General features: G+C 73.5%; 52 protein-coding genes and 1 pseudogene (2 of these 53 cut by a window edge). 29 read left to right on the plus strand and 24 right to left on the minus strand.

Features of this window, described 5'->3' with window-relative positions; all coding sequences use genetic code 11:
• Positions 1-178 carry the 3' end of a hypothetical protein gene (locus AB0K43_RS05770; RefSeq protein WP_363636134.1) on the plus strand. It extends 1,262 nt beyond the left edge of the window, so 178 of the gene's 1,440 nt are visible here — the last part of the coding sequence; its start codon lies off the left edge, out of view; it ends in the stop codon at positions 176-178.
• 104 nt (positions 179-282) lie between these two features.
• Here AB0K43_RS05770 and AB0K43_RS05775 read toward each other — a convergent pair whose 3' ends face one another.
• The 9 genes from AB0K43_RS05775 to AB0K43_RS05815 form a co-directional block, all read right to left on the minus strand.
• On the minus strand, positions 283-1,107 hold the full coding sequence (locus AB0K43_RS05775; RefSeq protein WP_350641682.1) for a CDP-alcohol phosphatidyltransferase family protein: 825 nt from the start codon (positions 1,105-1,107) through the stop codon (positions 283-285).
• 40 nt (positions 1,108-1,147) lie between these two features.
• Positions 1,148-1,840, minus strand: a complete 693-nt coding sequence (locus AB0K43_RS05780; RefSeq protein ID WP_363636136.1) for a phosphatidylserine decarboxylase — start codon at positions 1,838-1,840, stop codon at positions 1,148-1,150.
• A gap of 513 nt (positions 1,841-2,353) precedes the next feature.
• The gene (locus AB0K43_RS05785) at positions 2,354-3,556 is read right to left on the minus strand and encodes an acyl-CoA dehydrogenase family protein (protein ID WP_363636138.1); all 1,203 of its coding nucleotides are present in this window, start codon (positions 3,554-3,556) and stop codon (positions 2,354-2,356) included.
• Between the two features lie 176 nt (positions 3,557-3,732).
• Entirely contained in the window at positions 3,733-4,236 is a 504-nt protein-coding gene (locus AB0K43_RS05790; RefSeq protein WP_363636140.1) for a MaoC family dehydratase, read from the minus strand.
• 30 nt (positions 4,237-4,266) lie between these two features.
• Positions 4,267-5,229 (minus strand): CoA ester lyase, encoded by a 963-nt coding sequence (locus AB0K43_RS05795; RefSeq protein WP_350641647.1) that lies wholly within the window; start codon positions 5,227-5,229, stop codon positions 4,267-4,269.
• Between the two features lie 21 nt (positions 5,230-5,250).
• Positions 5,251-7,290 carry a protein meaA gene (locus AB0K43_RS05800; protein ID WP_363636142.1) on the minus strand — a complete coding sequence of 680 codons (2,040 nt, stop codon included), beginning with the start codon at positions 7,288-7,290 and terminating at the stop codon, positions 5,251-5,253.
• On the minus strand, positions 7,290-8,627 hold the full coding sequence (ccrA, locus tag AB0K43_RS05805) for a crotonyl-CoA carboxylase/reductase (protein ID WP_363636144.1): 1,338 nt from the start codon (positions 8,625-8,627) through the stop codon (positions 7,290-7,292). The genes AB0K43_RS05800 and ccrA overlap by 1 nt, the downstream gene beginning before the upstream one ends.
• Before the next feature lie 382 nt (positions 8,628-9,009).
• On the minus strand, positions 9,010-9,915 hold the full coding sequence (locus AB0K43_RS05810) for a TetR family transcriptional regulator (protein ID WP_363636146.1): 906 nt from the start codon (positions 9,913-9,915) through the stop codon (positions 9,010-9,012).
• Between the two features lie 260 nt (positions 9,916-10,175).
• Positions 10,176-11,951 carry a 3-hydroxybutyryl-CoA dehydrogenase gene (locus AB0K43_RS05815; protein ID WP_363636148.1) on the minus strand — a complete coding sequence of 592 codons (1,776 nt, stop codon included), beginning with the start codon at positions 11,949-11,951 and terminating at the stop codon, positions 10,176-10,178.
• Positions 11,952-12,391: 440 nt separating this feature from the next.
• On the opposite strand from AB0K43_RS05815, the gene AB0K43_RS05820 reads away from it, so the two are divergent.
• Complete coding sequence (locus AB0K43_RS05820) at positions 12,392-12,625, plus strand: hypothetical protein (RefSeq protein WP_363636150.1); 234 nt, start codon at positions 12,392-12,394, stop codon at positions 12,623-12,625.
• A 58-nt stretch (positions 12,626-12,683) separates the two neighbouring features.
• Here the strand turns inward: AB0K43_RS05820 and AB0K43_RS05825 are convergent, their stop codons facing one another.
• Together AB0K43_RS05825 and AB0K43_RS05830 are read right to left on the minus strand one after the other, a co-directional pair.
• The gene (locus AB0K43_RS05825; protein WP_363636152.1) at positions 12,684-14,180 is read right to left on the minus strand and encodes an MFS transporter; all 1,497 of its coding nucleotides are present in this window, start codon (positions 14,178-14,180) and stop codon (positions 12,684-12,686) included.
• A 130-nt stretch (positions 14,181-14,310) separates the two neighbouring features.
• The gene (locus tag AB0K43_RS05830) at positions 14,311-14,949 is read right to left on the minus strand and encodes a TetR/AcrR family transcriptional regulator (protein WP_363636154.1); all 639 of its coding nucleotides are present in this window, start codon (positions 14,947-14,949) and stop codon (positions 14,311-14,313) included.
• A gap of 223 nt (positions 14,950-15,172) precedes the next feature.
• Here AB0K43_RS05830 and AB0K43_RS05835 point away from each other — a divergent pair, with 223 nt between their 5' ends.
• The 3 genes from AB0K43_RS05835 (at position 15,173) to AB0K43_RS05845 (ending at position 19,269) form a co-directional block, all read left to right on the plus strand.
• On the plus strand, positions 15,173-16,480 hold the full coding sequence (locus tag AB0K43_RS05835; protein WP_363636296.1) for a glutamine synthetase family protein: 1,308 nt from the start codon (positions 15,173-15,175) through the stop codon (positions 16,478-16,480).
• Between the two features lie 4 nt (positions 16,481-16,484).
• Entirely contained in the window at positions 16,485-17,630 is a 1,146-nt protein-coding gene (locus tag AB0K43_RS05840) for an amidohydrolase family protein (protein WP_363636156.1), read from the plus strand.
• A 157-nt stretch (positions 17,631-17,787) separates the two neighbouring features.
• Positions 17,788-19,269, plus strand: coding sequence for a S8 family serine peptidase (locus tag AB0K43_RS05845; RefSeq protein ID WP_363636158.1), 1,482 nt, complete (start codon positions 17,788-17,790; stop codon positions 19,267-19,269).
• A gap of 83 nt (positions 19,270-19,352) precedes the next feature.
• On the opposite strand, the gene AB0K43_RS05850 is transcribed toward AB0K43_RS05845, so the two are convergent.
• Positions 19,353-20,246, minus strand: a complete 894-nt coding sequence (locus AB0K43_RS05850) for a HipA family kinase (RefSeq protein ID WP_363636160.1) — start codon at positions 20,244-20,246, stop codon at positions 19,353-19,355.
• Between the two features lie 138 nt (positions 20,247-20,384).
• Here AB0K43_RS05850 and AB0K43_RS05855 point away from each other — a divergent pair, with 138 nt between their 5' ends.
• The 9 genes from AB0K43_RS05855 to AB0K43_RS05895 all read left to right on the plus strand — a co-directional run bounded on the left by AB0K43_RS05855 (position 20,385) and on the right by AB0K43_RS05895 (position 30,919).
• Entirely contained in the window at positions 20,385-20,825 is a 441-nt protein-coding gene (locus tag AB0K43_RS05855; RefSeq protein WP_363636162.1) for an SRPBCC family protein, read from the plus strand.
• Between the two features lie 128 nt (positions 20,826-20,953).
• Entirely contained in the window at positions 20,954-22,117 is a 1,164-nt protein-coding gene (locus tag AB0K43_RS05860; protein WP_363636164.1) for a glycosyltransferase, read from the plus strand.
• Between the two features lie 360 nt (positions 22,118-22,477).
• A complete protein-coding gene (locus AB0K43_RS05865) occupies positions 22,478-23,980 on the plus strand; it encodes a sugar transferase (RefSeq protein ID WP_363636165.1) in 1,503 nt (500 codons plus the stop codon).
• Between the two features lies 1 nt (position 23,981).
• Complete coding sequence (locus AB0K43_RS05870) at positions 23,982-25,325, plus strand: O-antigen ligase family protein (RefSeq protein WP_363636167.1); 1,344 nt, start codon at positions 23,982-23,984, stop codon at positions 25,323-25,325.
• On the plus strand, positions 25,322-27,061 hold the full coding sequence (locus AB0K43_RS05875; protein ID WP_363636169.1) for a lipid II flippase MurJ: 1,740 nt from the start codon (positions 25,322-25,324) through the stop codon (positions 27,059-27,061). Before AB0K43_RS05870 ends, AB0K43_RS05875 begins: the two co-directional genes overlap by 4 nt.
• On the plus strand, positions 27,051-27,851 hold the full coding sequence (locus AB0K43_RS05880) for a polysaccharide deacetylase family protein (protein WP_363636171.1): 801 nt from the start codon (positions 27,051-27,053) through the stop codon (positions 27,849-27,851). The genes AB0K43_RS05875 and AB0K43_RS05880 overlap by 11 nt, the downstream gene beginning before the upstream one ends.
• Positions 27,848-29,020 (plus strand): glycosyltransferase, encoded by a 1,173-nt coding sequence (locus AB0K43_RS05885; protein ID WP_363636173.1) that lies wholly within the window; start codon positions 27,848-27,850, stop codon positions 29,018-29,020. The genes AB0K43_RS05880 and AB0K43_RS05885 overlap by 4 nt, the downstream gene beginning before the upstream one ends.
• A gap of 67 nt (positions 29,021-29,087) precedes the next feature.
• Positions 29,088-29,765 (plus strand): Wzz/FepE/Etk N-terminal domain-containing protein, encoded by a 678-nt coding sequence (locus AB0K43_RS05890; RefSeq protein WP_363636175.1) that lies wholly within the window; start codon positions 29,088-29,090, stop codon positions 29,763-29,765.
• The gene (locus tag AB0K43_RS05895; protein WP_363636177.1) at positions 29,762-30,919 is read left to right on the plus strand and encodes a GNAT family N-acetyltransferase; all 1,158 of its coding nucleotides are present in this window, start codon (positions 29,762-29,764) and stop codon (positions 30,917-30,919) included. Before AB0K43_RS05890 ends, AB0K43_RS05895 begins: the two co-directional genes overlap by 4 nt.
• Here AB0K43_RS05895 and AB0K43_RS05900 read toward each other — a convergent pair.
• Positions 30,896-32,026 carry a glycosyl hydrolase gene (locus tag AB0K43_RS05900; RefSeq protein ID WP_363636179.1) on the minus strand — a complete coding sequence of 377 codons (1,131 nt, stop codon included), beginning with the start codon at positions 32,024-32,026 and terminating at the stop codon, positions 30,896-30,898. The genes AB0K43_RS05895 and AB0K43_RS05900 overlap by 24 nt on opposite strands.
• A 389-nt stretch (positions 32,027-32,415) precedes the next feature.
• On the opposite strand from AB0K43_RS05900, the gene AB0K43_RS05905 reads away from it, so the two are divergent.
• From AB0K43_RS05905 to AB0K43_RS05945, 9 genes are all read left to right on the plus strand, one after another.
• Entirely contained in the window at positions 32,416-33,333 is a 918-nt protein-coding gene (locus AB0K43_RS05905) for a hypothetical protein (protein WP_363636181.1), read from the plus strand.
• Between the two features lie 198 nt (positions 33,334-33,531).
• Positions 33,532-35,130, plus strand: coding sequence for an ABC-F family ATP-binding cassette domain-containing protein (locus AB0K43_RS05910; protein ID WP_363636183.1), 1,599 nt, complete (start codon positions 33,532-33,534; stop codon positions 35,128-35,130).
• Positions 35,131-35,511: 381 nt separating this feature from the next.
• Positions 35,512-35,745, plus strand: coding sequence for a helix-turn-helix domain-containing protein (locus tag AB0K43_RS05915; protein WP_350641624.1), 234 nt, complete (start codon positions 35,512-35,514; stop codon positions 35,743-35,745).
• 266 nt (positions 35,746-36,011) lie between these two features.
• Positions 36,012-36,818, plus strand: coding sequence for an enoyl-CoA hydratase/isomerase family protein (locus AB0K43_RS05920; protein WP_363636184.1), 807 nt, complete (start codon positions 36,012-36,014; stop codon positions 36,816-36,818).
• Between the two features lie 185 nt (positions 36,819-37,003).
• Positions 37,004-37,486 (plus strand): Asp23/Gls24 family envelope stress response protein, encoded by a 483-nt coding sequence (locus AB0K43_RS05925; protein ID WP_363636185.1) that lies wholly within the window; start codon positions 37,004-37,006, stop codon positions 37,484-37,486.
• Positions 37,487-37,509: 23 nt separating this feature from the next.
• A complete protein-coding gene (locus AB0K43_RS05930; protein ID WP_363636186.1) occupies positions 37,510-37,701 on the plus strand; it encodes a hypothetical protein in 192 nt (63 codons plus the stop codon).
• On the plus strand, positions 37,701-38,054 hold the full coding sequence (locus AB0K43_RS05935; RefSeq protein ID WP_363636187.1) for a hypothetical protein: 354 nt from the start codon (positions 37,701-37,703) through the stop codon (positions 38,052-38,054). Before AB0K43_RS05930 ends, AB0K43_RS05935 begins: the two co-directional genes overlap by 1 nt.
• The gene (locus AB0K43_RS05940) at positions 38,051-38,713 is read left to right on the plus strand and encodes a DUF6286 domain-containing protein (RefSeq protein ID WP_363636189.1); all 663 of its coding nucleotides are present in this window, start codon (positions 38,051-38,053) and stop codon (positions 38,711-38,713) included. The genes AB0K43_RS05935 and AB0K43_RS05940 overlap by 4 nt, the downstream gene beginning before the upstream one ends.
• Positions 38,710-39,330, plus strand: coding sequence for an alkaline shock response membrane anchor protein AmaP (locus AB0K43_RS05945; protein WP_363636191.1), 621 nt, complete (start codon positions 38,710-38,712; stop codon positions 39,328-39,330). The genes AB0K43_RS05940 and AB0K43_RS05945 overlap by 4 nt, the downstream gene beginning before the upstream one ends.
• A gap of 7 nt (positions 39,331-39,337) precedes the next feature.
• Here AB0K43_RS05945 and AB0K43_RS05950 read toward each other — a convergent pair whose 3' ends face one another.
• The 5 genes from AB0K43_RS05950 to AB0K43_RS05970 all read right to left on the minus strand — a co-directional run bounded on the left by AB0K43_RS05950 (position 39,338) and on the right by AB0K43_RS05970 (position 43,551).
• Positions 39,338-40,099, minus strand: coding sequence for an SDR family oxidoreductase (locus AB0K43_RS05950; RefSeq protein ID WP_363636193.1), 762 nt, complete (start codon positions 40,097-40,099; stop codon positions 39,338-39,340).
• Positions 40,100-40,136: 37 nt separating this feature from the next.
• Positions 40,137-40,967: an ammonia-dependent NAD(+) synthetase gene (gene nadE, locus AB0K43_RS05955; RefSeq protein ID WP_363636195.1), complete on the minus strand. Its 831-nt coding sequence runs from the start codon at positions 40,965-40,967 to the stop codon at positions 40,137-40,139.
• 83 nt (positions 40,968-41,050) lie between these two features.
• Positions 41,051-41,698 (minus strand): hypothetical protein, encoded by a 648-nt coding sequence (locus AB0K43_RS05960; RefSeq protein ID WP_363636197.1) that lies wholly within the window; start codon positions 41,696-41,698, stop codon positions 41,051-41,053.
• A gap of 27 nt (positions 41,699-41,725) precedes the next feature.
• Positions 41,726-42,526: an SURF1 family protein gene (locus tag AB0K43_RS05965; protein WP_363636199.1), complete on the minus strand. Its 801-nt coding sequence runs from the start codon at positions 42,524-42,526 to the stop codon at positions 41,726-41,728.
• Between the two features lie 32 nt (positions 42,527-42,558).
• Positions 42,559-43,551, minus strand: a complete 993-nt coding sequence (locus AB0K43_RS05970) for a DEDDh family exonuclease (protein WP_363636201.1) — start codon at positions 43,549-43,551, stop codon at positions 42,559-42,561.
• A 167-nt stretch (positions 43,552-43,718) separates the two neighbouring features.
• Between AB0K43_RS05970 and AB0K43_RS05975 the strand changes: the two genes are divergently transcribed.
• From AB0K43_RS05975 to moaA, 4 genes are all read left to right on the plus strand, one after another.
• Entirely contained in the window at positions 43,719-44,762 is a 1,044-nt protein-coding gene (locus AB0K43_RS05975; protein WP_363636203.1) for a zinc-dependent alcohol dehydrogenase family protein, read from the plus strand.
• 238 nt (positions 44,763-45,000) lie between these two features.
• Positions 45,001-45,393 carry a DUF485 domain-containing protein gene (locus tag AB0K43_RS05980; protein ID WP_363636205.1) on the plus strand — a complete coding sequence of 131 codons (393 nt, stop codon included), beginning with the start codon at positions 45,001-45,003 and terminating at the stop codon, positions 45,391-45,393.
• Complete coding sequence (locus tag AB0K43_RS05985) at positions 45,390-47,009, plus strand: cation acetate symporter (protein ID WP_363636207.1); 1,620 nt, start codon at positions 45,390-45,392, stop codon at positions 47,007-47,009. Before AB0K43_RS05980 ends, AB0K43_RS05985 begins: the two co-directional genes overlap by 4 nt.
• 92 nt (positions 47,010-47,101) lie before the next feature.
• Positions 47,102-48,091: a GTP 3',8-cyclase MoaA gene (gene moaA / locus AB0K43_RS05990; RefSeq protein WP_363636209.1), complete on the plus strand. Its 990-nt coding sequence runs from the start codon at positions 47,102-47,104 to the stop codon at positions 48,089-48,091.
• 33 nt (positions 48,092-48,124) lie between these two features.
• Here the strand turns inward: moaA and AB0K43_RS05995 are convergent, their stop codons facing one another.
• From AB0K43_RS05995 to AB0K43_RS06020, 6 genes and pseudogenes are all read right to left on the minus strand, one after another.
• Positions 48,125-48,370 carry a hypothetical protein gene (locus AB0K43_RS05995; RefSeq protein WP_363636211.1) on the minus strand — a complete coding sequence of 82 codons (246 nt, stop codon included), beginning with the start codon at positions 48,368-48,370 and terminating at the stop codon, positions 48,125-48,127.
• Positions 48,371-48,640: 270 nt separating this feature from the next.
• Entirely contained in the window at positions 48,641-48,991 is a 351-nt protein-coding gene (locus tag AB0K43_RS06000; RefSeq protein WP_363636213.1) for a DUF3099 domain-containing protein, read from the minus strand.
• Positions 48,992-49,178: 187 nt separating this feature from the next.
• Positions 49,179-49,742 (minus strand): RNA 2'-phosphotransferase, encoded by a 564-nt coding sequence (locus AB0K43_RS06005; protein ID WP_363636215.1) that lies wholly within the window; start codon positions 49,740-49,742, stop codon positions 49,179-49,181.
• 31 nt (positions 49,743-49,773) lie between these two features.
• The gene (locus AB0K43_RS06010) at positions 49,774-51,177 is read right to left on the minus strand and encodes a metallopeptidase TldD-related protein (protein ID WP_363636217.1); all 1,404 of its coding nucleotides are present in this window, start codon (positions 51,175-51,177) and stop codon (positions 49,774-49,776) included.
• Positions 51,177-52,729: pseudogene (locus AB0K43_RS06015) on the minus strand (TldD/PmbA family protein). Before AB0K43_RS06015 ends, AB0K43_RS06010 begins: the two are co-directional and overlap by 1 nt.
• A gap of 127 nt (positions 52,730-52,856) precedes the next feature.
• The gene (locus AB0K43_RS06020; RefSeq protein ID WP_363636219.1) at positions 52,857-54,008 is read right to left on the minus strand and encodes an MBL fold metallo-hydrolase; all 1,152 of its coding nucleotides are present in this window, start codon (positions 54,006-54,008) and stop codon (positions 52,857-52,859) included.
• Positions 54,009-54,280: 272 nt separating this feature from the next.
• Here AB0K43_RS06020 and fabG point away from each other — a divergent pair, with 272 nt between their 5' ends.
• Positions 54,281-55,000: a 3-oxoacyl-[acyl-carrier-protein] reductase gene (gene fabG, locus AB0K43_RS06025; protein WP_363636221.1), complete on the plus strand. Its 720-nt coding sequence runs from the start codon at positions 54,281-54,283 to the stop codon at positions 54,998-55,000.
• Positions 55,001-55,005: 5 nt separating this feature from the next.
• Positions 55,006-55,081 carry the 5' portion of an enoyl-ACP reductase FabI gene (gene fabI / locus AB0K43_RS06030; RefSeq protein WP_363636223.1) on the plus strand. 692 nt of this gene lie beyond the right edge of the window, so 76 of the gene's 768 nt are visible here — the first part of the coding sequence; it begins with the start codon at positions 55,006-55,008; its stop codon lies off the right edge, out of view.

Consider the following 55,081-nt stretch of genomic DNA (forward strand, 5'->3'; position numbering starts at 1 on the left):
CGGGCACGTGGAGGGCGCCTCGGCGGGTGAGCCGGTCCGGCTCTTCAACCGGGCCCGGCAGTCCGGCCACCCGAGGGCGGCCTCGGTGCTCACGGCGGTCGCCGGGGTGCACCCGGACCCGGCGGTGGCCCGGGCGGCCCGGCGCTCGGCCTTCAGCGTCCATCGCGGCGGCGCTTAGCCGGTCCACCGCGGCGGCGCGTAGGTAGCCACCGTCCGACGACGATCAATGCCGAAGGGCCCGGATCCTGGTGGATCCGGGCCCTTCGGCATTGGCGGTGCGGGTCAGCAGCCCCGCGACTCGGCGCGGCGGGCGCGCACGTCGCCGACCTTCTGGCCCACCTTGCGGCGGATGACCAGCAGCGGCGCCATCGCGGCCAGCGCGATCTGGGCGACCGCACCGATGTGCATCAGGGTGTCGCCGCCCGGCAGACCGGCCGCCCAGGAGGCCAGGCAGCCGATGCTGACCACGATCCAGGCCAGCGTGGCGGTGGCCAGCAGGCCCTGCGGCTTCGGGTACTCGATCCGGCTCACCATCAGGTAGGCCACACCGAAGATCATCAGCAGGCCCGGCACGAACGGCGGGTCCAGCAGCACGATCGCGATCACCGTCATCGCGCCCATCGGGCAGGGCATGCCCTGGAAGATCCCCGGCCGCATCTTCACGGTGGAGAACCTGGCCAGCCGCAGCACCACCGACAGCAGCACGGTGAGCGCGATGAAGGCCGAGAGCTGCTGGTTGCTGTCGGGCGAGACGATGCCCCAGACCGCGACGAAGTAGGCCGGCGCGATGCCGAAGCTGATCAGGTCGGCCAGGTTGTCCAGCTCCGCGCCCAGTGCCGAGGAGCGGAGCTTGCGGGCCACCAGGCCGTCGAACAGGTCGCACATGGCACCGATCAGCAGCAGCGTCACGGCGGTCGCCGCGCTGTGCTTGTCCGGCGTGTTGGACTCGCCGGTGAGGTGCGGCATCAGGACCCCGGTGGTGATCGAGTAGATCGCCAGGAAGCCGCAGACGGCGTTCCCCAGGGTCAGGAAGTCGGCGGTGGACAGGTGCTGCGGCGAACGGGGAGCCCGGAGCTCGCGGTCGCGCGCCCAGCGGCGGCGGCGCAGGTCGGTCTCCTCGTCGTCCAGGCCGACGAGAGTCTCAGGATCAGTCACGGTCAAGGCGCGTCACCCCGGCGGTGGTCTTCTGGCCGACCTCGACACCGACCTCGATGCCGGCCGGCAGGTAGGTGTCGACGCGGGAGCCGAAGCGGATCAGACCGATCCGATCGCCCTGCTCGACCTTGGTGCCGGCGTCCACGTACGGCACGATACGGCGGGCCACGGCCCCCGCGATCTGCACCATCTCGATGTCGCCGAGCTCGGTGTCGAAGTGCCACACGACACGCTCGTTGGTGTCGCTGTCCTTGTTGAACGCCGGGACGAAGCCACCGGCGACGTGCTCCACGGACGTCACGGTGCCGGGCAGCGGCGCGCGGTTGACGTGCACGTTGAGCGGGCTCATGAAGATCGCGACCCGGGTACGGCCGTCCGGCCAGGCGTCGATGGACTGCACGACGCCGTCGGCCGGCGAGATCACTCTGCCGGTGCCGATCTCACGCTCGGGGTCGCGGAAGAACCACAGCATGCCCGCACCGAGCGCACAGGCCGGGACGGCCGCGAGGGCCCACCTGCCGTTGCGCCGGGTGAGAGCGCTGGTGAGAGCGGCGGTGGCCAGCGTGGGGACGAACCAGGGGGTGGCTCCGCGCGCGATGGTCACGCGGGGTCGCCGGCCGGCCGTCGGAGCGGCGAGGGCATCGCGATCCGGGACGGAGGTGTGAGGGGACGGGCTGATGGGCATCGAAGACCTTTGTCGCGGGCCCCGAGGGACAGAGCATGGCCGCTGGACGGGGGCCACCGCGGGGATCGGGTGATATGGGGACGGCTGCTGTCCCGGTGGATGCTATCGGGACCAGACGGTAGGTGGGCAAGCCGCCTGCTCGTGGAACTCTCCAGTGCGGTACCCAGGTGCACGTGCTATGTGTACGACCGTAGCCCGGGGTGGTCCGGTTCCCCAAGGCTCCGGACGAATCCCGTGACCCATGTCTCATGGCGGAGCACAGGTGGCCCCCGGCCGGATCGGGGCTGGAGCGCCGCTGGAGCGGCTCGTGGGGTCCCGGTGGACCGGGGGACCGGCGGGCCCCGTAACGCCGCCTGAAGGGCGTACAGAAGCGGTCGTAGGGCGTGTACAGCGTGGAACGCGCCCTACGACCGCTTCCGGGCGCCGCACCGACCACCGGGGCCGACCAAGCCCTCGGGGGGTGCGGCGGGGCCGGGTGCGGACCCGCACGTCCGCTTCCGACCGGACGGAAGGTCAGTCGGCGAGTCGGTACTCCTCCAGCAGGCGGCGGCCCACGATCATCTTCTGGATCTCCGCCGTACCTTCACCGATCAGCAGCATCGGTGCCTCGCGGTAGAGCCGCTCGATCTCGTACTCCTTGGAGAAGCCGTAGCCGCCGTGGATCCGGAAGGAGTCCTCGACGACCTCCTTGCAGTACTCCGAGGCGAGGTACTTGGCCATGCCGGCCTCCAGGTCGTTCCGCTCGCCGCCGTCCTTCTTGCGGGCGGCCATCACCATCATCTGGTGCGCGGCCTCGACCTTGGTGGCCATCTCGGCCAGCTTGAACTGGATCGCCTGGTGCTCGGCGATCTTCTTGCCGAAGGTGGTGCGCTGCTGGGCGTACTGGATCCCCAGCTCGAAGGCGCGCCGGGCGACCCCGCAGCCGCGGGCGGCCACGTTGACCCGGCCGACCTCGACGCCGTCCATCATCTGGTAGAAGCCCCGGCCCGGGACGCCGCCGAGGATCCGGTCGGCCGGGATCCGGACGTCCTGGAGCACCAGCTCGGTGGTGTCGACGCCCTTGTAGCCCATCTTCTCGATCTTGCCGGGCACGGTGAGGCCCGGCACCGTCTCGTTCGGCCCGAAGCCGGGCGTCTTCTCGATCAGGAAGGTGGTCATGTTCTTGTACGGGGTCGAACCGCCCTCGTCGGTCTTGCACAGGACCGCCACCAGGGTGGAGGTACCGCCGTTGGTCAGCCACATCTTCTGGCCGTTGAGGACGTAGAAGTCTCCGTCCTTGACGCCCTTGGTGGAGATCGCCGCGACGTCGGAGCCGAGGCCCGGCTCGGACATCGAGAAGGCGCCGCGGATCTCGCCGGCCGCCATCCGGGGCAGGAAGTACTCCTTCTGCTCCTGGGTGCCGTGCGCGTTGATCATGTGCGCCACGATGAAGTGGGTGTTGACGATGCCGGAGACCGACATCCAGCCGCGGGCGATCTCCTCGACCACCAGGGCGTAGGTGAGCAGGGACTCGCCGAGGCCGCCGAACTCCTCGGGGATGGTCAGGCCGAACAGGCCGAGCTGCTTCATCCCTTCGACGATCGCGGTCGGGTACTCGTCCTTGTGCTCGAGCTCGGTCGCGACCGGGATGATCTCCTTGTCGACAAAGTCCCGCACGGTGGCGAGGATGTCCCGCTGGATCTCGGTGAGGCCGTCGGTCTGTGCGAGGCGTCCCATCGTGCGGCTCCGTCTCTGGGGGAATGCGCTGAGGGTGGGGGGAGGTGCTGTGCCGAGGTGTTGCCGGGGGCCCGACCGGCGTGGCTGCGTGGCTGCGGCAGCCGGGCCCCCGTACCGGAGTGGGATCGGCCGATGACGGCGGCCTGCCCAGCCGGGGTTCGTGGAAGGCCGTTGGCCTAGGAGAGCGGCTCCGGGCGGCCGGGCTGCTCGCCGCCGCGGGCCTTGATGTACGTCTCGGTGGGCACCATCACCTTGCGGCGGAAGATGCAGACCACCGTGCCGTCCTGCTTGTAGCCCTTGGTCTCGACGTAGACGATGCCGCGGTCGTCCTTGGACTTGGACGGCCACTTGTCGAGCACCACGGTCTCGCCGTAGAGGGTGTCGCCGTGGAAGGTCGGCGCGATGTGCCGCAGCGACTCGATCTCCAGGTTGGCGATCGCCTTCCCGGAGACGTCCGGGACGGACATCCCGAGCAGCAGCGAGTAGATGTAGTTGCCCACCACGACGTTCTTGCCGAAGTCCGTCGTCCGCTCCGCATAGTTGGTGTCCATGTGGAGCGGGTGGTGGTTCATGGTCAGCAGGCAGAAGAGGTGGTCGTCGTACTCGGTGACCGTCTTGCCGGGCCAGTGCTTGTAAACCGCGCCGACCTCGAACTCCTCGTAGGTGCGTCCGAACTGCATGATTCAGATTCCTTAGGGAGGTGGCGGAGCTCAGGCCTGCGGGGGCTCGAACTTGGAGGTGCGCTCGAAGCCGGCGGCCCGGCCCTTGCCGGCGATGACCAGGGCCATCTTGCGGCTGGCCTCGTCGATCATCTCGTCGCCGAGCATCGCGGAGCCCTTGGCGCCGCCGGCCTCCGAGGTGCACCAGTCGTAGGCGTCCAGGATCAGCTCGGCGTGGTCGTAGTCCTCCTGGGAGGGCGAGAAGATCTCGTTCGCCGCGGCGACCTGGTCCGGGTGGAGCACCCACTTGCCGTCGAAGCCGAGCGCGGCGGCGCGGCCGGCCACCTCGCGGTACCCCTCCTGGTTGCGGATCTGGAGGTAGGGGCCGTCGATCGCCTGCAGGTCGTGGGTGCGGGCGGCCATCAGGATGCGCATCAGGATGTAGTGGTACGCGTCGGCCGGGTAGCCGGGGGGCTGCTGGCCGACCACCAGGGTCTTCATGTTGATCGAGGCCATGAAGTCGGCCGGGCCGAAGATGATGGTCTCCAGCCGGGGCGAGGCGGCGGCGATCTCGTCGACGTTGACCAGGCCCTTGGCGTTCTCGATCTGCGCCTCGATGCCGATCCGGCCGACCTCGAAGCCCATGGTCTTCTCGATCTGGGTGAGCAGCAGGTCGAGCGCCTTGACCTGGGTGGCGTCCTGGACCTTGGGCAGCATGATGCAGTCCAGGTTCGGCCCGGCGCCCTCGACCACGGTGATCACGTCACGGTAGGTCCAGTGGGTGGTCCAGTCGTTGACCCGGACCACGCGGGTCTTCTTGCCCCAGTCGCCGTTGTTGAGGGCGTCGACGATGTTGTGCCGGGCGCTCTCCTTGACCAGCGGGGCGCAGGCGTCCTCCAGGTCGAGGAAGACCTGGTCGGCCGGCAGGCCCTGGGCCTTCTCCAGGAAGCGCGGGTTGCTGCCGGGCACGGCCAGGCAGGAACGGCGGGGCCGGAGGCGGTTGACGGTGGTCATGAGGGGGTTGGTCCTTCCCGGTCAGCTGGTCGCAGCGGTGGCGGCGGCCCAGGGCTGAAGCCTGTTGGCCAGCCGGATCTCGTCCACGATCCGGCCGATGATGGTGGTGATGCCGAAGTCCTTCGGTGTGAAGACCGCGGCGACACCGGCGGCCTTGAGAGTCTCGGCGTCCGCAGCCGGGATGATGCCACCCACGATCACGGGCACATCCTCCACCCCGGCGCGGCGCAGCCGGTGCAGCACGTCCGGGACCAGCTCGGGGTGGGCGCCGGAGAGGATCGACAGCCCCACGCAGTGCACGTCCTCGGCGACGGCGGCGGAGACGATCTGCTCGGGCGTCAGCCGGATGCCCTGGTAGACCACCTCGAAGCCGGCGTCCCTGGCCCGGACCGCGATCTGCTCGGCACCGTTGGAGTGGCCGTCCAGGCCCGGCTTGCCGACCAGCAGGCGGAGCTTGCCGGTGCCCAGCTCGGCCGCGGTGGCGGCGACCGCCTCGCGGACCGCGGCGAGCTCGCCGCCGGGCTCGGCGGCCACGGCCACCGGCGCGCCGCCGACCCCGGTGGGGGCGCGGTACTCGCCGAACACCTCGCGCAGGGCGAAGGACCACTCGCCGGTGGTGACCCCGGCCCGGGCGCAGGCCAGCGTGGCCGGCATCAGGTTGTCGGCGGTGGCGGCGGTGGCCTTGAGCTCGGCCAGCGTGGTCTGGACGGCCGTCTCGTCCCGGCCCTCGCGCCAGGCCCGCAGCGAGTCGAGCACGGACTGCTCGGAGGCCGGGTCGACCACCATGATCGCCGCGTCCAGGTCCGCGGTGAGCGGGTTCTCCTCCGTGGTGTCGAAGCAGTTCACCCCGATGATCTTGTCCTCGCCGGCCTCGATCCGGGCCCGCCGGGCGGCGTGCGAGGCGACCAGGTTGGACTTGAGGTAGCCGGACTCGACGGCCGGGATCACCCCGCCCATCTCCAGCACCTTGGCGATCTCGGCCTCGGCCCCGGCCAGCAGGTCGGCGGTCTTGGCCTCGATCACCTCGGAGCCGTTGAAGATGTCGCCGTACTCCAGCAGGTCGGACTCGTAGGCCAGCACCTGCTGGATCCGCAGCGACCACTGCTGGTCCCAGGGCCGGGGCAGGCCGAGCGCCTCGTTCCACGCCGGCAGCTGGACGGCGCGGGCCCGGGCGTCCTTGGAGAGCGTGACGGCGAGCATCTCCAGCACGATCCGCTGGACGTTGTTCTCCGGCTGGGCCTCGGTCAGGCCGAGCGAGTTGACCTGGACGCCGTACCGGAAGCGGCGCTGCTTGGCGTCCTCGATGCCGTAGCGCTCGCGGGTGACCTTCTCCCAGAGCCGGCCGAAGGCGCGCATCTTGCACATCTCCTCGATGAAGCGGACGCCCGCGTTCACGAAGAAGGAGATCCGGGCGACCACCTCGCCCATCCGCTCCGGCGGCACCTGGCCCGAGTCCCGGACGGCGTCCAGCACCGCGATCGCCGTGCACATCGAGTACGCGATCTCCTGGACCGGGGTGGCCCCGGCCTCCTGCAGGTGGTAGCTGCAGATGTTGATCGGGTTCCACTTGGGGATGTTGCCGACCGTGTAGGCGATCATGTCGGTGATCAGCCGGACCGAGGGGCCGGGCGGGAAGACGTGCGTCCCGCGCGACAGGTACTCCTTGACGATGTCGTTCTGGGTGGTGCCGGTGAGCTTGGCGATGTCCGCGCCCTGCTCCTCGGCGACCACCTGGTAGAGCGCCAGCATCCACATCGCGGTGGCGTTGATCGTCATCGAGGTGTTGGTCTGCTCCAGCGGGATGCCGTCGAACAGCGTCCGCATGTCGCCGACGTGGCCCACCGGGACGCCGACCCGGCCGACCTCGCCGCGGGCGAGGATGTGGTCGGAGTCGTACCCGGTCTGGGTGGGCAGGTCGAAGGCGACCGACAGGCCGGTCTGGCCCTTGGCCAGGTTCCGCCGGTAGAGCGCGTTGGAGTCGCTCGCGGTGGAGTGGCCCGCGTAGGTGCGCATCAGCCAGGGGCGGTCCCGCTGGACGCGCTCACCGGTTTGCTCGGCCATCAGATGTCCCGGAAGCGGTTGATGGCGTCGACGTGCTTGGCGCGGAACTCCGGGTCGCGCACGCCCAGGCCCTCCTCGGGGGCCAGGCACAGGACGCCGACCTTGCCCTGGTGCTTGTTGTGGTGCACGTCGAGGGCGGCCTGGCCGGTCTCCTCCAGGGAGTAGACCTTGGAGAGGGTGGGGTGGATCTTGCCCTTGGCGACCAGCCGGTTGGCCTCCCAGGCCTCGCGGTAGTTGGCGAAGTGCGAGCCGACGATCTTCTTCAGCGACATCCACAGGTAGCGGTTGTCGTACTGGTGCATGTAGCCCGAGGTGGAGGCACAGGTGACGATGGTGCCGCCCTTGCGGGTGACGTAGACCGAGGCGCCGAAGGTCTCCCGGCCCGGGTGCTCGAAGACGATGTCCACGTCCTCGCCGCCGGTCAGCTCGCGGATCCGGCCGCCCAGGCGCTTCCACTCGCGCGGGTCCTGGGTGTTCTCGTCCTTCCAGAACCGGTACCCCTCGGCGCTGCGGTCGATGATCGCCTCGGCGCCCATGGCCCGGCAGATGTCGGCCTTCTGGGCGCTGGAGACCACGCAGATCGGCGTCGCACCGCCGGCCAGCGCGTACTGGGTGGCGTACGAGCCGAGGCCGCCGCTGGCGCCCCAGATCAGCACGTTGTCGCCCTGCTTCATGCCGGCGCCGTTCTGCGACACCAGCTGGCGGTAGGCGGTGGAGTTGACCAGGCCGGGGGAGGCGGCCTCCTCCCAGGTCAGGTGGGCCGGCTTGGGCATCAGCTGGTTGGTCTTCACCAGGGCGATCTGGGCCAGGCCGCCGAAGTTGGTCTCGAAGCCCCAGATCCGCTGCTCCGGGTCCATCATCGTGTCGTTGTGGCCGTCGGAGCTCTCCAGCTCGACCGACAGGCAGTGCGCGACCACCTCGTCGCCCGGCTTCCAGGCGTTGACGCCGGCGCCGGTGCGCAGCACCACGCCCGCCAGGTCCGAGCCGAGCACGTGGTAGGGCAGGTCGTGCCGCTTGGTCAGCGGGGACAGCCGGCCGTACCGCTGCAGGAAGCCGAAGGTGGAGACCGGCTCGTAGATCGAGGACCAGACGGTGTTGTAGTTCACCGCGCTGGCCATCACGGCGACCAGGGCCTCGCCCGGGCCGAGCTCGGGCAGTGCGACCTCGTCGAGGTGCAGGGACTTACGAGGATCCTTGTCCCGGCTGTCGAGGCCGGCGAACATCTGCTCCTCGTCCTTGTGGAGCGTGACGGCGCGGTAGGACTCCGGGAGCTTGATCGCGGCGAAGTCCGCCGCGGTGCTGTCGGAGCTGAGGATCGCGTCGAGGATTTCCTGCATGGCTGCCTCCGAAGGCGTACCTGTGTCGAGGGCGCACAGGGCGTCTGGGGGAGCCGGGAGCGGACACCGGCTTCGCTGAGGGTCTGTGGGTGGGTCCTGCGGGTGCGACGGATGGGTGGGTCGCCGAGGTGGTGCTGGTGGTGCTCGCCCCCAGCTGTGCGGGGACGCCGGACACGGCGCGCCGAGGTGGGGAGCCGCGGCGCCGCGACCGATGGGTAACAAAGTAGTGGCACCCTGTGCCACTCGTAAAGACACCGGGTGTCACCAGTTCGAGTGAACCCGACGACAGTTCGAGCGGCCGGCGCCGGGCAGCTCGAAGGCCCGCCCGGAAAACTCCCGGGCGGGCCTTCGAATCGGTCTTGACCTGTGTGTTTTTCCTGCGTTAACCAGCCTGGGAGCCGGCCAGTGCCGCCCTGATGGAGTCGACCACCAGGTCGAGCGGGGCATCGGTCCGGGCGACTGTGATGAGCACCTCACCGCCGGGGCTGGCACTGAGTGCGCTCACCGCGGCGGCCTCCATCGGTGACAGCGAGTCACTCGTGGCACCGGGTGCCACAGCAGTACCACGACGTCTGGCACCGCTCGGCGGCGTCGGCCAGAACGTCCCCCGGATCACCGCGAAGGAGTGGTCCAGCTGGGACTCCACGTCGCCGTGCCCGCCGGCCCGCAGCCAGCGTCTGAGCACGTGGTTGTGGGCCGCCACCACGGCCGCCGCGGACACCTCGGCGAGCATCGAGTCGTCGTCCCCGCCGCGCTGCCAGCTCGGCGGGGTCTCCTCCGCGGCGTCGAAGCGCCCGAGCAGGTACCGGGTGAACAGCCGCTCGTACCTGGCCACCACCGCGATCTCCCGCTCGCGCAGCGCCGGCACCTGCCGGATCAGCTGGTACCGGGCGACCGAGACCGCCGGCGTGGAGGCGTACATCCGGAGCACCTCCTTGATGCCCCGGCACACCACGTCCAGCGGGTGCTCCTCGGAGTCCGCGCTCGCCAGCAGGTCGGCCACCCGGACCAGGGTGTCGTCGTGGTCCGGGAAGATCGCCTCCTCCTTGGACCGGAAGTACCGGAAGAAGGTCCGGCGGGCGACCCCGGCCGCGGCGGCGATCTGATCGACCGTCGTCTCCTCGTAGCCCTGGGTGGCGAACAGCTCCATGGCCGCGGTCGCCAGGTCCTGGCGCATCTGCTGCCGTTGCGCCGCCGCCCGCCGGCTGCCCGCGCCGGCCTCCGCCGGCACCCGGCCGGCCGGGTGCTCCGAAGGGGTCTGCTCCGAGGATGAATGGTCCCGATCCATGGCCGGAACGCTACACGCCCCGGGCGCGCCCGCCGCCGGCTTCGGCCGGCGCACCGGCGCCGTGGACACCGGGGCGGCCGGCCGCTGCCACCGGGCACCTGCCGGGGCGCCCCCCGGACCACTGCCCCAGGCCGGCCCGGCCGGCCGCCGCGGAGCGCCCGGAAGCACCCCGGGCAGCGCGGCCGGGACCCCGGGGACACCCGGCGCCCCGGGCCCCGCACCGGCCGGCACGGCGCCCGGCCGGCCGGGCGCCCGCCCGGTCACCGGCGGGCGTGGTCGCGGAAGCCGCGACCACTCTTGCGGCCCAGGCAGCCGGCCGCCACCAGGTGCTCCAGCAGCGGCGCCGCCGCCAGCCCCGGCTCGCGGAACTCCTGGTGGAGGACCTGCTCGATGGTCAGCGACACGTCCAGGCCGACCACGTCCAGCAGCTCGAACGGACCCATCGGGTAGCCGCAGCCCAGCTTCATCGCGGTGTCGATGTCGTCCACGGTCGCGTAGTGCTCCTGCAGCATCCGCACCGCGTCGTTCAGGTAGGGGAAGAGCAGCGCGTTCACGATGAAGCCGGCCCGGTCGCCGCACTCCACCGCGTGCTTGCGGGCCTTGCCGCACAGCTCCAGCACGGTCGAGGTGACGTCCTCGGCGGTCAGCACGGTGGAGACCACCTCGACCAGCTTCATGGCCGGCGCCGGGTTGAAGAAGTGCATGCCGATCACGTCCTGCGGCCGCGAGGTCGCGGTCGCACAGCTGATCACCGGCAGGCTGGAGGTGGTGGTGGCGAGCACCGCGCCCGGCTTGCAGATCTTGTCGAGGGTGGCGAACAGCTCCCGCTTGACCTCCAGGTCCTCCGCCACCGCCTCGACCACCAGGTCGACCTCGGCCAGGTCGGTGTACTGCCCGGTCGGGGTGGTCAGCGCGAGCGCCGCGTCCCGCTGCTCCGCGGTCAGCCGGCCCTTGGCCACCGAGCGCTCCAGCGACCGGGCCAGCTGGGTCTTGGCCCGGTCGGCCTTCTCCTGGCTGCGCGCGGCCAGCAGCACCGGGTACCCGGCCTTGGCCAGCACCTCCGCGATGCCGGTCGCCATGGTGCCCGATCCGCAGACGCCGATGCTGCGCACCTCGCGGCCGGCCACCCGGCCGGCCCGGCCGGTGGCCGACCCGGCGACCACCTTGGACGACCCGGGGGCCTCGTAGGTGTAGAAGCCGCGGCCCGACTTGCGGCCCAGCAGCCCGGCGGCGGCCAGCTGGCCGAGGATCGGGGCGGGCGCGTGCAGCCGGTCCTTGGACTGCTCGTACATCGCCTCCAGCACGGTGCGGGCGGTGTCGATGCCGATCAGGTCGAGCAGCGCCAGCGGGCCCATCGGCAGGCCGCAGCCCAGCCGCATCGCGGCGTCGATGTCCTCCCGGGTGGCGTACCGCGACTCGAACATCGCGGCGGCCTGGTTGAGGTAGGCGAAGAGCAGGCCGTTGACGATGAAGCCGGCCCGGTCACCCGCCGCCACCGGCTCCTTGTCCAGCTCACGGGCGAGGGCGGCGACGTCCTCGGCGGCCTGCGGCGAGGTCAGCACGGTGCGGACCACCTCGACCAGCCGCATCGAGTGCACCGGGTTGAAGAAGTGCACGCCGAGCACCCGCTCGGGGCGGGCGGTGGCGGCGGCGATCCGGGTCACCGACAGGGCGGTGGTGCCGGTGGCGAGGACGGTCCCGGCCGGGCAGATCCGGTCCAGCTCGGCGAAGATCCGCCGCTTCAGCTCCAGCTGCTCCGGCACCTCCTCGATCACCAGGTCGGCGCCGGCGGCGGCCTCCAGGTCGTGGCCGACCGAGATCAGGGCGAGCAGGGCGCTGCGGGCCTCGGGGGTGAACCGCTCACGCTCGACGGCGTGCGCGGTGGCCTCCTCGATCCGGGCCAGTGCGCGGGCGGCGGAGGCCTGGTCGGCCTCGATGCCGATCACCCGGCGGCCGCTGCGGGCCACCGCGACGGCGACGCCGGCACCCATGGTGCCGAGGCCGACCACAGCGACAGTGGGGAAGGGACGCTCCATTGTCCGGACTCCTAGTCATGGGCCCGCGCCGCGCTCCCGCACGGCCGGCCGGCCCGTCGTCGAGCGGCGGCGCAGGGTGCGCGGGAGGAGGGTTCGGCGGCGCGGGGGCGGGAGATGACGTGTCGAGGCATGCCGACAGGGGCCGGTCCGCTCCGGCCGTGCTGAGGGTGTGCCGTGGTGCTCAGGCGCTCTGGAAGAACACTGAAGCGGCGCTGACGTGCTGCGCTGAAGAGGCCCCGAGGGCCGGGAAGCAGAACACCAGGGCGGCCGTCGATCACAGACGGCCGCGGCCCTGCCGGTGCGGCTCCCGAAGCCCGGCAGTGGTGCGTGCGGTCACTGTAGCCGAGTTACCTCGAGGTAGGAAGGGGGCAACCCGCCCTCGGGACACGCGGGTTGCCACACGGCGGCCGCGCCGGCCGAAGGAGGACACCAGGGCAGTCATGACCTTGGACCGGGCCCAGATCGACCGTGCGGCCTTCGAGGCCATCGCGACAGCTGCCGCGCGGGAGGACGTGACGCTGGAGTTCATCAACGGCAGGATCGGAGTCAAGCCGGTGCCCGAGGGCGGCCGGTACCGGAGTGCGGTCACGCACTCGTACGGACACGAGGTCGTGATCTTGGGTCCGGTCTCCGTCACGCTCGACACCGAGGTGCTCAGGGACTACGTCCGCTGAACGCACCGCGGCCCGCCCGGTGGGTACCGGGCGGGCCGCAGTGGGGTGGGGCGGAGCGTCAGTGCGCCATGACGGGCACGGCGAGCTCGTCGGAGTCGGCGCCGGTGGCCTGGTGGGCCTCCGGACGGCCGGTGTTGATCAGGGCGAAGGCCACGCCGGCCGCCAGCACCAGGATCCCGAAGGACCACCAGATGGCGGTGGAGAAGCTGTGCACCATGCCCTCCAGCTGCTGGAGCTTGGGGGACGTCGGGCCGATGTGGTGGGCCTTGGCGTAGGCGACACCGGCGCTGTTGGCGATGGTGTTCAGCAGCGCCGTGCCGATCGCGCCGCCGACCTGCTGCGAGGTGTTGACCATCGCGGAGGCGACACCGGCGTCCTGCGGCTTCACGCCGTGGGTGGCCATGCTCATGGCCGGCATGAAGGCGGTACCCATGCCGAGGCCCATCAGGATCAGGCCGGGCAGCAGGTCCCAGTAGGAGCTGTCGACCTTGATCTGGGTGAGGATCAGCATGCCGACCGAGGCGACCAGGAAGCCGGGCGCCATCAGGTGGCGCGGGGCCACCCGGGTCATCAGGCGGGCGCCGATCTGGGTCGAGCCGGTGATCATGCCGGCGACCATCGGCAGGAAGGCCAGGCCGGTGACGACCGGGGTGTAGCCGAGCACGACCTGCAGGTAGTAGGTCAGGAACAGGAACAGCCCGAACATGCCGATCACGGCCATGCCCAGCGACAGGTAGACGCCGCCGCGGTTGCGCTCGGTGACCACCCGCAGGGGCAGCAGCGGGGCCTTGACCTTGCTCTCGACCAGCACGAACGCGACCAGCAGGACGGCGGCGGCGGCGAACAGGCCGAGGGTGCTGCCGGAGGTCCAGCCGTCCGACTCGGCGCGGGTGAAGCCGTAGACCAGCGAGACCAGGCCGGTGGTGACCAGCAGCACGCCCGGGATGTCCAGGCGGTTGCGGTTCTGGCTGCCGACCGGCTCCTTGATCACCAGCACCGCGCCGGCGACCGCGACCAGGGCGAACGGGATGTTGACGTAGAAGGTCCAGCGCCAGTTCAGGTACTCGGTGAGCAGGCCGCCCAGGATCAGGCCGATGGCGCCGCCGCCGCCCGCGATCGCGCCGTAGATGCCGAAGGCCTTGGCCCGCTCCTTGGCGTCGGTGAACATCACCGCGAGCAGCGAGAGCGCGGCCGGGGCGAGCAGTGCGCCGAAGACGCCCTGCAGGGCGCGGGCGCCGAGCAGCATGCCGGTGTTGGCGGCCATGCCGCCGACCGCCGAGGCGAGCGCGAAGCCGATCAGGCCGACCGTGAAGGTCCGCTTGCGGCCCCACAGGTCGGCGATCCGGCCGCCGAACAGCAGCAGGCCGCCGAAGGCCAGCGCGTAGGCGGTGATCACCCACTGCCGGTTGGCGTCGGATATGCCGAGGTCGGCCTGGGCGGAGGGGAGCGCGATGTTCACGACCGTGGCGTCCAGGACGACCATCAGCTGGGCGAGGCCGATGAAGATGAGCGCCTTCCACCGCCGCGGATCGGGCTGCAGGGCTGATTCAGACATGGGGATACCCACTTGTGTGCGAGAGAGCGGAACGGCAGGCGGCAGTACCAGGACCTGCGCGGGACGGGACGTGCGAGACGGAGATGTGCGAAAGACGGGACGTGCAGAAGAAGATGACGGGACGGGAAGGTCAGACGCGCGGCTTGAGGTCGTCCAGGGTGACGGCGCGGCCGGGCAGGGTGGATCGGGCCGGGGCCTGCACGCCGTCCAGGAACAGCTGCAGGTGGCGGTGGACGAACTGGTCGAGGTCGAGGCAGTGGGTGCCGGGCAGCGGGCGGGTCAGCTGGGTGATGGCGACCACGAAGTCGCCGACGCCCACGTCCTCGCGCAGCTGTCCGCTGAGGTGCGCCCGGGTGATCACCTCGGTGGTGGTCTCCTGCAGGCGGGCCTTGGCCTCGTGCAGCTCGGGGTCGTGCATGTCGATGTGGTCGGAGAGCAGCGGGCACAGGGCGCCCATCCGCTCGTCGGCGGCGGCGTGGGTGAACCGGGTCAGCGCCGCGAAGGCGTCCGGCTCCTCGGCCATCGCCCGCTCGGCGTGCTCCACCACCTGGTCCAGGACCGACAGCGTGACATGGTGGATCAACTCGCGGCGGTCCGCGAAGTTGCGGTAGAGCGTCGCGTTGCCGACTCCCGCCCGACGCGCGATCTCGTCGAGCGGCACGTCCGCGCCGTGCTCGACGAAGGCCTCGCGGGCCGCTGCGATGATCCGGGCGCGATTGCGGCTGGCGTCCGCCCGCAGCCGCGGGGCCCGCGGTGTCGTGGTGGTCATCGGGTGCTCCCTTCGGTCCGGTGGCGGATGCTTCCGGGGAATGACTCCCCGCTTCCGTTGACACTAGCCTAAACGGGGAGAGAGTCCCCGGAAATTTCGGGGCCGTACGTGACCTGCGTCACATCAGGTTTACCCGGCCCGCGCGCTCCGCCGTCCGGGTGAAGCGCGGGGCGACTGCTCGGTGTACGTGCCATCGTCGCGGCAGCATGGCCGGGTGACCACGATGCTGTCCCGCACCGAGCGCGCCGCCCGCGCCCGCGCCGCCGCCGACCGGCTGGGCCCGGGCGTCGACGGCGTGATCCTCGGCTGGGTGGACAACGCGGGGGTGCACCGGGTGAAGGCCGTCCCGGTCGAGCAGCTGGCGCACGCGGCCGAGTGGGGCGTCGGCGCCGCCCCCTGCTTCGACGCGTTCCTGGTGGACGACTCGATGGCCCCGACCGCGAGCCCGGTCGGCGACCTGCGGCTCGTCCCGGATCTGTCCGTGCTCACCGGCCTGGCCGCCCAGCCCGGCTGGGCCTGGGCCCCGGCCGACCGCTACGGGCAGGACGGCGAGCCGCACCCCGGCTGCCAGCGGCTGTTCGCCGGGCGGATGGCGGCCGAGGCGGCCCGGCGCGGCCTGGAGGTGCGGGCCGGCATCGAGGTCGAGTGGGTGCTGGTCGACGGTGCGGGCGCCGGGCCCGCGTACGGCATGCGGCGGCTGATCGGGCTCTCCGACTACCTGCGCGACCTCCTGCGCGCCCTGCGGGAGCAGGGATTGACGGTGTTGCAGATCCACCCGGAGTACGCGGTCGGCCAGTTCGAGGTGTCGCTCGCCCCGGCCGGCCCGGTCGCGGCGGCGGACACCGCACTGCTGGTCCGGCACACCGTGCAGGCGGTCTCGGTGCGGCACGGGCTGGACGCCTCGTTCGCCCCCGCGGTCACCGTCGGGGGCGTGGGCAACGGCGGGCACCTGCACCTCAGCCTCTGGCGGGGCGGGCGGAACCTGGGCGCCGGCGGCCCCGGCCGGTACGGGCTGACCGCCGAGGGCGAGGCCTTCCTGGCCGGCGTGCTGGCGGAGCTGCCCGCCCTGCTCGCGCTCGGTGCGCCGAGCGTGGCCAGCTACCTGCGGCTGGTGCCGGGGCGCTGGTCGGGGCCCTACCGCTGCTGGGGCCGGGAGAACCGCGAGGCGGCGCTGCGCCTGATCCCCGGCTCCACGCCGGAGCAGGCCAACGCCGAGGTGAAGTGCTTCGACGCCGCCGCCAATCCGTATCTGATGATCGGCGGCGTGCTGGCGGCCGGGTTCGCCGGGATCGACCGCGGCCTGCGGCTGCCGCCCGAGGTCTGCGGTGACCCGGCCGACTCCGGGTACGCGGAGCGGCTGCCGGCCGAGCTCGCCGCGGCGGCGGCCGCCTTCAAGGCCTCCGACCTGCTCCGGGAGGCGCTCGGCGAGCAGCTGCACTCGGCGGTGCTGGCGGTCCGCGAGGCCGAGGTCGGCCGCTTCGCGGGCCGCGAGCCCGAAGAGGTGATCGCGGCGACCAGGCTGCGCTGGTGAGCCGATGCTGATCGACCAGCACTGTCACAGCGTGCTCGCCACCGGGCCGGGCCCGGCTGAGCCGGACGACGAGACCTTCGGCTCGCTGCTCACCGAGTCGGACCGCCCGCCGGCGCCGGGCAGTCCGCGGTTCGCCAGCGCCATCGGCCTCGCCGTCCGCCGCTGGTGCCCGCCGGCGCTGGGGCTGCCGGCGCACGCCGACCCGGCCGACTACCTGGCCCGGCGGCGCGAGCTCGGCACCGAGCGGGCCACCCGGCTGCTGCTGGCCGCCGCCGGGCTGACGGCCTGCCTGGTGGACACCGGCCTCACCTCGGCCGCGGGCCGGCCGCTGCTCCCGCTCCCCGACCTCGCCCGGGCGTCCGGCGCCGAGGTGTACGAGGTGGTGCGGCTGGAGAGCGTCGCCGAGCGGGTCAGGGCGGAGCCGGCCCGGTGGCCGCAGGCGCTGGCCGAGGCGCTCACCGCGGCCTGCGCCGGCGCCGTCGCGGTCAAGTCGGTGCTCGCCTACCGGCACGGGCTGGACATCCCGCCCGGGCGGCCCGGCCGGGCCGAGGTGGTCCGGGCGGCCGAGGGCTGGCTGGCCGGCCCGTGCGAGCGACTCACCGACCCCGTCCTGCTGCGCCATCTGCTCTGGCAGGCGATCGAGTTGGGCCTGCCGATCCAGCTGCACACCGGCTTCGGCGATCCGGACCTGCGGCTGCACCGGGCGGATCCGGCCCTGCTGGCCGACTTCGTCCGCGCGGTCGAACCCTCGGGCGTGCCACTGGTGTTGCTGCACTGCTATCCGTACCACCGGCAGGCCGCCTGGCTGGCGCACTGCTACCCGCAGGTGTACGTGGACGTGGGACTCACCCTCTCCCACACCGGCCCCCGGGCGGCCCAGGTGCTCGGCGAGGTGCTCGAACTGGCGCCGTTCGGCAAGGTGTTGTTCTCCACCGACGCCTACGGGCTGCCGGAGCTGTTCCTGGTCGGCGCGGCCCAGTACCGGCACGCGCTGGCCACCCTGCTCGACGGCTGGCGACTGGACGGCGCCTGCACGGCGGCGGACGCGGCCCGCATCGAGCGGCAGCTGTCCGCGGCCAACGCCCGCCGGCTGTACCGGCTTTCCGGTGGCACCCCGGCCGACACCTCAGCTGACATCCAACTTCTCTGACGCCATATCAGCTGGTCAGATGGGCCGGCCCGGGCGGCCGGCGGATCACTGCCGTCGGAGCCCTTGCGGAAGCGATCGGAGGGTCACTAGCGTCCCACCCACTTGCGTGCCCCTGCCATCCGTGGGGGCACTTCGAGACTCGGGAGGGTCATCCCCTATGAGAGTTCCTCGGATACGTCGGGTACGGCTGGCGGCGACAGGTCTCGCGCTCGCCACCGCCGCCTCGATCGCGCTGCCGGCCGGCACCGCCGCGGCAGCCGGATCGGACGCTCCGGCGGCCGGGCCGCTGCTCAGCTATGTGGTGAACACCCAGGCCGACCACGGCCAGGTGAAGAAGGCCGAGCGGGAGGTCACCCGGGCCGGTGGCACGGTGGTCTACTCGTACGAGCAGATCGGCGTGGTGATCGCCCGCTCCACCGACACCTCCTTCGCGGCCAAGCTCCGCAAGGTCCGGGGCATCGACTCGGTCGGTGCCAGCCGTACGGCCGGCATCGTGGCGGCCGACGTCGAGTCCACCATCGAGCGGGTCGCCCCCGGTGCGACCCCGGCGGACGGCTCCGAGCCGCTCTGGGCCAACCAGTGGGACATGCGCCAGATCGGCGTGGACAAGGCCCACCAGAGCACGCTCGGCAGCCGCCGGGTGGTGGTCGGCGTGCTGGACTCCGGCATCGACGCCACCCACGAGGACCTCAAGGCGAACGTGGACCCGTCGCTCTCCGCCTCCTGCCTCGGCGGGAAGCCGGACACCTCGTTCGCCTCCTGGCAGCCCACCACCAGCGACCACGGCACCCACGTGGCCGGCACCATCGCCGCCGCCAAGAACGGCAAGGGGGTCGAGGGCATCGCCCCGGGCGTGCGGCTCGCGGCGGTGAAGGTGGTGGACGACGGCGGCTTCATCTACCCGGAGTACGCGATCTGCGGCTTCGTCTGGGCCGGTGAGCACCACTTCACGGTGACCAACAACAGCTACTACATCGACCCCTGGCTGTTCAACTGCAAGAACGACCCCGACCAGGCCGCGGTGACCACGGCCGTCAAGCGGGCGGTGGCCTTCTCGCAGCGCAAGGGCGTGCTCGACGTGGCCGCGGCCGGCAACGACAACATCGACCTGGCCCACAAGACCACCGATGCGACCAGCCCGGACGACACCACCCCGGCCCCGCGCCCGATCGACGCCGGCTGCCTGTCGCTGCCGACCGAGCTGCCGGGCGTCGTGGTGACCAGCTCGGTGGGCGTGAAGGGCGACAAGTCCTTCTACTCCAGCTACGGCAACGGCAAGGTGACCGTCGCGGCCCCCGGCGGTGACTCCCGCTACCAGCTGCCGGACACCCCGGACAAAAACGGCCGGGTGCTCTCCACCGTCCGCGGTGGCTACGGCTACATGCAGGGCACCTCGATGGCCTCCCCGCACACCGTCGGCGTGGTCGCCCTGCTCGCCTCCACCCACCCCTGGGCCGGTCCGGACGAGCTGCGCGCGATGCTGATCCACCAGGCCGACGAGCACGTCTGCCCGGCGGTCTTCAACCCGAGCGGCGACGGCGCCTTCGCCGGTGTCTGCGAGGGCACCACCGCGCACAACGGCTTCTACGGCGCGGGCATCGTCAACGCGGCCAAGGCCGCCCAGTGGTGGCGCTGGTAGTCCCGGCGCCCCACCGTGCCCCGCCCGGGCAACGCCCGGGCGGGGCACCGCCGTTCATGGCCCGCGCGGCGGCGTCGGCGCGGTCAGTCGACGTGCCGGCTCCAGTCGGACTCCACCTGCGACCGGCCGTGCAGATCGGGCACCTGCTTCAGCCAGCCCGGCCGGGCCGCCAGGGTGGCGGCGGCCCGGGCCGCCTCGGCCGCCCGCTGCTCCTCCTCGGTGGCGAAACAGGTCGGCAGCCAGGCCGCCGAGGCGGCGGCCCGCGCGGCCAGCTGCGCCACGTACGCCGCGCGCAGCGCCGGCACCGAGTCGAAGCCCGGCTCCTCGGTCAGCCACTGCTCCGGCACCAGGTCGACCACCTCGCGCAGCAGCGCCTCGGTGACCAGCGGGGCCAGCGCGGCGTCGGCGGCCCGCAGGTCCGGGTGGTAGCCGCCGAGGGCGTGCGCGGCCATCGGGTAGGCCTTGAGCAGGGCGGCGGCGGCGCCGGACCAGCGGTGGTGGAAGACCAGCCCGGAGCCGTTGTCGATCAGCCAGAGCCGGTCGTGCCAGACCATCAGGTTGGGGTTGGCGGTGGTGCGGTCCACGTTGCCGGTCAGCGCGTCCAGCCAGACCACCCGGCCGGCCTCGGCCGGGTCGACCTCCAGCAGCCCGGGCCGGAAGTCGCGGGCGCCGGGCAGCAGGTCCATGCCCAGGTTGAGCCCGGCGCTGGCCCGCAGGATGTCCTGGATCTCCGGATCCGGCTCGCCGGCCGCCACCGCCGGGTCGAAGTCCACCAGGACCAGCGGGGGCACCCGCAGCCCGAGCCGCCGGCCCAGCTCGCCGACGATCACCTCCGCCACCAGCGCCTTGCGGCCCTGCCCGGCGCCGGTGAACTTCACGACGTAGGTGCCCAGGTCGTCGGTCTCGACCACCCCCGGCACCGATCCACCCGCGCGCAGCGGGTCGACATAGCGGACTGCGGTCACCTGATCGAGCACACCGGCCAGCCTAACCCGGCCGCCCCGGCGGGCCCGCACCCCATCTCGGGGCCCGGTTTGGGCACCGGCCGAGTGCGGTGGTTGGCTTGCCCCGACAGCCGGGTAGCAGCATCCGGCCCGCAGAAGGAGAGCAGCCACATGGGCAAGGTGCAGGCCACCACCGAGCGCGACTACCAGGCCACCCCCGAGCAGGTGTACGCGGCGCTGGCCGACTACACCACCGTCCGGCCGCGTCTGCTGCCCGCGCAGTACAGCGAGTACGAGGTGAAGGCCGGCGGCACCGGTGCCGGCACCCAGGTGCACTGGCGGCTCCAGGCGACCGAGAAGCGGGTCCGCGACTGCCTGTTCACGGTGTCCGCGCCGGGCGAGCGGCAGCTGGTGGAGACCGATGCCAACTCCAGCATGGTGATCACCTGGACGGTGGCCGCGGCCGGCGCCGACCGCGCCAGGGTGACGGTGGAGGCGAGCTGGCAGGGCGCCACCGGCATCGGCGGCTTCTTCGAGCGGACCTTCGCCCCCAAGGGCCTCAACCGGATCCACGACGCGGTGCTCGCCAAGCTGGCCGACGAACTGGGCTGACCCGCACGTGCGTGCGTGAGCGAGGAACACCCGTGCGGCCGGCGCGCCGTACGGGTGGCACCGTCCCTCGGGCGGGTGAACCGACCCCGGCCCCGAGGGTGTGCCGACCTAGGCTCGCCGCCGTGCGCATGACGATCCTTCACATCTCCCAGCCCGTCGACGGCGGCGTCGCCCGGGTCGTGGTCGACCTGGTCCGGGGCCAGCGCGAGGCGGGCTGCCGGGTGCTGGTGGCCTGCCCGCCCGGTGGCCGGCTGGCCGGTGAGGCCGCCGCGGCCGGGGCGCTCGTGCTGGACTGGCCGGCCGGGCGCTCGCCCGGCCCCGGGACGGCGGGGGAGGTCCGCCGGCTGCGGCGGATCGTCAAGGGGGCCGCCCCGGACGTGCTGCACCTGCACAGCGCCAAGGCCGGCCTGGCCGGCCGGCTGGCCGTCCGGGGGGCGCTGCCCACCGTCTTCCAGCCGCACGCCTGGTCGTTCGCCGCAGTCGGCGGGCCGGTGGCGGCCGCGACCGTGCGCTGGGAGCGCTTCGCCACCCGCTGGACCAAGGCGCTGCTGTGCGTCAGCGAGCAGGAGCGGGTGGACGGGGTGGTGGCCGGGCTGGAGGCCGACTGGCGGGTGGTGCCCAACGGGGTCGACCTGCGGCACTTCGCGGTGGCCGACCGGGCGGCCCGCCGGGCCGCCCGGATGCGGCTGGGCCTGGACCCGCAGGCGCCGCTGGCGGTCTGCGTCGGCCGGCTCTGCCGCCAGAAGGGGCAGGACGTGCTGCTCGAGGCCTGGCCCGAGGTGCTGGCCCGGGTGCCGGCCGCCCGGCTGGCGCTGGTCGGCGGCGGTCCGGACGCGGCCGCGCTCGCGGACCGGGTGCGCGGGCTGGCCGAGCCGTCCCGGGTCCGGCTGGCCGGGGACGTCCCGGACCCCAGGCCGTGGCTGGCGGCGGCCGACCTGGTGGTGCTGCCCTCGCGCTGGGAGGGGATGGCGCTGGCCCCGCTGGAGGCGATGGCCACCGGGCGCCCGGTCCTGCTCTCCGACGTGCCCGGGGCCCGGGAGTGCCTGCCGCCCGGGCAGGCGGCGGCCGCACTGGTCCCGCCGGAGGACCCGGCCGCGCTGGCGGCGCTGCTGGGCCGGGCGCTGGCCGATCCGATCGAGTGCGAACGCCGGGGACTGCTGGCCCGCGCCCACCTGGCCGCCCGGCACGACATCCGCGAGGTGGTGCGGCGGGTGGCCGCCGTCTACGCCTCGGTGCTGCCCGCCGCCGCGCTGCCCGCCGGTCGAGGGCCCCGTGTCCCTGAGCGGTCCTGATCGTTTCTCAGACCGTGAATGCCTGCCGCGAAGGTCGCGAAGGTGCTGCCGTATTCGCGCCTGAACAGCAGTGCTTGCGGATTCAAATCCGAAAGTCTGATTAATGGGCGGGTGGAATGAAATGGCAGGTCAACTTCCTGAAATTCAGGCGGCGTTCGGTACTGTCTGATTTTGCCTGCTTCGTCCCAGTTTTTCCGACGGTCAATTCACAGAGGTCGATCAGAGAAATGGCCGATAGCCGCTTACGGCAGCAGGTGCCCACCTGGACCGCGTCCACCGGGCCGGGTTCGCCGCGCCGATGCGACCCCGGATCCGGCTGTCCCGCCACGGCGGGTACACAGCAGGGGAGTTCGTGCGCTGATGACCATTGACCACGAGAGTGTGCCACGGCCGGGCAGATCCCTGTCGGCGCCACGTCGACCCGCCACCGAGCTGCTGGAGCGGCCGGCCGCTCCCCGGACCAGGGCCGCCCCGAGCCTCGGCCGGCACCGCAGGCCGTTCCGCTCCCGGGTGGTCCTGCCGCTCGCCCTGGTCGGCGTCGACAGTCTCGCGATCTGCGCCGCCCAGAGCGGCATCGCCGCCCTCGCCCCGGGCCTGAACCCGCTGGCCGGCACCGCCGCCCTGCTGCCCCTGCTGCTCCCGCTCAACCTCGCCGGCGGCCTCTACCGCAACCGGTTCAGCCTCTCGGTGCTGGACGAACTCCCGGCGCTGGCCGCCCGGACCGCCGTGGCCACCGCCTTCGCCGTCACCCTGACCTCCTGCCTGGACGGCCGCTGGCCGGCCGGCGGGCCCGCCACCCCGCTGCGGCTGGTCGCGCTGGTGACCGGCATCCTGCTGCTGCTGGCCTGCGGCCGGGCCCTCGCCTACCACCTGCTGCGGCAGGCCCGCCGGCGCCGCCCGAGCCCGGTGCTGGTGCTCGGCGCCGGCCACCTCGGCCAGCGGATCGCCGCGGCCCTCACCGAGCGCCGCGAGTACGGCCTACGCCCGGTCGGCTACCTCGACCCGGACCCGGTCCTGCTGGCCGAGGACTCCCGGCTCCCGGTGCTCGGCGGCCGCGAGGTGCTGGAGCGCGAGATCCGCCGGCACCGGGTCCACCACGTGGTGGCCACCGAGGGGGCCGCCGACGAGGCCGAGACCGCCGCCGCCCTGCGCGACGCCGTACGGCTCGGCTGCCAGGTCTGGCTGGTGCCGGCGCTGCGCGAGTACGGCTCGCTCGGCCGCTTCCCCGCCGACCACCTCTACGGCTTCCCCTGCCTGCCGCTGGGCCGCCCCGCCATGCGCCGCGGCGGCTGGCCCGTCAAGCGGGCGCTGGACATCGCCGCCGCCGGCCTCGGCATGCTGGTGCTCGCCCCGGTGCTGGCCGCCTGCGCCGTGGCCGTCCGCTTCGACACCGGCCCCGGCGTGCTGTTCCGCCAGCAGCGCACCGGCCTGGACGGCAAGGTCTTCACCGTCCTCAAGTTCCGCACCCTGCGCCCCAGCAACGAGCACGAGTCGGCCACCCGCTGGAACATCTCGCAGGACCACCGGATGGGCGCCGTGGGCCGCCTGCTGCGCCGCAGCTCGCTGGACGAGCTGCCGCAGCTGTGGAACGTGCTCCGCGGCGACATGAGCCTGGTCGGCCCCCGCCCCGAGCGCCCGTACTTCGTGATGCGCTTCGGCCAGGCCTACCCCGAGTACGCCGACCGCCACCGGGTGCCGGTCGGGCTGACCGGCCTGGCGCAGGTCAACGGCCTGCGCGGGGACACCTCGATCGAGGACCGGGCCCGCTTCGACAACCGCTACATCGAGGGCTGGAGCCTGTGGCAGGACGCCAAGATCCTGCTCCGCACCGCCGCGCTGATGCTCCACCCGGACGGGAGTTGAGATGGCCCTGACCCTCCCGCGGCCCGGTCTCCACCAGGGCCTGACCATCCGCCAGTTGGCCGGAATAGTGATCGCCCGGCCCAGCCTGGCGGCCGCCGCCACCGTGCTGCTGGTCTGCGTGCCGACCGGCGAGAAGGACGTCGCCGCCGCCGTCCACGTGACGCCGGCCGACCTCGCCTCGATGGCGCTGGTCGGGCTCGTCTCGGTCGACCTGCTGCGCGGGCGGATCAGCCGGCTGGACCGGACGGCCTGCCTGCTGTTCGGCGGGATCGTGCTGGCGGCCGCCGCCGCCACCCTCGGCTCGATCGACCCGGCCACCAGCCTCACCGGCTTCGTCCGGCTGGTCCAGGTCTTCGTGCTCGTCCCCGCCGCCGTGCTCTGCGCCCTGCGGGACCGCCGCGACCTGCGGATCGTGCTCGGCGCCTTCGTCGCCGCCGCCCTGGTCGAGGGCGCGGTCGGCGCCCACCAGTACCTGACCCGCACCGGTGCCTCGTACACCGGCCAGCCGATCCGCGCGGTCGGCACCTTCGGCGCCCTGGACATCATGGGGATGTCCACCGTGGTCAGCTTCGGCCTGCTGGCCGCGCTCGCGCTGGCGCTCGGCGAGCGCGGGCCCGGCGGCAGCCGCCGGCTGCGGCTGGCGATGACCGGCGCCGCGGCCTTCCTGGCCTTCCCGCTCGCGGTCTCCTTCAGCCGGGGCAGCTGGATCGCCTGCGGGGCGGCCGCCGCCGTCCTGCTGCTGCGGGCCGACGCCAGGCTCGCGGTGCGCGGCGCGGTGCTGGCGGGCGCCGCAGCCGTGGTGCTGGTCGGCGGCCTCGGCCTCGGCGCCTCCGGGGTCACCGAACGCCTCAGCAGCATCGGCTCGGTCTCCGCCGCCCCCGACCAGTCGGTCAGCGACCGCTACGACCTGTGGGCCACCGCCGGCCGGATCTGGCAGGACCACCCGGTCACCGGGGCCGGCCCGAAGGCCTTCCAGCGGCTGCGCGACAGCCACGCCCCGCTGCGCCTGTCCTCCGGCAGCGACGCCGCCGACGCCACCATCGGCTTCCAGCGCGAGCCGCTGCTCTCCCCGCACAACATGTACTTCCTGGTGCTCAGCGAGCAGGGCCTGGTCGGCATCGTCGCCTACGCCGCGCTCTTCCTCGCCCTGCTCCTCGGCTGCCTGCGCCGGGCCCGTCCGGCCGGGCCGGACCTGGCCGCGCTCGCCCTGCTGTGCTGGGTCACGGTCGACTTCCTCTACGCCGACATCGGCGGCACCACCACGGTGCTGACCTCGGTGGTGCTGGGCCTGGCCGCCCGGTCCGCCCTGCCCGGACCGGACTCCCGCGGAGCGTACGCCGAATGACCACCGACCAGCCCGCCCCGGCGGTCGTCGCGGCCCTCGTCCCGCCGGCCCGCACGGCCGAACCGGGGCCCGCCGGCGCCGGGGCCGGCCCCGCGGCGCCCGCCCGCCGGGGCTTTCTGGCCAAGGCCTTCGGGGTCACCGCCCTGCTCAGCGCGGCCGGTTCGGCCCTCGGCCTGCTCCGCGACCTGCTGCTGGCCCGCTACTTCGGGGCCAACCAGGGCACCGACGCCTTCCTGGTGGCCTGGACGGTGCCCGAGACGGCGGCGCCGCTGCTGATCGAGGACGCGATGGCCTTCCTGATGGTGCCGGCCTTCAGCCTGGCCCTGGTGCTGCGCGAGGAGCGACCCGAAGGCCCCGACCCGGTGCGGCAGTTGGTCCGCGCCACGCTGCCCTGGCTGCTGCTCGCCCTGTGTGCGCTGTCGATCGCGGCCGGGCTCGGCGCCCCCCAGCTGGTCGCCCTGCTCGCCCCCGGGCTGGCCGACCCGGGGCTGGCCGTCAGCTGTACCAGGATCACCGCCTTCAGCGTGCTGCCGTTCGGCGTGGCCGGGTACCTGGGTTCGGCCCTGCGCGCCCATCACCGCTTCACCGCCCCCGCCGCCATCTACGTGGCCTACAACCTCGGCATCCTGGCCGTGCTGCTCACCGGCCAGGCGCTCTGGGGGGTGCGCTCGGCCGCCCTCGGGGTGGCCTTCGGCAGCGTGCTGATGGCCGGCGTGCTGGTGACGCCGTTCCTGCGCCGGCTGCGCCCCGGCCGCCGCGGCCGCTCCACCGGGCCGGCCGCCGGCGGCGGCCTGGTGCTGATCCCGCTGGCGATGCTCCCGGTCGCCGCCTTCACCCTGACCCGGCAGGCCCAGGTCTTCATCGAGCGCTACCTCGGCTCCGGCCTGCCACCGGGCACCATCTCGCATCTCAACTACGCCGCCAAGGTCTCCCAACTCGCCATGACGGCAGGCATCCTGATCGTCACGGTGACCTTCCCGCTGGTCGCCAGGGCGCTCGCCGCGGGCGATCTGACGGCGGCCCGCGACCGGGTGGAGAAGGACCTCGGCCAGGCCGCCGCGGTGGTGCTGATGGGCACCGCCTTCCTGATGGCCTGCGCCCCCTCGGTGGTCGCCCTGCTGTTCCAGCGCGGCGCGTTCGGGGCGCACGACACCGCCGCCACCGCCGCGGTGATCCGGGTCTACAGCTTCGGCCTGCCCGCCCAGGCGATGATCGGCGTGATGGTCCGGCCGTACTTCTCGCTGCGGCCGGTGGTCCGCCGGGCCGACGACCCGAAGACCGACGACGGCGGCCGCCGGCTGCTCGACTGGTACCCGGTCGCCGCGATGGCCTTCGGCCTGCTGGTCACCGTCGGCGTCGGCCTGGCCGCCACCCCGGGCTTCGGCGCGCTGGGCCTGGCGGCCGGCAACGCGGCCGGCATCACCGCCACGGCCGCGCTGCTGCTGCGCGGGCTGCTGCTGCGCGGCATCGCCCTGCGGCTGCGCCTGGTGCTGGCCGGGCAGGCCCGGCTGCTGGTCTCGGGGGTGGCCGCGGCCGCCGCCGGCGCGCTCGCCGCCGGGCTCGCCGGCAACCCGCTGCTCTCCACCCTGATCGGCGGCGCCGCGGTGGTCCTGGTCTACGCCGCCCTCGGCACCGCGCTGGGCGCCGCCGAGCTGCGCGGCCCGGTCCTCGCCCTCGCCCGCGCCCTCTACCCCCCTGCCACGGCCGCTGAAGGGAAGCTGCCCCATGGACGCTGAACCCGCCCGGCATCCGCTCCTACCGGCCCAGTCGGCGGCCGCGGGGTCGGCTCCCTGGATCCTGATGTACCACTCGGTGGCCGACGAGGAGGAGGACCCGTACCTGCTCACCGTCAGCCCGCAGCGGTTCGCCGCGCAGATGGCGTGGCTGCACCGCACCGGCCGGCGCGGCGTCAGCGTCCGGGAGCTGCTGCGCGCCCGCCGGGCCGACCGGGCCGCCGGACTGGTCGGCCTGACCTTCGACGACGGCTACGCCGACTTCGCCCGGCACGCCGTCCCGGTGCTCCGCGAGTACGGCTTCACCGCCACCGCGTACGTGGTGCCCGACCTGCTCGGCACCGAGAACGGCTGGGACGCCGAAGGCCCGCGCAAGAAGCTGCTCACCGTCGACCAGGTCACCGAACTGGCCTCGGCCGGCTGGGAGATCGGCTCGCACGGCCTCGGCCACCAGGCCCTGCCGGGGATGCCCGCGGAGGTGCTCGCCACCCAGTGCCGGGAGAGCCGCCGCGCGCTGGAGGAGCTCGTCGGCGGCCCGGTCACCGGCTTCTGCTACCCGTACGGCGCGGTGGACCTGCCGGCCGCCCGCGCCGTCCGCGACGCCGGCTACGACTACGCCTGCGCGATCCAGCACTCCCAGCTCACCGGATTGTTCGCGCTGCCGCGCTGCTACGTCGGCGACCGCGACGGCGCGCTGCGGCTGCTCGCCAAACACGGCCGGCACCGCCTGCGCGACGCCGTCACCGGCCTGCGTCGCAGCACGTTGGTCCGGCCGCGCGGGGAGTGGGCATGAAGGTCCTGCACGTGATCACCGGCCTCGCCTCCGGCGGCGCCGAGCGCCAGCTCCAGCTGGTGCTCAAGCACCTGCCGCGCGAGCACCACTGCGAGGTCGCCACCCTGACCAACCCCGGCACGGTCGCCGCCGCCCTGCGCGCCGACGGCGTCACCGTCCACGACCTGGCGATGCGCGGCAACCGCGACCTCGCCGTACTGCCCCGGCTCACCAGGCTGATCCGGGCCGGCGGCTACGACCTGGTGCACACCCACCTCTACCGGGCGGGGCTGTACGGCCGGCTGGCGGCCCGGCTGGCCGGGGTCCGCCCGGTGGTCGCCACCGAGCACTCGCTGCACGCCGGGGTGATCGAGGGCCGCCGCACCTCCCGCGGCGTCCGGGCGCTCTACCTCGCCGCCGAACGGCTCGGCACCGTCACCGTGGCGGTCTCCGCCCAGGTGGCGGGCACCCTGCACGACTGGGGCGTGCCGCCCGCCCGGGTCGAGCTGCTGCCGAACGGCATCGACGCGGCCCGCTACGCCCTGCCGACCGCCTCCCGGTACGCGCTGCGGCAGAACGTGCGGGCCGCCCTGGGCCTGCCGCAGCAGGCCTGGGTGGTGGGCGCGGTGGGCCGGCTGGTGCCGGGCAAGCGGTTCGAGGTGCTGATCGACGTGCTGGCCGAGCTGCGCGCGGTGGCCGAGCGCCACCCGGCGCTGCGCGAGCCCCGGCTGCTGCTGGTCGGCGCCGGCCCCGAGCAGGCCGCTCTGGAGCAGCGGGCCGAGAGCCTCGGCGTGCGCGACCTGCTGCTGCTGACCGGCGAGCGCGAGGACGTGCCGGACCTGCTCACCGCGATGGACGTGCTGGCCGCCCCCTCGGCCGAGGAGACCTTCGGCCTGACCGTGCTGGAGGCCCTCGCCGCCGGTCTGCCGGTGTGTCACAGCGCCTGCCCGGCGCTGGACGACCTCGGCCCGCAGGCCGCCCCGGAGGCCGTCCGGCTGCCGCCCGAGGCCGCCGCCTACACCGGCGCGCTGTGCGAGCTGTGGGGGCGCCGCAGCGCCGCGCTGCCGCAGCCGCCGGCGGTCGCGCACTACGACATCGCCCGGATCGCCGTCGAGCTGGGGCGGCTCTACGACCGGCTCGGCCCGGCCGGCGCCGCCCGCCCGGATCCGGCCGCCGCCGCCCGGGCCTGAACCAACCACCAGTCAAGCCCGCGGCGGGCCGGTCCCCCCACCGCCGCGTCGAGCCGAGGAGTTACCGATGTCCGATCTGCGCCAGAGCGCCCGTGCGCTGGCCCGCCGCTGGTGGCCGGTGGCCGTCGCGATCCCGCTGGGGGCCGTGGCCGGGGCCGGCTACGCGGCGGTCTCGCCCCCCTCGTACGCCGCCGACTCCTACGTGGTCGTGGTCCCGCAGAACCCAGGGGAGGGGGCCACGGCGGTCAACTTCGCCCAGGCCTACGGCCGGCTGGCGGGGCAGCCGCAGGTGCTGGCCGGCGCCGCGGCCGGCTCCGGGCACAGCATCGCGGACCTGGCCGACCTGGTCAGCGGCACCACCTCGCCGGACGCCCCGGTGATCGACATCACCGGCACCGGGCGCCGGCCCGAGGAGGCGGTCCGCGCGGCCGACGCGGTCGCCAGGTCCCTGATCGCCTTCGCCAACACCAGCAGCAAGGAGACCGGCGTGCGGCTGGTCCCGCTGGCGGCCGCGGCCGAGCCGGACCGGCCGACCTCGCCCTCCGCCCGGCTGGACACCGGGGTCGGCGCGGCCGCCGGCGTGCTGGTCGGCGCCCTGGTGATGATGACCCGCCGGCGTGCCGACGGGGCCCCGGCCGCGGCCGGGCAGCCGGCCCCGCCCCGGCCGCGCGGCGAGGCCCGGGACGCCGAGCCGGCCGGGAGCGCGCCGAAGCAGCAGGCCGAGCAGGCGAGGGGGACCCGATGACCACCGAGCTGACCGCGGTCGGCCTGCCCGCGCAGGCCACCGGACCGGCCTGGACCAGTGAGGTGTGCCGCGCGGACGACGCGCTGGACCGGCTCGCCGGGGAGTGGGACGACCTGGCGGCCCGCTGCCGCTCGGCCACCTCCTTCCAGGCCGCCGGCTGGCTGGCCTCCTGGTGGCGGCACTACGGGCGGCCCGGCGCCCTGGTGGTGGTGCTGGTCCGCCGCGACGGACGGCTGGTCGGCGCCGCCGCCCTGCGCCGCCGCGGCCGCTTCGGCGGGCTGACCAACCTCGGTGGCGGCCTGGTGGACTTCACCGACGTCCTGCTGGACGATGCCTGCGCCGACCGGGCCGCCGTCGAGCTGGCCGCCGCGCTGCCGCTGCGCCGGCCCTGGCACAGCCTGGACCTGCGCGAGGTGCACCCGCAGGCCGCGCTCCAGCGGGTCTTCGACGCCTGGCCCGGGCGCCGGCACCGGTTCGACGACTCGCTCTGCCAGTACCTGCCGGCGGTGCCGATGGACCAGCTGCTCAAGCGGCTGCCCGGCAAGACGGCCCAGCGCAGCCGGGTGAAGCAGCGGAAGATCGCCGAATCCGGGGTGGTGGTCCGCTCGACCGCGCCCGAGGAGGTGCCGGAGGCCGTCCGCGAGCTGTTGCGGCTGCACGTCCTGCAGTGGCAGGACCGCGGGGTCACCCCCGAGCACCGCACCGCGCGGTTCGCCGCCCACCTGACCGAGTCCACCACCGGCCTGGTGGCGGGCGGCCGGGCCGCCATGCACCGCTACTGGCTGGACGGCGAGCTGGTCGCGGTCAACCTGCTGGTGCTCTGCCCGTCCTTCGGCGGCCTCTACATGTACGGCGCGCACCCGGGGCTGCGCGAGCGCCTCGACATCGCCGGGCTGCTGTTCGGGGTCGCCCTGGACGAGGTCCGGCAGGCGCAGATCCCGGTGCTCAGCCTGCTGCGCGGCCAGGAGCCCTACAAGCAGCGCTGGCGGCCGGACCAGCTGCACAACCAGCGGCTGGTGCTCGGCCCCGGCCGGCCGGCCCCGGCGGCCGCCGTCCGCGCCGCCCGGGTCCGGCTGCGGCAGGCCGCGGTGGGGGTGCTGCGCAGCCGGCTGCCCCGGCTGAAGGCGGTGCTAGTGGCCCGCCGCCTGCGGTGAGGCGGCCTGCGCCGGGGCGCCGGTACCGGGCACCGCGGCCGGCGGCCTGAGCGCCGCCCCCGCCGGCACCCCCGGGGAGCCCGCCATCAGCTGCTTGAACCTCGCGGCCGACCTCGGGTTGCGGTTGCAGGCCCAGAAGCCGTGCGGGCAGTAGTCGGTGAGGGTCTGGTACGCGGTGTCGTGGGTGCGCATCCACTCCACCATCCGCTCCACGAAGACCGGGTTGTCGCCGTTGCGGAACAGCCCCCACTCCGGGTACGACACCGGCTTGCCGCGCTTGGCGGCGAACTCGACCTGGTCCTGCAGCCCGTACGGCTCGTTCACGTACTCGTCGAAGGTGGCGCCGGCGGGCTGGTCGTAGCTGTCCATCCCGATGATGTCCACCACGTCGTCGCCGGGGTAGCAGCGGGTCCACGGGATGGCGTCCAGGCCCCGGGTGGGGGTGAAGTCGAAGGTGAAGTGCTGGCCGGGCACCGAGCGCATCACGCCGACGATCCGGCGCCAGTACGCCTTCCAGGCCGTCGGGTCGGGACGGCAGCGGCTGGTGTAGGTGACACCGTTCATCTCCCAGCCCAGGGTGATCACGGTGTCGCCGCCGCCGAGCGCGGTCAGCTTCCGGGCCAGCTTGAGGAAGTGCGCGTCGAACTCGCCCTTGTTGCCCCGGGCCAGCAGCCGGGCCACCTCGGCGTCCGGGGTGTTGTTCTCGTTGGGCACCAGCATCGGCACGCCGAGCACGAGCTTGCGGGCCGGGTCGGCCTGCCGCCACTGCGACCAGAGGCCGAGCACCGCCGCCTCGCCCTCGACGTCGTTCCACCCGTTGCCGGCCAGGTAGGTGTGGCCGACCTGCATGTTGGCGCCGTCCAGCCAGCGGGCCATCTTGGCGATGTTCGGGATGTAGTTGTCCCAGGAGCCGACGAAGGCGCCGAACGGCACCTCGTGGCTGCTCCGCTGCACCACCGGCCGCGGCGCGGCGCCGCGCGGCTGGATCGAGTCGGAGGAGAGCTGCGTGTGACGCCCGGTCTGGCTCAGCGGCGTCCCGGACGGGACGCTCGCGGTGGTCACCAGCAGCAGCGCGGTGGCGGCCAGCGCCAGGCGGCCGAGTCGCATGGGGCTTCTCCAGACGGCAAGGGGACGGCTGACCCGACAGTACGGCCACAAGCCATCAGAAAAGCCTCATGTCACTCAAAAGTGGCAGGTCGTACTGACGAACGGCAGTGACGGGTCGTCAGCGCGCCCCGGATGTGCTGCTCCGCGTGGGCCGCCGGAGCGGTGCGTCGATCCGTCGCCCGGCGCTTCGTCGGCGAACCGCCTCCTGTATCACCTCTGTAACAGTCGGTCCACGGTGGCGGGCCGGACACCGGCCCCGGGGCCGCTTATCGACAGTTGACAACCGCAGGTGAACGGTGCCGTACGCGCGCCCGGTGGGCCCGGCCGCCGGCCCCCCGGCGCGGCCGCGTCGAGCTGACGGACATCCGTGCGGACGGTACGCTCCGCCCGTGTCCTGGAATCCGCTGCGCAGCCTCACCCCCCGATCTGCCCTCCCCGCCGTCGCCGTCCTGGTGGTCCTCGGCGTGGGTGCAGCGGCGCACGCCAACCGGCCGGTGCCGTTCGGCGACCGGGTGGCCGAACCCGGCGGTGCGGACGCCAGCCCGGTGGGCGCGCAGTCCCTCGACACCGGCGGCATGGAGCTGAAGGTGGGCCCCGGCCTGGAGGCCTACGACCCGGCCACCGGCGGCCACCTGTGGTCCTACCGGCGGGAGGGCGCGACCGCCCTCCAGCTGGCGATGGCCGGCGAGAACGCCGTGGTGCTGTGGGACGACGGCATGGTCACCTCGGTCCGCCCGAGCGACCACTCGGTCCGCTGGCACCGGGCCGTGCCCGGCCTGGCCGACTGGCTGCGCGCCGACGCCGAGCCGGGGGCCGAGAGCCGGACCGAGGCCGAGCGCCGGGCCACCGCCGTCAAGCGGGCCGCCGCCGCGCTCCAGCCGGTCTCGGTGGCGGAGTCCTGGGTGGCCGTGGTCACCCCCTCGCTCACCATGGGCTTCCGTGACCGCGACGGCGACCTGCGGTTCAACTCCCGCCCGCCGGCCGGCTGCACCTTCGACCCGCTGCGCTCGGTGCACACCGACGACGCGGTGCTCATCCCGCGCGGCTGCGCCAGTGACGACAGCGGCCGCGCGCTGCCGGGCGCGATCAGCGTCTTCCAGCTCGACGGCGGCCAGACCACGCTGCTCAGCGCCGGCCCCGAGGTGCTGCTGCACCCCCTGGACGCGCACCGGGTGACCATCGACGACGGCCCGATCGTGGGCAGCCACGTCTTCGACACCCGCAAGGGCGCCCCCGAGGCGGTCTGCGGCGGCCCGGCCGCGCCGTTCGCCGCCGTCCCGGCCAAGGACGCCTGCCCCGGGAAGTGACCCAGGTCGCCCCGGGCCGGGGCGACATCTCCTCCGGGCCGCGCCGGCGAGCCCGGTAGACTGGTCGGCATGGCTGTTCTCCCCGGGCATTAGCGCGCCGATCGGCAGGGCCCTCGCCGGCCCGCCGCCCGCCTCGTGCGTAGCCCCCTCCCCGCCCGGCCGCCGTGCCATGCCCACGTCTCAGGAGTAACCCCAGCCATGATTACCGCGAACGCCCTGGAGCTGCGCGCCGGCGCCCGCATCCTGATCGAGTCCGCCAGCTTCCGGATCGCCCCGGGCGACCGGATCGGCCTGGTCGGCCGCAACGGCGCGGGCAAGACCACGCTCACCAAGGTGCTGGCCGGTGAGGGCATCCCGGCCGGCGGCACGGTCACCAACTCCGGCCAGGTCGGCTACCTCCCGCAGGACCCGCGCACCGGCGACCTCGACGTGCTGGCCCGTGACCGCATCCTGTCCGCCCGCGGCCTGGACACCGTGCTGCGCAAGATGCGCGAGAACGAGGACCGGATGGCGAACGGCAAGGGCGCCACCCGCGAGAAGGCCATGAAGAAGTACTCCACCCTGGAGACCGAGTTCCTCACCAAGGGCGGGTACGCCGCCGAGGCCGAGGCCGCCACCATCGCCGCCGCCCTCGGCCTGCCGGACCGCATCCTGGGCCAGCCGCTGCACACCCTCTCCGGCGGCCAGCGCCGCCGGGTCGAGCTGGCCCGGATCCTCTTCTCGGACGCCGACATCCTGCTGCTGGACGAGCCGACCAACCACCTGGACGCCGACTCGATCGCCTGGCTGCGCGACTTCCTGAAGACCTACAAGGGCGGGTTCATCGTGATCTCGCACGATGTCGACCTGGTCGAGACGGTCGTCAACAAGGTCTTCTACCTGGACGCCAACCGCGCCGCGATCGACGTCTACAACATGGGCTGGAAGCAGTACAAGCAGCAGCGCGAGGACGACGAGAAGCGCCGCAAGCGCGAGCGGGCCAACGCCGAGAAGAAGGCCGCCACGCTCAACTCGCAGGCCGACAAGATGCGGGCCAAGGCGACCAAGACCGTCGCCGCGCAGAACATGGCCCGCCGGGCCGAGAAGCTGCTCTCCGGGCTCGAGCAGGTCCGGGTCTCCGACAAGGTCGCCAAGCTCCGCTTCCCGGACCCGGCCCCGTGCGGCAAGACCCCGCTGACGGCCGAGGGCCTGTCCAAGTCCTACGGCTCGCTGGAGATCTTCACCGACGTCGGCCTGGCGATCGACCGCGGTTCGCGGGTCGTCATCCTCGGCCTCAACGGCGCCGGCAAGACCACCCTGCTGCGGATGCTGGCGGGCGTCGAGGAGCCGGACACCGGCGAGGTGATCGCCGGCCACGGCCTGAAGATCGGCTACTACGCCCAGGAGCACGAGACGCTCGACCCCGAGCGCAGCGTGCTGGAGAACATGCGCTCGTCGGCGCCCGACACCGACCTGGTGCAGATCCGCAAGATCCTCGGCTCCTTCCTGTTCTCCGGCGACGACGTCGACAAGCCGGCCGGGGTGCTCTCCGGCGGTGAGAAGACCCGGCTGGCGCTGGCCTCGCTGGTGGTCTCCAGCGCCAACGTGCTGCTGCTGGACGAGCCGACCAACAACCTCGACCCGGCCAGCCGTGAGGAGATCCTCGGCGCGCTGCGCTCGTTCAGCGGAGCGGTCGTCCTGGTCACCCACGACGAGGGCGCGGTGGACGCGCTCCAGCCGGAGCGGATCATCCTGCTGCCCGACGGGGTCGAGGACCTGTGGAGCCCGGCCTACCACGACCTGGTCTCGCTGGCCTGAGCCGGCCGCCCGACCGCCGCCCGAGCCGGTGCCCGGCAGCGGGCGCGGGTACGGCGGATGAACTCCCGGGTAGACGCGCAATCCGCTGTTCGGCCGAGAAGACCTCAGCTTCCGGCGGCCTCGGGAATGCGCGAGCCGAAGATTCCGTTTTGCTCGGCCCCGCCGTGGTTTCCGGCGGGGCTGCCCGTGCTGATCAGCAGATTCACCGCCGAGCAGGCCTGCCGCAGGGGGCGCGTGCACCCTGTGTGAGCGCCCTTGTGCGGAGCGAGCACCACCGGCAGACTGCGCTTTCCCGGTATCGACCTTGTCGAATGGGTGGCCAGGAGCCTGGCTATGGGTGATCATGGGAATCTGACCGAGCACAGCTACGAGGAGGCACGGGTGGCCGAGACTCTGAAAAAGGGCAGCCGGGTGACAGGTGCCGCGCGTGAGAAGCTCGCGGCCGATCTGAAGAAGAAGTACGACTCCGGGGCGAGCATTCGCGCGCTGGCGGAGGAGACGGGCCGCTCCTACGGCTTCGTGCACCGCATGCTGAGCGAGTCCGGGGTGATCCTCCGGGGCCGCGGTGGTGCCACGCGTGGCAAGAGCAAGGTTACTGCCGCAGCAGGTTCCTGACTCTCCATCAGTTCCGTTCGGCGATTTCAACCCAGGTCGCCGCTCAACCACTGCGCACCATGGGTGCGGCACCCGGTAGAACGCGCAGTCGACAGTTCCAGACGTATCGGCGGACGGGTCTCCCGGGCCGCCGATCGTCATTTCCGGCGCGATGGGAAAGCCGGAATTCGCTGCGATCGGCGCTTGTGTCGAGCCGGCCCTGTCGAGGCGGCCGGCTCTTTGTTACTCTCCAGTAGGTTCACTGCCCCTGTGCTGGAGGTATCCCCATGACCGTGCCCGCAGCCCACCTCGACCCGTCGCAGTGGGAGCAGGACGGCGTCCGACTGGAGCTCGACGGCGAGCTGGCTCTGGTGACGCTCTGTCACGCCAAGCGGCGCAACGCCCAGACCCCCGCGCTCTGGCGGGCGCTCGTCGCGGTCGGGCGCAGCCTGCCCGGCACCGTACGGGTGGTGCTGCTGCGGGCCGAGGGCGTCTCCTTCTCGGCCGGGCTCGACCGGGCGATGTTCACCCCCGAGGGGATCCCCGGCGAGCGCACCTTCCTGGAGCTCGCCGCCGCGGAGGACAAGGAGCTGGACGAGACCATCGCCGGCTACCAGGAGGCCTTCACCTGGTGGCGCCGTGCCGACCTGGTCTCGATCGCCGCCGTCCAGGGCCACGCGGTCGGGGCCGGCTTCCAGCTCGCGCTCGGCTGCGACCTGCGGGTGGTCGCCGAGGACGTGCAGTTCGCGATGAAGGAGACCTCGCTCGGGCTGGTCCCGGACCTGGCCGGTACCAAGCCGCTGACCGACCTGGTCGGCCCGGCGCGCGCGCTGGAGATCTGCGCGACCGGCCGCTGGGTCGGCGCCGAGGAGGCCGTGGCCACCGGTCTGGCCAACCTCGCCGTGCCGGTCGCCGAGCTGGACGCCGCGGCCCGGGATCTGGCCGCCGCCCTGCTGGCCGCGCCGCGCAACGCTGTCACCGAGACCAAGGCGCTGCTCCAGGGTGCCGGTGCCCGTTCGTTCGACGAGCAGCGGGCGGCCGAGCGGGCGGCCCAGGCCCGCCGGCTGCGCGACCTGGCGGGCATCGCGGACTGAGTGTCGCCGCCGGCCGTCCCGACAGGCCCGACCGCCGCGGCGGTCGGGCCTGTCGGTGTATCCGGGCCCGTCCGGCCTGGCCCCGGCTCGTCCGGGTGCTCCGTGCGACGCGCGGGGATGCTGGCGAAATGTCAGAGTTGGGGGTGATTTGCGATATAGCTGGACCGCGACCCCAGGAGAGCGCCATGCCGCAGACCCCGACCCCCGCCGACCTTCAGAAGAGTGCGGCCGAGCACGGCGGCGGCCGCACCACGGTCGAGCGCGGCCGGACCGCGCTGGCGGTCGGTGTGATCGAGAAGATCGCCGGTATGGCCGCCCGCGAAGTCTCCGGCATCCACGCGCTCGGCTCCGGTTTCTCGCGCACCTTCGGCGCCGTCCGCGACCGGGTGCCCGGTGGCAAGTCGAGCATCGGCCGCGGGATCAAGGCCGAGGTCGGCGAGAAGCAGACGGCGATCGACATCGCGCTGGTGGTCGAGTACGGGGTGGTGATCCCCAGGCTGGCGGCCGAGGTGCGGGAGAACATCATCGAGGCGGTGGAGCGGATGACCGGCCTGGAGGTGGTCGAGGTCAACATCGCCGTCAACGACGTCCACCTGCCGGACGAGCCGGACGAGCCCGAGGAGGAGGAGGAGATCAGCTCCTCCGGCCGCCGCCCCCGGGTCCAGTAGGACCCGCAGACGAGGAGAACCGGATGAATCTGGCGTTGGTGGGCCTGCTGGCCGGAATGGCCCTGGGCTTCGCCGGGTACTTCGGCGGCTTCGCCGCCTTCCTGCTGGTGGGCGTGCTGGGCGTGGTGGGCTTCGTGGTCGGCCGGGTGCTGGAGGGCGACATCGACCTGGGCGACCTCGGTGATCTGCTGCGCGGCCGCGACCGGCGGCGCTGATGGCCTCCCTCGCCCCCCGGGCCGCCCCGGTGGTCGCCGCCCAGCGCGGCGAACTGCGCCTCGCCGACCGGGTGTTCGACCGGATCGCGGGGTACGCGGTGCAGCAGTCGCTGACCGAGAGCTGGGCCGGGCGGGCCGAGCGGGGCGCGCCGCCGAGGGTGTCGGTACGGGTGGTGCAGGGGGTCGCCCGGATCAGCCTGCACCTGGACCTGCCGTTCCCGGCCGACCTGGCCGAGCTGGCCCGGATCGCCCGCCGGGCGGCGGCCGCGCAGGTCGCCGAGCTGACCGGGACGCCGGTGGGTGAGGTGGTCGTGGTGGTGGAGCGGCTGCTGCCGGTCGGGAACGTCAGGTGAGCGGGGCGGAGCCGGCGGCGGTCGGCCGGCCGCGCTCGGCGCGGACCCGGCCGGCCTTCCTGGTCGTCCTGGTGGTGCTGGTGGTGGCCGGGGTGCTGCTCTTCGACGTGATCGCGATCCGGACCGGGCACCAGGCCTGGCCGTGGCGGGTGGGCACGGGCCGCCGGCTGGCCGACCGCCACCTCGACGATCCGTGGGTCCTGGCGGGAGCCGGGGTGACGCTGCTGCTCGGGCTGCTGCTGCTGTGGCTGGCCTTCGCGGCGGGCGAGCGGCGTTGGCTGCCGCTGCGGGACGCGGGGGCCGTGATCGACCGGGCCGGGGTGGCGGCGCTGATCTCGGAGCGCGCGGGCCGGCTGCCCGATGTGCACTCGGTCAAGGTCAAGGTCTCCGCCCGGCGGACCAAGGTCATGGTCACGGGCATCGCCGACCCGGCCGAGGTCCAGCGGGAGCTGCGGGCCGAGCTGGCCCGGATCCCGTTGGCCCTGCCCAACCGGCTCGACGTGCGCACCCGCGGGTACCGGCCGGCGCCGCCGCCCGCCGCGCCGCCGCCCGCCGCGCCGCCGACGAGCGCGTCGTCGCCCGGGCCGTCGCAGGCCGTGCCGCCGTCGCCCGAGCCGGCGCCGGCCGTACGGGAACCGGATGAGGAGGACCGAGCATGAGCCGCGGTGCGGTGAACCGGACGATCCTGGCGGTGGCGGGTGTGCTGCTGCTGGCGGGTGGACTGCTGGTGCTGGCCGGGGGGCTGGACCTGTACGGCCGGGTCGGCCTGTCGATGCCGCGCCGCTGGCCGCTGCTCTCGCCCGACCGGCCGCTGCTCGGCGAGGCGGCCCGGACCAGGTGGGTCGGCCGGAGCTGGTGGTGGCCGGTGGTGTTCGCCGTCCCGGCGGTGCTGGTGGCCGGTGCGCTGGCCTGGCTGATCACCCAGCTGCGGCGGACCGGCCCGGTCTCGGTGGAACTGCCCTCGCCCGCCCCGGCGACCACGCTCCGGGTGCGCGGCCGGGCGGTGGAGGACGCGATCGAGACCGGCGCGGTGGCGCTGCCCGGGGTCCAGCGGGTGGCCGCCCGGCTGGACCACCGGCCCGGCCGGCCGGTGGTGCGGACAGCGATCCGGCTGACCACCGACGGTGGACCGGCCGAGCTGCTGGCGGCCTACCGGGCCGGTCCGCTGGCCGACGCACGGGACAGCCTGGGGCTGGCCGAACTGGACTCCGAGCTGCGGCTGCGGGTGGTCACCGCCAAGGCCACCCGGGCCCGCAAGCGGCCCCGGGTGGTCTGAGGGGCGGTCAGAGGCCGCGCAGCGCGCCGCCGTCCACCGGGATCATCACACCGGTGAGGTAGGAGGCGGCGGGGGAGAGCAGGAAGGCCGCGACCCGGCCGAACTCCTCGGGGGTGCCGTAGCGGCCGAGCGGGATCCCCGCGCCGGCCCTGGCCCGGGCACCCTCCGGGTCGCCGCCCAGGGCGTCCAGCTCGCGGACCCGGTCGGTGTCGATCCGGGCCGGGAGCAGGCCGACCACCCGGATGCCACGCGGGCCGAGCTCGTCCGCCAGCGACTTGGCGGCCATCGCGAGGCCGGGGCGCAGCCCGTTGGAGATGCCGAGGCCGGCGATCGGCTCGCGCACCGAGCCGGAGAGCACGAAGCCGATCACGCCGCCCTCGCCGAGGGCGGCGGCCGCGGCCCGGGCGATCCGCAGGGCGCCCAGGAAGACCGACTCGAAGGCGCCCCGCCAGGCCTCGTCCCCGGCCAGCGACACCGGCCCGGCCCCCGGGCCGCCGACGCTGATCAGCACGCCGTCGAAGCGGCCGAACCGTTCCCGGGCCGCCGAGATCAGCTGGTCGGCGGTGGCCGGGTCGGCGTTGTCGGCGACCACGCCGTGGGCCTGCTCCGGCCCGCCGAGTTCGGCGACGGCCGCGGCCACCGATTCCTTGCTCCGGCCGCTGAGCACCACCCGGGCGCCGTCCGCGATCAGTTCGCGGGCGGAGGCCAGGCCCAGGCCGCGGGTGGCGCCGGTGACTACGTACACCTTCTGGTGAAGTCCGAGATCCATGGCCCCATCCTGCCCGGTCGAGCCGAGCCCCGGTGGCTCAGGGGGCGATCGGCAGCTGCCGCTTGTGCTCGGTGAGCCGGTAGCGGTGCACGATGGCCGCGAAGGCGGCCTGCTCGACCGGCTTGCCCTCCAGGAAGTCGTCGATCTCGTCGTAGCTGACGCCGAGTGCCTCCTCGTCGGGCTTGCCCGGGTTCAGCGTCTCCAGGTCGGCGGTCGGGGTCTTGTGGACCAGCTCGACCGGCGCGCCGAGCGCCTGCGCCACCGCCCGGACCCGCCGCTTGGTGAGGCCGGTGAGCGGGACCAGGTCGGCCGCGCCGTCGCCGAACTTGGTGAAGAAGCCGGAGACCGCCTCGGCGGCGTGGTCGGTGCCGACCACCAGGCCGTCGTGCGCGCCCGCCACCGCGTACTGGGCGACCATGCGCTGGCGGGCCTTGATGTTGCCGTGCACGAAGTCCTGGTGGTGCTCGTCACGGAAGACCGTGCCGCCGGCCAGCGCGGCCTGAAGCGCGGCGTCGCCGGCGGACTTCACATCCACGGTCAGCACCCGGTCCGGCCGGATGAACTCCAGCGCCAGCTGGGCGTCCTTCTCGTCGGCCTGGGCGCCGTACGGCAGCCGCATCGCGAAGAAGGTCGCCTCCTGCCCGGCGGCGCGGACCCGCTCCACCGCGAGCTGGCACAGCCGGCCGGCGGTCGTGGAGTCCACCCCGCCGCTGATGCCCAGCACCAGCGAGCGCAGGCCGGTGCCGGTCAGCCGGTCGGCGAGGAAGGCCACCCGGCGCTCGATCTCCTGCTGGGCGTCGAAGGACGCGCTCACCTGGAGATCCCGGGCGATCTCCTGCTGCAGGGAAGTGGACGCCGGGTCGGTCACGGTGGCTCCTCGGTCGGGCCGGTGGGCGTGGCGGGGGACGGAAGCACTCTAGAGGACGGGCGCCCGGTGGAGATTTTCAGGTGCTACCGGCCGCGCGGGCGGCCGTCCCAGCGCCAGGCGGTCAGCCGCGGCCGGCCGGGCAGCTCCCCGCGGCCGGTGGCCCAGAGCAGGGTCGGCCACGGCTCGGTGCCGGTCGGCGCGTCGGGGAAGAGCCGGGCCAGCACCCGGGCGCACAGGCCTGCGGGCGGGGTCCAGCCGAGACCAAGGCCGCGGGCGAGGTCGTCGAGGTGGACCAGCACCTCGACCACGCCCATCGCGGCGAAGCCCTCCGGGTCGGACACCCCGTACGGGTGGTAGCCGCGCCGCTCGGCCGGGGTGGCCCGGACCACGGCCGCCAGCAGACCGCCGCCGGCGTCCAGCACCCGCAGCAGCGCGGCGGTGCCGCCGGCCCGGTCCGCGGCGATCGCGTTGCGCGGGCCGCCGGGGCGGCGGGAGGTGAGTTCGAACGGGATGTGCCCGTCCAGCTGCGGTCGAGCGGTGGTCAACTGCGCGGCGTAGCAGAAGAGATCGTCGGCGAGGTGCTCGGTGGTCTCCCAGCAGTCCCACTCCAGCGGGCCCGCCGGGACGCTCCAGTCGGCCGAGCCGGCCCGGCCGAGGGTGTCGAGCGCCAGGGCGACGGAGAGTTCGACATCGGCGGCGGTGACCGGGCCGGCCGGTGGGGTGTCGGGCATCCGGCGAGCCTATCGGTCGGGCACGGCCTACGCCTCGACCAGCTCCGGGTCGGCCGCCGCCTTCCGGGCCTCGGCGGCCCGCTCTGCGGCCTCCCGGCGGCCCAGCACCACCAGGCCCACCGGCACCAGGCCGCAGAACAGCCACCACTGCACCGCGTACGCCATGTGCGGGCCGATGTCGGAGTGCTCGGGCTCGGCCAGTGCCTCCGGGCCGGCGGCCGTGGTCGGGTCGGTGGCCGCCAGCTCCAGGTAGCCGCCGAGCACGCGGGCGCCGCTCGCCCCGGCCTGCTGGCCGCTGTTGATCAGCTTGTACTGCCGCTCCGGGAGGCCGCCGCGGTCCCGGATGCCGCTGCTGGCGGTGGTCTCGTCGGCCCGCATCCGGCCGGTGACGGTGACCTCGCCGGCCGGCGGGGCCGGCACCGGCGGGTAGCTGGTGGCATCGGCGCCCGACTCCACCCAGCCCCGGTTGACCAGCACCTCGCCGGCGCCGTCCGCCAGCTTCAGCGGGGTGACCACGAAGTAGCCGATGCTGCTGCCGCCCGGCTCGGTCCGGCCGCGGACCACGAACTCGTGCGCCGCGTCGTACTGCCCGCTCGCGGTGACCGTCCGCCAGGTCAGCTCGGTGGGGACGGCGAAGCCGGGGGAGGGGGAGAGCGAGTCGAAGGCCACCGGCGGCGCGGTCAGGCTGCGCCCGATCAGCTCGTTGCGGGCGACCCGGGCCTCGTGCCGGTGCAGCTGCCAGAAGCCCAGCCGGATCATGGCGGGGATCAGCAGCAGGGCGATCAGCGTGATGAGCGCCCAGCGCCGGGAGAGCAGAAAACGGTACACACCCGGCACGCTACGCCCACCTGACAACCGGCTCAGACACCGGGGGGCGCGACGACCTCGCGCAGCAGCTGGAGGAAGGCGTCCTCGCCCACCACCGGTGTGCCGTGCTCCCGGGCCTTGCGTGCCTTGCCGCTCCAGCTGCCCGGTTCGTTGGTGACCAGCAGGCTGGTGAGCCGGCTCACCGAGGTCGCGATGTGCAGCCCGGCCTCGACCGCGCGGTCCTCCAGCAGCTCCCGGTCGGTGGCGGTGTCGCCGGTGATCGCCACCCGCATGCCCTGCACCAGCGGCCGGCCGTCCACCCAGCGCCCGGGGTTCGGGTACGGGCACGGGGGCCGCTTGCGGCCCGGCCGGTACGAGGAGCTCCAGGAGCCGCGCTGCGGAGCCGGGGCATCCTGCTCGCCGAGGTCGGTCACAGCCACGCAGGTGGTCAGCGGCAGCGGCACCCCGGCCTGCCGGGCCAGCTGCAGGCTCGGCCGGAACACCTCGGCCAGCACCCGGGCGTCGTCCAGCGCGTTGTGCGCCTGCCGCTGCTGGACGCCGAAGTGCGCGGCCAGCGAGGAGAGCTTGCCGTTGGGCAGTGGCAGCGCCAGGTCGCGGGCCAGCACCATGGTGCAGATCCGGTGCTCGACCGGGGCGCGCAGCCCGGCCCGCGAGTACTCGCGGGAGATCATGTTCCAGTCGAACAGCGCGTTGTGCGCGACCATCACCCGCCCGCTCAGTCGCGCGGCCAGCTCCTCGGCGATCTCCGGGAAGGTCGGCGCGTCGGCCAGCATCGCGCCGGTGAGCCCGTGGATCCAGACCGGGCCCGGGTCGCGCTGCGGGTTGACCAGGGTGTACCAGTGATCCGTCACCTCGCCGTGTGCGTCCAACTGGTAGACGCCGGCCGAGATGACCCGGTCCGAACGGCCGAGCCCGGTGGTCTCGACGTCGACCACGGCGAAGCCCCGGTCGTGCTCCTCGGTGCGCTGCGCCGGGAACGGAACAGGCAGGGCGGAGCCGTCCCACGGTGACTGGATCGCGTGCATGGTCAACCAGCTTAAGCGCCGTCACCGACCCCGGTGGCCGAACCCGGACGAGCGGTGGCGTGCGCCACACCCCGGAATAGAGTGGACGGCGGAGCAGTCGTACCAACGATCGAATCTCCCCGCGCCGCCCGCACCCCGGGGCGGCGGACCTCGCAAAGGACACCCCCATGCGCGCCACCGTGATCCACGGCCCGAACGACATCCGGATCGAGGAGGTGCCCGACCCTCGGATCCAGCAGCCCACCGACGCGGTGGTGCGGGTGGTGAACGCCTGCATCTGCGGCAGCGACCTGTGGGCGTACCGGGGCGTGGCGGCCCGGCAGCCCGGGCAGCGGATCGGGCACGAGTTCCTCGGTGTGGTGGAGGAGACCGGCGCCGAGGTGGCCGGCTTCCGCCCGGGCGACCTGGTGGTGGCCCCGTTCGTCTGGTCCGACGGCACCTGCGACTTCTGCCGGGACGGGCTGCAGACCTCCTGCCCGCACGGCGGCTTCTGGGGGTCGGTCGGCTCCGACGGCGGCCAGGGCGAGGCGGTCCGGGTGCCGTTCGCGGACGGCACCCTGGTCGGGCTGCCGAAGGAGGCGGCGGGTGACCGCAAGCTGCTGCCGAGCCTGCTGGCGCTCTCCGACGTGATGGCCACCGGCCACCACGCGGCGGTCAGCGCGGGGGTGCGGCCCGGTTCGACCGTCGCGGTGGTCGGCGACGGCGCGGTCGGCCTGTGCGGGGTGCTCGCCGCGCACCGGCTCGGCGCCGGCCGGGTGATCGCCCTGGGGCGGCACCGGGCACGGACCGACATCGCCCGCAGGTTCGGCGCCACCGACGTGGTGGCCGAGCGCGGCGAGGCGGCGATCGAGGCGGTCAAGGAGCTGACCCGGGGCCAGGGCGCGCACGCGGTGCTGGAGGCGGTCGGCACCGAGGAGTCGATGCGCACCGCGATCTCGATCACCCGGGACGGTGGCTCGGTCGGCTACGTCGGCGTACCGCACGGCGGTAGCGCGGGCGTGGACATCGGCCAGATGTTCGACCGCAACGTCCAGCTGCGCGGCGGGGTGGCCCCCGCCCGGGCGTACATCCCCGAGTTGCTGGCGGACGTGCTCTCCGGCGCGATCGAGCCGGGCCTGGTGTTCGACCGCACGGTCGACCTGGACGGGGTGCCGGAGGGCTACCGCGCGATGGACGACCGCTCGGCGCTGAAGGTCCGGATCGCCTTCTGACCCGAGCCGCCGACCACCGCTCAGCAGGGGCGCCACCGCAGGCCGGTGGCGCCCCTGCGGCATCGTGCGACCGGATTCCGAGCAGTTTTCGGCCATGTGAGGTGTACACGTGACCCGTTCTGCGCAGGCTCTGGTCCAGACCGCGGGGCGGCTCTAGCATGCATCGGCATCCGAGGCTGTGACGCCCCTCACGTCCGTTCGTTCCACCAGTGCACCCGCTGACCACAGGAGACGCCGCGTGGACAACCTGCCGACCGCCCGCCCTGCTCCGCCCGACGCCCTCCGGGAGATCGAACAGACCGAGGAGTTCCAGCAGTTGCGCGGCTCCTTCCGGGGCTTCGCGTTCCCGGTGACCGCGGGCTTCATCCTCTGGTACCTGCTGTACGTGCTGCTCTCCGGCTACGCCCCCGGCTTCATGGCCATCAAGCTGTCCGGGCACGTCAACATCGCGCTGGCGCTCGGCCTGCTGCAGTTCGCCAGCACCTTCGCGATCGCGGCCTGGTACGCGCGCTACGCGGACCGCCGGCTGGACCCCTCGGCCAGCGCCATCCGCGAGCGGGCCGACCACCCGGGGCCCGCCGGGCCCGCCGACCGACCGCAGAGCGCCGACCGCACGGAGGCCGTCGAATGACCACCACCCTGCTGGCCGCCGGCTCGGCGACCGAGCACCGCGGCCTGACCATGACGCTGTTCGGCATCTTCGTGCTGGCCACCCTGGGCATCACCGTCTGGGCCGGCCGGCAGACCAAGGACGCCGCCGACTTCTACGCCGGCGGCCGCGGCTTCACCGGCTTCCAGAACGGCCTGGCGATCTCCGGCGACTACATGTCGGCCGCCTCCTTCCTCGGGATCGCCGGCGCCATCGCGCTCTTCGGCTACGACGGCTTCCTCTACTCGATCGGCTTCCTGGTGGCCTGGCTGGTGGCCCTGCTGCTGGTCGCCGAGCCGCTGCGCAACTCCGGCCGCTACACCATGGCCGACGTGCTGGCCTTCCGGATGCGCCAGCGCCCGGTGCGGACCGCGGCCGGCATCTCCACCATCGTGGTGTCGATCTTCTACCTGCTGGCCCAGATGGTCGGCGCGGGCTCCCTGGTCGCCCTGCTGCTCGGCGTCAGCGGTGACGCGGCCAAGCGCTGGACGGTGGTCGCGGTCGGCGCGCTGATGGTCGTCTACGTGGTGATCGGCGGGATGAAGGGCACCACCTGGGTGCAGATCGTCAAGGCGGTGCTGCTGATCGCGGGCGCCGCGCTGATGACCGTGCTGGTGCTCGCCAAGTACCACTTCAACCTCTCCGACCTGCTCGGGGCCGCCGCCGACGCCAGCGGCAAGGGCTCCGCCTTCCTGGAGCCGGGCCTCAAGTACGGCGCCACCGACACCAGCAAACTCGACTTCCTCAGCCTCGGCCTCGCCCTGGTGCTGGGCACCGCCGGCCTGCCGCACATCCTGGTGCGCTTCTACACCGTGCCCACCGCGAAGGCGGCCCGGAAGTCGGTGCTCTGGGCGATCGGCATCATCGGCGGCTTCTACCTGATGACCCTGGCCCTCGGCTTCGGCGCCGCGGCGCTGGTGGGGCCCAAGACGATCAAGGCCTCCAACGCGGCGGGCAACACCGCGGCGCCGCTGCTGGCCGAGCATCTCGGCGGCGGAGCCGGGTCCACCGGCGGGGCGATCCTGCTCGCGGTGATCTCCGCCGTCGCCTTCGCCACCATCCTGGCCGTGGTGGCCGGACTCACCCTGGCCTCCTCCGCCTCCTTCGCCCATGACCTGTACGCCAACGTCATCCGGCGCGGGAAGGCGAGCGAGCGGGAGGAGATCGGCTCGGCCAAGCTGGCCGCGGTGGCGATCGGCGCGGTCGCCATCCTGCTGTCGATCTTCGCGGACAAGCTGAACACCGCCGCCCTGGTCGCCCTGGCCTTCGCGGTGGCCGCCTCGGCCAACCTGCCGACCCTGCTCTACTCGCTGTTCTGGAAGCGCTTCAACACCGTGGGCGCGGTCAGCTCGGTCTACGCCGGCCTGCTCAGCTCGGTGCTGCTGGTGGTCTTCTCCACCGTGGTGTCCGGCAAGCCGACCTCGCTGCTCCCGCACAGCGACTTCCACTGGTTCCCGCTGGAGAACCCCGGCCTGGTCTCCATCCCGGTCGGCTTCCTGGCCGGCTGGCTCGGCACCCTGCTCTCCCGGGAGAGCGCCGACCCGGCGAAGTACGCTGAACTGGAGGTCCGCTCACTGACCGGACTGGGCGCCCACTAGCCGTACGGCTGCTGCGAGGCACTGCGGCTAAGCTGGCCCGGCCCGCCACCAGGCGGCCGGGCCTGCCGCGCGTCAAGGGAAGGGAGCCCGTCATGCTGCTCGACACCTACGGCCGCCGGGCGGTCGACCTCCGGGTCTCCCTGACCGACCGGTGCAACCTGCGCTGCACCTACTGCATGCCCGAGGAAGGGCTGCAGTGGCTGGCCAAGCCCGAGCTGCTCACCGACGAGGAGATCGTCCGGCTGGTCGCGATCGCGGTGCGCGACCTGGGCGTGCGCGAGGTCCGGTTCACCGGGGGCGAGCCGATGCTGCGGCCCGGGCTGGTGTCCATCGTGGCCGCCTGCGCGCAGTTGGCGCCCCGCCCGGAACTCTCGCTCACCACCAACGGCATCGGCCTGGCCCGGACGGCCGCGGCGCTGCGGCAGGCCGGCCTCGACCGGGTCAACGTCTCGCTGGACACCCTGGACCCGGACACCTTCCACACCCTGACCCGTCGTCACCGCCACCAGGACGTGCTGGCCGGCCTGGCCGCCGCCGAGGCCGCCGGCCTGACCCCGGTCAAGCTGAACGCCGTCCTGATGCGCGGGGTCAACGACCACGAGGCCGCCGACCTGCTGGAATGGTGCCTGCGGCACGGGTACGAGCTGCGCTTCATCGAGCAGATGCCGCTGGATGCCCAGCACGGCTGGGACCGGTCCCGGATGATCACCGCCGAGGAGATCCTGGAACGGCTGGGCGAGCGGTTCACCCTGACCCCGGAGGCCTCGGCCGCCCGCGGTGCGGCGCCGGCCGAGCGCTGGGTGGTCGACGGCGGTCCGGGCCGGGTCGGGGTGATCGCCTCGGTCACCCGCCCGTTCTGCCGCGCCTGCGACCGGACCAGGCTCACCGCGGACGGCCAGATCCGCAACTGCCTGTTCGCCACCGAGGAGAGCGACCTGCGCTCGGCGCTGCGCTCCGGGGCCGGCGACGCCGAGATCGGTGCGCTGTGGCGCCGGGCGATGTGGGGCAAGAAGGCGGGCGCCGGCATCGACAACCCGGAGTTCCACCAGCCCGACCGCCCGATGTCCGCGATCGGCGGCTAGAGCGCGACCCGCGCCCCTGGGGGGCGGCCGGGGTCAGCCTTCGAAGTCGGTGAAGGGGACGACTTCCTTGAGGAAGCCGCGGACGCTCAGGAACTGGGACAGGGGCTCACGGTGGTCGTCGCAGGCCAGCCAGGTCTTGCGGCGGTCCGGGGTGTGCAGCTTGGGGTTGTTCCACACCAGGACCCAGGTGGCCGGCTGCCGGCAGCCCTTGCCCGAGCAGACCGGCGGGCCCTCGGGGCCGTCCGCCGGGCCGAAGAGTCCGAGCGAGGGGGTGTCCATGGTGAGTGCCGTCCCGAGGTGCGCTGGCGGTGGTGTGCCCCGCAAGTCTCGCACCCGGATCCGGGCATGACGACGCCGGGCAGCCACGGGGGGAGCTGCCCGGCGTCGGTCTGTCGCTCCGACGGGGGATGCGGAGCGCCTACGCAGTATGGCACGCTCCTGACCCCCCGTGGGGAGCTCTTTCATGATTAATCTGAGGCTGCGCTGAGGTTTCCGCCGGTCAATCGGGTTGATACCCGGACAGACCAGGGTGAGCACCGGGCGATTTTCTCACTCGGCGGCGCGGCTCTCGGTGGCCCGCCCGCCCCCACCCGTCCCACCGGGCCCGAGCATCAACGGGACCTCCGGCGGCACCGCGAAGGTGCTGGGCAGGCTGGGTGCCCGCTCCCGGCCGGCGTTGGCGACCAGCACCGCGAAGTACGGCAGCAGCACCCCGCCGGCCAGCGCCACGAAGGCGACGTAGCGCTGCACGTCCCAGAGCACCACGGCCAGCAGGACGCAGGCCGTACGGACCAGCATCGAGATCACGTAGCGCCGCTGGCGCCCGCGAACGTCCTCGGAGAGGCTGGTCCGGGCCCCGGTGATCCGGAAGACCCGACCGTCGTCCTCGCTCTTGCGCATGTGTACCGCCCTCGTCCGGCTCCGCACCCTCGGACCGGCTGCGGCCTCCTCACGGTACGCCGCCGAACGGCCCGGGAGGAGACCGGGTGCGCGGCGAGTCCCGCCGGCCCGGCACCGGAGCGGTGTCCCGGTGCGGGTGGGGCCGGCGGGGCGCGGCGTTCAGGCTGCGGTGCTCAGGCTGCGGTGCTCAGAGCTGCGGCGCCCCGGGTGCCGTGCTCAGGTAGGCCGGCGGGACGGCGTCCGTCAGCCAGACGCCGTTGGCGCTGACCCGGAACACCTGGCCCGCCGCCGCCAGCCCGGCCGCGTCCACGACCAGCACCACCGGACGGCCGTGCCGGGCCCCCACCCGGACGGCCGTCTCGGTGTCCGCGGAGAGGTGGACGTCCTGCCGGGACATCGGGCGCAGGCCCTCCCGCAGGATGACCCCCACCGTCCGCGACCCGGTGCCGTGGTAGAGCACCGGGGGAGGAGTGGCGGGCGGCAGGCCCAGGTCGACCTCGACGGTGTGCCCCTGGCTGGCCCGGATCGACCGGCCGTCCTCGGAGAAGGCGAAGCGGCGCTTGTTGTTGGTCGCCACCACGTGGTCCAGCTGCGCCCGGGTGATCCGCCGGTTGTGCCGGGCCAGCGCGGCGAGCAGCTCGTCCACCGGCACCCAGCCGGCCGCGTCCAGGGTGATCCCGATCGCGTCCGGGTCGTGCCGGAGCACCCGTGACAGCGTCTTGGACACCCTGACCGTCTGCTTCTCGTCCATCGTCTCCGTCTCCCGCCCGGTGTGCGGCCCCTCAGGAGGCCTGGCTGACCGAGCTCATGTTGAAGTCCGCGACCCGTACCGGCGGCATCGCGGCGCGGGTGAACCAGTCGCTCCACTCGCGCGGCAGGCAGCGCTCGGTGCGGCCCGCCTCGGTGATCCGGCCCAGCAGGTCGACCGGGGACTCGTTGAACCGGAAGTTGTTCACCGAGCCGACCACCTCGCCGTTCTCGACCAGGTAGACGCCGTCCCGGGTCAGACCGGTGAGCAGCAGGGTGGCCGGGTCGACCTCGCGGATGTACCAGAGACAGGTGAGCAGCAGCCCGCGCTCGGTCCGGGCGACCATCTCCTCCAGGGTGGGCGCGCCGGCCTGGTCCGCGGTCTCCAGCACCAGGTTGTCGACGGACGGCCGCAGCGGGAGCCCGGTCAGGCCCGCCGAGTGCCGGGTGGTGGACAGGTGGGCCAGCTCGCCGTCGCGGATCCAGTCGGTGGCGGTGAGCGGCTGCCCGTTGTCGAAGACCGAGGCGCTGTCGCCCGAGGAGTGCGCGAGCACGAACGGCGCCGCCCGCAGGCCCGGTTCGGCCGGGTCGGAGCGCAGGGTCAGCGGCAGGCTGCTGAGCCGGTCGCCGATCCGGGTGCCGCCGCCGGCCCGGCTGAACACCGAGCGGCCCTCGGCCGCGTCCCGGCCGCCGGCCGACCAGCTCAGACAGACCATCAGGTCGGCGACCGCGGACGGCGGCAGCAGGGTCTCGTACCGGCCGGCCGGCAGGTCGATCCGCCGGCGGCCCCAGCCGAGCCGGGTGCTCAGCGTGCTGTGCAGCGCGGCCACGTCCACGTCGGTGAAGTCGCTGGTGGCGGCGCCGGCCCAGGCCGAGCCCGAGAGGTCGGCGGTCTTGGCGTTGAGCTCGACCGAGCCGGTGGGCTGGTCGTGCCGCAGCCGCAGGCCGGTGGAGCTGCCCAGGTAGCTGCTGGTCAGCTCGTGCCGGGCGAAGCCGTACAGCAGCTCGCCGCTCTTGCGGGCCCGGGCGAAGGCTTCGCCGAGGGCGGGGGCGAACTCGGCGAAGACCTCGGCGGAGGTCTCGGCCGGGGCCTCGGTGAAGTCGGCGGAGGCGGGGCCGCCGGACAGCAGCGGCTGGGCGTCCTCGGCGGGCCCGGCGTCCCGGGCGGCGGCCTCGGCGGCCCGGACCAGGCTCTCGACGTCCTCCCGGGTGACGGCCTCGCGGGAGACCACGCCCGAGGCGGTGCCCCGGGCGCCGTCCACGGTGGCGATCACGGTGAGCCGGCGGCCGCGGGTGACGCCGTTGGTGGTCAGCCCGTTGCCGGCCCAGCGGAGGTTGGCGGTGGACTCCTCGTCCGCGATCACCACGCAGCCGTCGGTACGGGACAGCTCCAGGGCGCGCTCGACCAGCTCGTGCGGCTTGGGTGTGGTGTCGGACATCAGTGACCCGCCTCCTGCTGGGTGTTGAGCACGTTGACGTTGCGGAACAGCGCGGACGGGCAGCCGTGGCTGACCGCCGCGACCTGGCCCGGCTGGGCCTTGCCGCAGTTGAATGCGCCGCCCAGGACGTAGGTCTGCGGCCCGCCGACGGCGCTCATCGAGCCCCAGAAGTCGGTGGTGGTGGCCTGGTAGGCGAAGTCCTTGACCTGCCCGGCCAGCCGGCCGCCCCGGATCGCGTAGGCGCGCTGCCCGGTGAACTGGAAGTTGTAGCGCTGCATGTCGATCGACCAGGAGCGGTCGCCCACGATGTACAGGCCCTTCTCCACGCCCTCGAACAGGCCCTCGGTGTCCGGGCCGTCGGCCGCGGGCTGGAGCGAGACGTTGGCCATCCGCTGCACCGGCACATGGCGGGGGAGTCGGCGAAGGCGCAGCCGTTGGAGCGGCCCAGGCCCTTGAGCTTCGCCATCCGGCGGTCCAGCTGGTAGCCGACCAGCACGCCGTCCTTGACCAGGTCCCAGGACTGGGTGGCGACGCCCTCGTCGTCGTAGCCGATGGTGGCCAGGCCGTGCTCGGCGGTGCGGTCCCCGGTGACGTGCATCAGCTCGGAGCCGTACGTCAGCGAGCCCAGCTTGTCGAAGGTGGCGAACGAGGTGCCGGCGTAGGCCGCCTCGTAGCCGAGCGCGCGGTCCAGCTCGGTGGCGTGGCCGATCGACTCGTGGATGGTCAGCCACAGGTTGGACGGGTCGATCACCAGGTCGTAGCTGCCGGCCTCGACGCTGGGGGCCTTCATCTTCTCGGCCAGCAGCTCGGGCAGCTCGGCGAGTTCGCGGTTCCAGTCCCAGCCGGTGCCCTGCAGGTACTCCCACCCGCGGCCGGCCGGCGGAGCGATGGTGCTCATCGAGTCGAAGGCGCCGGTGCGCTCGTCGACCGAGGTGGCCTCCAGCGAGGGGTGCAGCCGGATCCGCTGCTGGGTGGTGACGGTGCCCGCGGTGTCCGCGTAGAACTTGTTCTCCTGGACCGTCAGCAGCGAGGCCATCACGTGCGAGACGTCGTCGGCGGCCAGCAGCCGGCTGCTCCAGTCGGCCAGCAGCGCGGTCTTCTCCGCGTCCGGCACCTCGAACGGGTTGACCTCGTACGCGGACACCCAGGTGGCGTCGGCGTAGACCGGCTCCGGGGCGAGCTCGACCAGGTCCTCGGAGCCGGCCGCTCGGCTGATCCCGCCCGACAGCCGGGCCACCGCGACCGCCTGCTCGGCGACCTTGGCCGCCGCGGCGGCGGTCAGGTCGACACCGGCCGCGAAGCCCCAGGCGCCGTCCAGCAGCACCCGCACCGCGAAGCCCAGCTGCACGGTGTCGGAGCTGCCGGACGGACGGGCGTCGCGCAGCCGCCAGGCCGCGCTGCGCACCCGCTCCAGCCGGAAGTCGGCATGGGCCGCGCCCAGCTGACGGGCCCGGCTCAGGGCGGCGTCGGCCAGGGTGCGCAACGGGTAGGCGAGGAACAGCGGATCGACGGCACGGCTGTGCGGCGCGCCGGCGCTGGAGGTGGGCGGCATCGGGCTCCCTGGTTCGGGGTGTGTGCGGCGGGCGCCCCGGGGACAGGGGCACCCGCATCGCATCATTTCCCCTTCGGCCAATTGTCGCCAGGGAATTTCGCTCCGGCGTGGCGGGATCGGGCCACCGTCAGGCGACCGTCTCCCACCAGCCGTCCAGCTCCGGCGGGTTGTCCACGTCGACGCGCTGCCCGGGGCGGGGCACCACCAGCGGCACGGCCTGCGCCTTGGCCTCCGCGAGCAGCCGCTCGATCGGCTCGGACCACGGGTGCAGGCCCAGGTTGAAGGTGCACCAGTGCACCGGGACCAACAGCCCCGCGCGCAGGTCGAGGTGGGCCCGGACGGCGTCCTCCGGCGTCATGTGGATGTCCGGCCAGGCCACGTCGTACGCGCCGATCTGCACCAGGGCGGCGTCGAACGGGCCGTGCTGCTCGCCGATCCGGGCGTAACCCTCGAAGTAGCCGGAGTCCCCGGTGTAGTAGACCTTCCGGGACGGGCCGGCGATCACCCAGGAGCCCCAGAGCGTGGTGTTGCGGGTGGTGCCGCGGCCGGAGAAGTGGTGCGCCGAGGTGAGGGTGAGGGTCAGCTCGCCCAGGGTGCAGGTCTCGTCCCAGTCCAGCTCGATGATCCGGTGCTCCGGCACCCCCCAGCGGCGCAGGTGGCCGCCGATCCCGAGCGGCACCGCGAAGGGCGCCGACTGGAGCTCGACCAGCTGCTTGACGGTCGCCATGTCCAGGTGGTCGTAGTGGTCGTGCGAGATCAGCACGGCGTCCACCGGCGGCAGTTCGGCCAGCGCGACCGGGACGGGGTGCAGCCGCTTGGGGCCGACCTGGCTGACCGGGGAGCAGCGGTCGGACCATATCGGGTCGATCAGCACCCGGGCACCCTGGACCTCCACCAGCGCCGAGGCGTGGCCGTACCAGACCACCTCGATGCCCTCGGCGGCCGGCTCGGCCCCGGCACCGGCCGGGCGCTCCAGCGGCACCGGCAGGCTGGGGCGGCGGGCGGCGCGGTCGTCGAGCAGCATCCGGCGGAAGGTGTCGCCGTCCGGCCGGCCGGGCTCCTGCTGGGCCAGCGCGCTCGGGGCGTTGTGGAACACCCCGTCGCGGTACTGGGGGGAGTTGCGGACCCGAGGGTCCCTGGTGCCGTCCGGCCGACGGCCGAAGGCGGCCGGCAGGTCGCGCAGCGACCAGGCGGCCGCACCGGCCGCGGTGGCCAGCGCGGTCAGGGCCAACAACCGGGCACGTCGGCCGCCGCCGCTGCTTCGGGGGTGCTTGCTCATCCGCGTTCCGCTTCCCTCTGTCTCGTGCTCCGGCCGCCGGGCCGGCCCTCGCCGGATGCCTCAGGTGTACCGGAGGCCCAGTGAGCAACGGGTGTGACCGGTCCATGGTTCCCCCTCGGGGGTGGATCGGGCCAGGTCCTGGCACATCTGTTGTCGGGAAGCGACAGATACCGTGTGAGGTACCTGTCGGAGCCGTATGGGCCTCGCCCTCGGCCGGACCGATACCGTCACAGTGCGTACGCATGCAGGTCAACTAGGAGAGAGGTGGACCGTTGAGCCGCTCGGTTCTCGTCACCGGAGGCAACCGGGGCATCGGCCTCGCGATTGCCCAGGCCTTCGCCGAGGCCGGCGACAAGGTCGCGATCACCAGCCGCTCGGGCGAGGTCCCTGAGCAACTGGCCAAGTTCGACGTGCTCGCAGTCCGCTGCGACATCACCGACGCCGCGCAGGTCGACGCGGCCTTCACCGAGATCGAGGCCGCGCACGGCCCGGTCGAGGTCCTGGTCGCCAACGCCGGCATCACCAAGGACACCCTGCTGCTCCGGATGAGCGAGGACGACTTCACCTCGGTCCTGGACACCAACCTCACCGGTACCTTCCGGGTGGTCAAGCGCGCCAGCGCCAAGATGCTGCGGGCCCGCAAGGGCCGGATCGTGCTGATCTCCTCGGTGGTCGGCCTGACCGGTTCGCCCGGCCAGGTCAACTACGCCGCGTCCAAGGCCGGCCTGGTCGGCTTCGCCCGCTCGCTGGCCCGTGAACTCGGCTCGCGCAGCATCACCGTCAACGTGGTCGCCCCCGGCTTCGTGGACACCGACATGACCGCCGTGCTCAGCGACGAGCGCCGTGCGGAGATCGTCGCGGGCGTGCCGCTGGGCCGCTACGCCGCACCCGCCGAGATCGCCTCGGCCGTGCGCTTCCTCTCCTCGGACGAGGCCGCATACATCACCGGAGCCGTCGTTCCCGTCGACGGCGGATTGGGCATGGGTCACTGAGCAACATGAGCGGAATCCTTGCAGGCAAGCGGATCCTGATCACCGGCGTGCTGATGGAGTCCTCCATCGCGTTCCACACCG

It is taken from the genome of Kitasatospora sp. NPDC049258 (assembly GCF_040678895.1).
Classification (GTDB): Bacteria; Actinomycetota; Actinomycetes; order Streptomycetales; family Streptomycetaceae; genus Kitasatospora.

What these genes read in the sequence shown, in the direction of transcription:
- AB0K43_RS05780 (WP_363636136.1), bottom strand. Translation starts at nt 1,840, where the DNA reads ATGCCCATCAGCCCGTCCCCTCACACCTCCGTCCCGGATCGCGATGCC.
- AB0K43_RS05785 (WP_363636138.1), bottom strand. Translation starts at nt 3,556, where the DNA reads ATGGGACGCCTCGCACAGACCGACGGCCTCACCGAGATCCAGCGGGAC.
- AB0K43_RS05790 (WP_363636140.1), bottom strand. Translation starts at nt 4,236, where the DNA reads ATGCAGTTCGGACGCACCTACGAGGAGTTCGAGGTCGGCGCGGTTTAC.
- AB0K43_RS05795 (WP_350641647.1), bottom strand. Translation starts at nt 5,229, where the DNA reads ATGACCACCGTCAACCGCCTCCGGCCCCGCCGTTCCTGCCTGGCCGTG.
- AB0K43_RS05800 (WP_363636142.1), bottom strand. Translation starts at nt 7,290, where the DNA reads ATGGCCGAGCAAACCGGTGAGCGCGTCCAGCGGGACCGCCCCTGGCTG.
- ccrA (WP_363636144.1), bottom strand. Translation starts at nt 8,627, where the DNA reads ATGCAGGAAATCCTCGACGCGATCCTCAGCTCCGACAGCACCGCGGCG.
- AB0K43_RS05810 (WP_363636146.1), bottom strand. Translation starts at nt 9,915, where the DNA reads ATGGATCGGGACCATTCATCCTCGGAGCAGACCCCTTCGGAGCACCCG.
- AB0K43_RS05815 (WP_363636148.1), bottom strand. Translation starts at nt 11,951, where the DNA reads ATGGAGCGTCCCTTCCCCACTGTCGCTGTGGTCGGCCTCGGCACCATG.
- AB0K43_RS05820 (WP_363636150.1), top strand. Translation starts at nt 12,392, where the DNA reads ATGACCTTGGACCGGGCCCAGATCGACCGTGCGGCCTTCGAGGCCATC.
- AB0K43_RS05825 (WP_363636152.1), bottom strand. Translation starts at nt 14,180, where the DNA reads ATGTCTGAATCAGCCCTGCAGCCCGATCCGCGGCGGTGGAAGGCGCTC.
- AB0K43_RS05830 (WP_363636154.1), bottom strand. Translation starts at nt 14,949, where the DNA reads ATGACCACCACGACACCGCGGGCCCCGCGGCTGCGGGCGGACGCCAGC.
- AB0K43_RS05835 (WP_363636296.1), top strand. Translation starts at nt 15,173, where the DNA reads ATGCTGTCCCGCACCGAGCGCGCCGCCCGCGCCCGCGCCGCCGCCGAC.
- AB0K43_RS05840 (WP_363636156.1), top strand. Translation starts at nt 16,485, where the DNA reads ATGCTGATCGACCAGCACTGTCACAGCGTGCTCGCCACCGGGCCGGGC.
- AB0K43_RS05845 (WP_363636158.1), top strand. Translation starts at nt 17,788, where the DNA reads ATGAGAGTTCCTCGGATACGTCGGGTACGGCTGGCGGCGACAGGTCTC.
- AB0K43_RS05855 (WP_363636162.1), top strand. Translation starts at nt 20,385, where the DNA reads ATGGGCAAGGTGCAGGCCACCACCGAGCGCGACTACCAGGCCACCCCC.
- AB0K43_RS05860 (WP_363636164.1), top strand. Translation starts at nt 20,954, where the DNA reads ATGACGATCCTTCACATCTCCCAGCCCGTCGACGGCGGCGTCGCCCGG.
- AB0K43_RS05865 (WP_363636165.1), top strand. Translation starts at nt 22,478, where the DNA reads ATGACCATTGACCACGAGAGTGTGCCACGGCCGGGCAGATCCCTGTCG.
- AB0K43_RS05870 (WP_363636167.1), top strand. Translation starts at nt 23,982, where the DNA reads ATGGCCCTGACCCTCCCGCGGCCCGGTCTCCACCAGGGCCTGACCATC.
- AB0K43_RS05875 (WP_363636169.1), top strand. Translation starts at nt 25,322, where the DNA reads ATGACCACCGACCAGCCCGCCCCGGCGGTCGTCGCGGCCCTCGTCCCG.
- AB0K43_RS05880 (WP_363636171.1), top strand. Translation starts at nt 27,051, where the DNA reads ATGGACGCTGAACCCGCCCGGCATCCGCTCCTACCGGCCCAGTCGGCG.
- AB0K43_RS05885 (WP_363636173.1), top strand. Translation starts at nt 27,848, where the DNA reads ATGAAGGTCCTGCACGTGATCACCGGCCTCGCCTCCGGCGGCGCCGAG.
- AB0K43_RS05890 (WP_363636175.1), top strand. Translation starts at nt 29,088, where the DNA reads ATGTCCGATCTGCGCCAGAGCGCCCGTGCGCTGGCCCGCCGCTGGTGG.
- AB0K43_RS05895 (WP_363636177.1), top strand. Translation starts at nt 29,762, where the DNA reads ATGACCACCGAGCTGACCGCGGTCGGCCTGCCCGCGCAGGCCACCGGA.
- AB0K43_RS05900 (WP_363636179.1), bottom strand. Translation starts at nt 32,026, where the DNA reads ATGCGACTCGGCCGCCTGGCGCTGGCCGCCACCGCGCTGCTGCTGGTG.
- AB0K43_RS05910 (WP_363636183.1), top strand. Translation starts at nt 33,532, where the DNA reads ATGATTACCGCGAACGCCCTGGAGCTGCGCGCCGGCGCCCGCATCCTG.
- AB0K43_RS05920 (WP_363636184.1), top strand. Translation starts at nt 36,012, where the DNA reads ATGACCGTGCCCGCAGCCCACCTCGACCCGTCGCAGTGGGAGCAGGAC.
- AB0K43_RS05925 (WP_363636185.1), top strand. Translation starts at nt 37,004, where the DNA reads ATGCCGCAGACCCCGACCCCCGCCGACCTTCAGAAGAGTGCGGCCGAG.
- AB0K43_RS05930 (WP_363636186.1), top strand. Translation starts at nt 37,510, where the DNA reads ATGAATCTGGCGTTGGTGGGCCTGCTGGCCGGAATGGCCCTGGGCTTC.
- AB0K43_RS05935 (WP_363636187.1), top strand. Translation starts at nt 37,701, where the DNA reads ATGGCCTCCCTCGCCCCCCGGGCCGCCCCGGTGGTCGCCGCCCAGCGC.
- AB0K43_RS05945 (WP_363636191.1), top strand. Translation starts at nt 38,710, where the DNA reads ATGAGCCGCGGTGCGGTGAACCGGACGATCCTGGCGGTGGCGGGTGTG.
- AB0K43_RS05950 (WP_363636193.1), bottom strand. Translation starts at nt 40,099, where the DNA reads ATGGATCTCGGACTTCACCAGAAGGTGTACGTAGTCACCGGCGCCACC.
- AB0K43_RS05960 (WP_363636197.1), bottom strand. Translation starts at nt 41,698, where the DNA reads ATGCCCGACACCCCACCGGCCGGCCCGGTCACCGCCGCCGATGTCGAA.
- AB0K43_RS05970 (WP_363636201.1), bottom strand. Translation starts at nt 43,551, where the DNA reads ATGCACGCGATCCAGTCACCGTGGGACGGCTCCGCCCTGCCTGTTCCG.
- AB0K43_RS05975 (WP_363636203.1), top strand. Translation starts at nt 43,719, where the DNA reads ATGCGCGCCACCGTGATCCACGGCCCGAACGACATCCGGATCGAGGAG.
- AB0K43_RS05985 (WP_363636207.1), top strand. Translation starts at nt 45,390, where the DNA reads ATGACCACCACCCTGCTGGCCGCCGGCTCGGCGACCGAGCACCGCGGC.
- moaA (WP_363636209.1), top strand. Translation starts at nt 47,102, where the DNA reads ATGCTGCTCGACACCTACGGCCGCCGGGCGGTCGACCTCCGGGTCTCC.
- AB0K43_RS05995 (WP_363636211.1), bottom strand. Translation starts at nt 48,370, where the DNA reads ATGGACACCCCCTCGCTCGGACTCTTCGGCCCGGCGGACGGCCCCGAG.
- AB0K43_RS06000 (WP_363636213.1), bottom strand. Translation starts at nt 48,991, where the DNA reads ATGCGCAAGAGCGAGGACGACGGTCGGGTCTTCCGGATCACCGGGGCC.
- AB0K43_RS06005 (WP_363636215.1), bottom strand. Translation starts at nt 49,742, where the DNA reads ATGGACGAGAAGCAGACGGTCAGGGTGTCCAAGACGCTGTCACGGGTG.
- AB0K43_RS06010 (WP_363636217.1), bottom strand. Translation starts at nt 51,177, where the DNA reads ATGTCCGACACCACACCCAAGCCGCACGAGCTGGTCGAGCGCGCCCTG.
- AB0K43_RS06020 (WP_363636219.1), bottom strand. Translation starts at nt 54,008, where the DNA reads ATGAGCAAGCACCCCCGAAGCAGCGGCGGCGGCCGACGTGCCCGGTTG.